The organism is Metapseudomonas cellulosilytica, from assembly GCF_049334135.1.
Classification (GTDB): domain Bacteria; phylum Pseudomonadota; class Gammaproteobacteria; order Pseudomonadales; family Pseudomonadaceae; genus Metapseudomonas.
The window spans coordinates 1-49,463 of record NZ_JBHZGN010000034.1; the positions used below are offsets into that span (position 1 = coordinate 1).

A 49,463-nucleotide genomic window follows, 5' to 3' on the forward strand; every position below is an offset into this window, starting at 1 on the left:
AAGGGCTGTTCTTCGGCGGTGCCGGCAACTTCGACGTGGGCATGGGCAACGCCCTGGACAACACCATCGCCGGTGGTGCGGGCAGTGATGCGTTGTTCGGCATGGGCGGCAATGACTTGCTGATCGGTGGCGGCGGCAACGACATCTTCGTGTTCGGTGCGGGCTTCGGTCACGACACCATCGCCGACTTCACCGTCGGCCAGGACCGGTTGAACATCGAGAACCTGGGCATCACCGCGGCCAACTTCGCGGCCAACGCGAGCATCGTCGCCGTGGCGGGCGGTACCCAGGTCAACTTCGCCGGCGCCGACAGCATCACCCTGATAGGGGTGGCCGACCCCAACAGCGTCAACCTGGGTGACTTCATCCTGGCGAGCTGAGGAGGCCCTTGCCATTGCGTTGAGTTGAAGAAGGTCCGGAAGGTGTGGGGCATTTGCCCGACACCTTCCGGTTCAGCGGAGGACGGGCAATGAGTCCCTCCGCCACGTCTGGTTGTGGGGTCCAAGACAAGTGTCTGGACGGGGATGAATGGCGAAACTTCACGCGGAGCCTGTTATGAGTTCGATGATCCGGATTGGCATCGTTGACGACCATCCGCTGTTGAGGGATGGGGTCGCGATGGCGTTGAGCAAGATTGCCGACTTCCAGGTGGTCGAGCAGGGTGAGTCGGCCGATGACGCCGTGGCAATCGCGGCGCGATTCGCGCCGAATGTGCTGTTGATGGATGTGAACATGCCTGGTAGCAGTTTTGCGGCGGCGCGGGCCATCACCGAGGCTTCACCGGCGGTGAAGATCCTGATGCTGACGGTGTCCGAGTCCGTCGAGGATGCCTATGCGGCGTTCGAGGCGGGCGCCCAGGGCTATGCATTGAAAGGCATCAGTGGGCGCGAGCTGGTCAACGCCATCAGAAACGTTGCCGAGGGTGAGTCCTTCATCACCCCCAAGCTGGCCAGCAAGCTGCTGGGCAATTTCAGGAAGCAGGCGGGTGACAAGCAACGGGTCGAACTGAGCCATCGCGAAGAACAGGTGATTCGGGAGGTGTCGAAGGGGCTGACCAATCGCGAAGTGGCCATCAAGCTCGAGCTGAGCGAGAAGACCATCAAGTACTACATGACCAATGTCATGTACAAGTTGCACGCCCGTAACCGCACGGAGGCGGTCATCGCGGCGAAGCGGCATCTGGAGCGTGAGCAGATCTCCAGCCTTTGTGGCGCGCTTGCCGGCCGGCAGACGTGAATCGGGTGACCTGGATTTGCGCGAGCCGCTCGTCCCGACCCGACTATCGGATCCCGGATTGCGCCCTGAGTATGCAGCGGGACGGAGCAGGGGGGCGTAGCAAGGCGCAAGGTGTGCCGGATCAGTGCAGTTCGGCACTTTTCGCAGGGTTATCGCTGGTCGATTGGCATCAGTTGTGCTGATGGGGGTGTTGCTGTGGCAAGGCTTCTGTCGACCGCGTGGATTGCCTGCGTTGTGCTTAATGGAATAAGTAAATATCAATTAATAATTTTTTTATCTATATAGGTTTCCGGCATGATCTTCCTGCGCTTTCGGATGCCAGGAATGCACCATGTCTCTGCTTACCCTCCCCAATGCCCGCGAACTGACCAAGTCCGTGCGGGCCACCGTGCTGGTGTTCAAGGACCCTGCGTCCCAGGAACTGCTCAACCGCATCGAGCGCCTGGCCCCCAGCGAGGCCAATGCGCTGGTCATGGGCGAGACCGGAACCGGCAAGGAACTGGTGGCCCGACATATCCACAACCTCAGCCGGCGCGCGCACGGCCCCTTCGTGGCGGTGAACTGCGGCGCCTTCGCCGAGACGCTGGTGGAGAGCGAGCTGTTCGGTCATGAGAAGGGCGCCTTCACCGGCGCCACCAGCAGCAAGGCCGGCTGGTTCGAGGCGGCCAACGGCGGCACGCTGTTCCTCGACGAGATCGGCGACCTGCCGCTGAACATGCAGGTCAAGTTGCTGCGTGTGTTGCAGGAGCGGGAAGTGGTGCGCTTGGGTTCGCGCACACCGATTCCCATCGACGTGCGCCTGGTGGCTGCGACCAACGTGAATCTGGCGGACGCCGTGATCGCCGGGCATTTCCGCGAGGACCTCTTCTATCGGCTGCACGTGGCCAACATCAATCTGCCGCCACTGCGTGACCGCAAGGGTGACATCCTGCCCCTGGCCGAGTTCTTCCTCGGTGAGCATTGCCGGCGTCTCGGCTACACCCCGGCATCCCTGAGCGCGGACGCCGAGCGCAAACTGCTGGCCCACAGCTGGCCGGGCAATATCCGCGAACTGGAGAATGCCATCCACCACGCGCTGCTGGTGTGCCGCAACCGCCAGGTCCAGCCCGGCGATCTGAATCTGGTGGAGCTGCGCCTGGTGGCAGCGCGTCAGGATCTGCCACTCCAGAGCGCACGGCCTACCGACCTGCAAACGGCTCTGCAGGCCCTGTTCGAACAGAACGGGCCGGATCTCTACGAGCGGATCGAAGAACAGGTATTCCGCAGTGCCTACCGCTTCTGCCATGGCAACCAATTGCAGACGGCTCGTCTGCTGGGTATCAGCCGTAACATCGTGCGTGCGCGCCTGGAGAAGATCGGCGAGCTGGAAGCACCCTCCCGCAGCCCGACCGTCCGGTTGGCCTGACTGCCTCGCGCCCGGCTCCCGGCCGGGCTTGCCCCTCTCCCGATGTGCTGGCACTGGCCGGTATATTCGGCAAAAGACGGTTTTTTGACTGACGAAAATCGTTGATTTTGCACGTCGCCACCCGGCTCTTCCGGGCGGTGGCAAACAGCGGATTAACGGGGGCTTCCTGCGTGGAAGGCTCTATCTCGGGCTTTTCAGCCATTGGTGATGGACCCTAAAGGGGGTGGAAGTGGCCCCGAAGTGCCCCCATTATCATCTTTGTAAGTGTTTGTTTCTTGAGAATTGTCTTAAAAATCAAATACTTATTATGACAAATAGATAAAAAATGACCGCTACGACGGGTGCTTGACAGTGTTTTGGGCCGAATCTTTAGTCAGGTCTGTAAGAAATTGTTTCGTAGTGCGGACAGCTGCATCGTGAGGGCGCTGCAGCCTTAGCCGGGAAACAAACAGAGCTAGGGAGAACGTCATGAGCACTGCTTCGCAAATCGCGTTGCCGGGGGCGATTCCGCCCATTCCACGGCATCTCGCCGAATTTCACGGTCCACCAGGCCGATGACCCCGGCGCCGGCGCCAATCCGCCGACGCTATCAGGGATAGAACCTCCTGCTGAAGAGCGTGAATCGCGCTAGCACCAGCGTCGCTTCAAGGTAGGTGTCATCTAGTCCCCCAAATCCCGAAGTCAAGTCGAAAGCGTGGAGCCCTGTCCTTGCTGCCATGGCGCACGCCCTTACGCAGTCGGAATTGAGGAATCAGCAAAAATGGCAAACTTCAACCTGTCGGACCTGGATTTCATTCTTCAGCAGATTCTCATCGCCGAAGCCCATGCGGCCGGCCAGAATCTCCGTGACCTGCTGCCCAACGTGCAGGTGCCCTGGGGACTGCGCACCATCGATGGTTCCTTCAACAACCTGGTGATCGGGCAGAGCGAATTCGGTGCGGCGGACAACATTTTCCCGCGCCTGCTCGATCCGGTGTTCCGCACGGCGGATGCCGGCACCTCCTACGCGCAGACCAGCGGCACGGTGATCGACGCCCAGCCGCGGATCATCAGCAACCTGATCGTCGACTTCACCGCCAACAACCCGGCCGCGGTGGCCGCCGCCGCGCAGACCCCGGGTTCCACTACCGTGGCGAGCCCCGGTCTCGACGGGATATTCGGTACGGGGGATGACACCACCACCTTGTTCATCCCCAACGTGGCGCCGGATGCCGGGCTGTCAGCACCGTTCAACGCCTGGATGACCTTCTTCGGGCAGTTCTTCGACCACGGCCTGGACCTGGTGACCAAGGGCGGCAACGACATCGTGTTCATTCCGCTGCAGGCGGACGACCCGCGCTTCGTGGCGGGCAGCGCGACCAATTTCATGGTGGTGACCCGCGCCACCCAGTTCGGCGGACCGGGCCTGAACCAGAACACCACCTCGCCCTTCGTCGATCAGAACCAGACCTATACGTCCCACCCCTCGCACCAGGTGTTCCTGCGCGCCTACGAAATCGGTCCGGATGGCCATCCCCATGCCACCGGCAAACTGATCGTGAACCGTGACCTGGGCGCTGATCTCCAGTTCGGTACCGGCGACGACACCGTGACAGGCGGCATGGCCACCTGGGCGGTGGTCAAGGCCCAGGCCCGCGACATCCTCGGGATCGACCTGACCGACGCCAATGTGTTCGACGTGCCGCTGCTGGCCACCGATGCCTACGGCAACTTCATCAAAGGGCCCAACGGCTTCCCGCAAGTGGTGATGAAGGGGCCCGACGGCCTCGCCGGCACCGCCGACGACTTCCTCGTGGAAGGCAACCCGGCGGCACCCATCGACCTGACCAACGCGGTTGGCACCGGGCACCAGTTCCTCATCGACATCGCCCACAGCGCCGATCCCACCGGTGGGCTGGTGGCCGATGCCGACAACGTCATCGGCGATGACGGCAATCCGGCGACCTACGACAACGAATTGCTGGATGCGCACTACATCGCCGGCGACGGCCGGGTCAACGAGAACATCGGCCTGACCACCGTGCACCATGTGTTCCACTCCGAGCACAACCGCCTGGTCGAGCTGACCAAGAGCACACTGCTGGCCAGCAACGATGTGGCCGTCATCAACCCGTGGCTGCTGGTCCCGATAGCCAGCATTCCTGCCGATCTCGGCACCCTGCAATGGAATGGCGAGCGCCTGTTCCAGGCTGCCAAGTTCGGCACCGAGATGCAGTACCAGCACCTGGTGTTCGAGGAGTTCGCCCGCACCATCCAGCCGCAGGTGGACGAGTTCCTCGCGCCCACGGGCTATGACACCACCATCGATCCGTCGATCGTCGCCGAATTCGCCCATACGGTTTATCGCTTCGGCCATTCGATGCTGCTGGAAACCGTGGATCGCTTCGATCCCGCCTTCAATCCGGTCACCGCCGACCCGCTGCACCCGACCAACGCCCAGCAGATGGGCCTGATCTCCGCCTTCCTCAACCCGCTGGCCTTCGACGCCAGCGGCACGACTCCGGAGGACGCGGCCGGCACCATCGTTCGCGGGCTGACGCGCCAGGTCGGCAACGAGATCGACGAGTTCGTGACCGAGGCCCTGCGCAACAACCTGGTGGGGCTGCCGCTTGACCTGGCGGCCATCAACATCGCCCGGGGCCGCGACGCCGGTGTACCTTCGCTGAACGCCGCGCGCCGCGAGTTCTATCGCATGACCGGCGACGAGCAACTGACCCCATACACCAGTTGGGTGGATTTCGCCGGCCATCTGAAGCACGTGGAGTCGCTGATCAACTTCATCGCGGCCTATGGCACTCATACCAGCATCACCGGCGCCACGACCCTGGCCGCCAAGCGCCTGGCTGCCATGGAACTGGTGCTGGGGACCGATCAGAACGCCGATGGCCTGGTAGCCACCGACCGCCTGGACTTCCTCAACAGCACCAATGCCTGGGCCAGCGCTGCCGATGGCGTGACCACTACCGGCCTGGATGCGGTCGATTTCTGGATCGGCGGCCTGGCTGAAGAGAAGATGCCCTTCGGCGGCATGCTGGGCTCCACCTTCAACTTCGTCTTCGAGACCCAGTTGGAGGCGCTGCAGAACGGCGACCGCTTCTACTACCTGTCGCGTACCGCGGGGATGAACTTCGGCACCGAGCTGGAGAACAACTCTTTCGCCAAGCTGGTGATGAACAACACCGACGCCGTGCATCTGGCGAACGCGATCTTCTCCACCCCGACCTGGAACCTCGAGGTCGACCCGACCAAGCAGTTCAACCAGGCGGTGATTGCCGGCCCCGATGGTCTCGTCGGTACCCCCGACGACCTGCTCGGCAACGCCGACCCAACTGGTGGCACCACGATCAGTAGCGCGACCGGCACGGTGGAGTTCATCCCGCTGGTGATCCGCGACAACCCCGATACGGCCGGCCCGGACACCAACTTCCTGCACTACACCGGTGAGGACCATGTGGTCCTCGGCGGCACCGCCGGCAACGACATCATCATCTCCGGCGACGGCGACGACACGCTGTACGGCGATGAAGGCAACGACCAACTGGAAGGCGGCTACGGCAACGACACCGTGATGGGCGGCGCCGGCGACGACATCCTCAACGATGCCGGGGGCGACAACCGCATGGAAGGTGGCGCCGGCAACGACGTCATCCATGTCGGCAACATGATGGCTGGCGGCGCCGGCAACCTGATCCTCGGCGGCGACGGCAAGGACTTCATCGTCACCATCGAAGACATGTCCACCACCTTCGGTGGCCAGGGCGACGACTTCATCTACAGCGCCAAGACCAGCCTGCCGCCTACCGGCAACGAGGGTGACGACTGGATCGAGTGGGGCACCCAGGATGGCGCGCCGGGGGACAACTTCGCCCCCCTGCTGGCCGACAACGTGGTGGGTAATGACGTCTTCATCGGCGGTGGCGGCTTCGACGAGATGATCGGCGAGGGCGGCGACGACATCTTCGTCGGCAGTGATGCCCAGGACAAGATGGACGGCATGTCCGGCTATGACTGGGTCACCTACAAGAACGACCGGATCGGTGTGACCGTCGACCTGGCCCTGGCGGCCTTCCTCGGCATTGGTGAGGTGGGCGACCACATCGCCTTCCCGGTGGCGCAATCGCCGGCTTCGATCTTCGACCGTTTCGCCGAGGTGGAAGGCCTCTCGGGTTCGGACTTCGCCGATATCCTGCGCGGCGACGACGTGGACCCGGCCACCATCGTCAACCACGGCGGTGCCACCGGCAGCGCGCTGTCCAACTTCGGCCTGATCAGCGGCCTGCGGGACTTCGTCGGCGCAGCCGTGACCCTGGGCGTCGGGCCGGATGGCATAGCCGGAACGGCGGACGACGCCATCCCGGTCTTCCTCGGCGGCAACATCATCCTCGGCGGCAGCGGCAGCGACATCATCGAAGGCCGCGGCGGCGACGACCTGATCGATGGCGACCGCTGGATCAACGTGCGCATCAGCATCCGCGACGACGCCGGCGTCGAGATCGGCACTGCCGACAGCATGATCGGCGTGATCCAGAACAAGACTGGCGCGCTGGCGGGTACCGCGGCCAACCTGACCCTGATGTCCGCCGTGCTCAGCGGCACCATCAACCCCGGCCAACTGGTGGCTGTGCGTGAGATGCTGACAGGGACCGCGGCCTTCGACACGGCCAACTACCGCGGTTCCAGCGCCGACTACGACGTCGTCGCCAATGCCGACGGTTCCTTCACCGTGACCGACAATGTGCTTGATCGTGACGGCACGGACCGGCTGACCAACATCGAGCGCCTGCAGTTCGCCGACGGGGCCATGGTCCTGGTTCCGGGGCTGAACGCCGAGCCGGTGGGCGCGCTGACCATCAGCGATACCAATGGCGGGGCGCTGGAGGTCGGCGACTTCCTCACCGTGTCGAGCGCGGGCGTGACCGATGCCGACAACCCTGGCGGCACCATCACCGACGTGAACTTCGTCTGGCAGGTCGAGCGCATAGCCGGCTCCGGTGTGTTCGAGGACATCATCGCCGCGCCGGCGGGTGACCTCGCCTTCATGAGCGCCAACGGCACGCGCTTCCGCATCACGCCGGATCTGTCCGGGCTCTCGCTGCGCGTGAAAGGCGTCTATGCCGATGCCAACGGCACCACCGAGCAGATCTTCTCGGTAGCCACCGGCCCCGTGGCGGCTTTTGTCGCACCGGCGCCGACCTTCACCCCCGATCCGGGACCGGGGGTCGCGCAAAGCGGGCCGGGCATCCAGCTGGTGCGTTCGGACCTGAACTTCATCCTCGACCAGATCCGCATCGCCGAGGCCCATGCCGCCGGTGCCGACCTGCTGTCCCTGGTGCCCAACGTGCGCGCCTCGGCCGGCCTGCGCACGGTCACCGGTGAATTCAACAACCTGCTGGAGTTCTCCGGCTTCGACCAGAGCCAGTTCGGCGCCGCCGACAACCTCTTCCCGCGGCTGCTGCCCGGGGAGTTCCGTCCCGCCGAAGGGGGGACAACCTACGACTCGGCCACCGATGTGCTCGACTCCCAGCCGCGCACCATCTCCAACCTGATCGTCGATCAGACCGCCAACAACCCGGCGGCGCTGGCGACGGCGTTCGATCCTGGCCTGGATGGTCTCCTCGGCACGGCTGACGATGTGCTGAAGGACGGTGTGCAGGTGGTCACCGGAACCCGCACCGACGGCTCGACGTTCGAGACCTTCTTCTTCGCCAACGAAAAACCGGATGCCGGCCTGTCGGCGCCGTTCAACGCCTGGATGACCTTCTTCGGGCAGTTCTTCGACCATGGCCTGGACCTGGTCACCAAGGGTGGCAGTGGCACCGTGTTCATGCCGTTGAACGCGGATGACCCGCGCTTCGTTGCCGGCAGCCCGACCAACTTCATGGTCCTGACCCGGGCTACTCAGTTCGCCGGTCCCGGGGCAGACGGCATTCTCGGCACCGCGGACGATACGCGGGAGACGCAGAACACCACCTCGCCCTTCGTCGACCAGAACCAGACCTACAGCTCGCACCCGTCGCACCAGGTGTTCCTGCGCGCCTATACGCTCAATGCCGCTGGTGATCCGGTGGCCACCGGCAAGCTGATCACCAACCGCGACCTGGGCGCCGATGGCGTGTTCGGCACCACCGACGACCGCGAGATCGGTGGCATGGCCACCTGGGCGGTGGTCAAGGCCCAGGCTCGTGACATCCTGGGGATCAACCTCACCGATGCCGATTTCGACAACGTGCCGCTGCTGGCCACCGATGCCTACGGCAACTTTGTTCGCGACCCCATCACCGGGTTCCCGCAAGTGGTGAAGGTGGGACCGGATGGACTGCCGGGCACAGCTGACGATGTGCTGGAGTCGGGTACTCCGTCGGCACCTGTGGATCTGACCGATGCCGTGCGCACCGGCCACCAGTTCCTCATCGACATCGCGCATACCGCCGTTCCGGTCGACAGCCAGACCGGCTTGGCGCTCACCCCGGATGCGGACAATGTCATTGGCGGCACACCTGCGCCCGGCACCTACGACAACGAGTTGCTGGACGCGCACTACATGGCCGGCGACGGCCGGGTCAACGAGAACATCGGCCTGACCGCGGTGCACGCGATCTTCCACTCCGAGCACAACCGCCTGGTCGAGCAGACCAAGTCCACTGTGCTGGCCAGCAATGACGTCGCGTTCCTTAACGAATGGTTGCTGACCCCGGTGGAGATCTTCCCCACAGGGGCCGCGGTCGACACTCTGCAGTGGAATGGCGAGCGGCTGTTCCAGACCGCCAAGTTCGGCACCGAGATGCAGTACCAGCACCTGGTGTTCGAGGAGTTCGCGCGGACCATCCAGCCCAACGTCGACCCGTTCTTCGCGCCGACCCAGGTCTATGACGTCAACCTCGATCCCTCGATCGTCGCCGAGTTCGCCCACACGGTTTACCGTTTCGGCCACTCGATGCTGACCGAGACGGTCGATCGCTTCGATGCCAACTTCAACGTCGTCGATGGCGATCCGCTTGCCGCGGGCAATCAGCAGATCGGCCTGATCCAGGCCTTCCTCAACCCCCTGGCCTACGAGGCCAGCGGCCTGACACCCGAAGAAGCCACCGGCGCCATCGTTCGCGGTTTGACCCGCGAGGTCGGCAACCAGATCGACGAGTTCGTCACCGAGGCGCTGCGCAACAACCTGGTGGGCCTGCCACTCGACCTGCCGGCGCTGAACATCGCCCGGGGCCGTGATGCCGGGGTTCCGTCCCTCAACCATGCCCGTGCGCAGTTCTACGAGGCTACGGGGGACAGCAACCTGAAGGCGTACACCAGCTGGGCCGATTTCGCGATGCACCTCAAGCATGCGGAGTCGCTGATCAACTTCATCGCGGCCTATGGCACCCATGCCACCATCACCGCGGCCACCACCCTGGCCGACAAGCGCGCGGCGGCAACCGCCATCGTCCTTGGCGGGGCTGGTGCGCCCGCCGACCGCGTGGCCTTCCTCAATGGTCCGGCGGCCACCACCGGCCTGGATTCGGTGGACTTCTGGATCGGCGGCCTGGCCGAGAAGGTCACGCCCTTCGGCGGCATGCTGGGTTCGACCTTCAACTTCGTGTTCGAGAACCAGTTGGAGAAACTGCAGGACGGTGACCGCTTCTACTACCTGGAGCGCACCGCCGGCATGAACTTCAATGCCGAGCTGGAAGGCAACAGCTTCGCCAAGCTGATCATGGCCAACTCCAGTGCGACCCACCTGCCGGCCATTGTGTTCAATACGCCGACCTGGACACTGGAGGTCGATCCGACCAAGCAGCACACCGGCCTGAACGATCCGGGCCCGGATCTTATCCAGGGCACCCTGGACGACGTGGTAGGACCCGACGGCATCGCCGGCAACTCCGACCCGCTGGGCGACAACCCGCTGCTGCCGCTGGTGGTGCGCGACAACCCGGCGACGGCAGGGGCTGACACCAACTACCTGCGGTACACCGGTGAAGACCACGTCGTGCTCGGTGGTTCGGCCAACGCGGACATCCTGCGCTCCGGCGATGGCGACGACACCCTCTACGGCGACGGCGGCAACGACCGGCTCGACGGTGGCTACGGCAACGACTTCATCAATGGTGGCAACGACGACGACATCATCACGGACCTGGGTGGTGACGACAACATCAAGGGTGAGAACGGCAACGACGTGATCCAGGGCGGCAATGGCGTCAACCTGATCCTCGGCGGCTTCGGCAACGACTTCATCATTACCGGCGAAGACGCCAGCGAAGCCTTCGGCGGCCAGGGCAACGACTTCATCCTGGGCTCGAAGGCCAACGAACAGGACATGGGCAACGAAGGTGACGACTGGATCGAGGCCGGTACGTCCGACGGCGCCCCCGGCGATAACTTCGATCCTGCCGGTAACGACCCGATCGCCGGCAACGACATCTACGTCGGCAGTGGCGAGAACGACAAGTTCAACGGCGAAGGTGGTGACGACATCATGGTCGGCAGCACCGGCCAGGGCGACCGCTATATAGGTAGCTCCGGCTACGACTGGGCGACCTTCAAGAACGACCGCATGGGCGTCACCATCGACATCAGCGACCGTTTCTTCGACCAGCCGGTGCAACCCGGCTCCGGGGCTTCGGTGCTGGCTCGCTTCGACTTCGTCGAAGGGCTGTCGGGTTCGGCCTTCAATGACGTCCTGAGTGGCGACGATTCCGACGCCGCCTCGCTGGCGGTGGCCGGGGCCAAGGGCAGCGTGCTGACCAACATGGGGCTGATCTCCGGCCTGCAGGCCTACCTCAACGAGGTGCTCTCGACCGCAGCGGTGCCCGCGGTGACCTTCTTCGATGGTGGCAACATCATCCTCGGCGGCAGTGGCAGCGACATCATCGAAGGTCGTGGCGGCAATGACGTGATCGACGGCGACAAGTGGCTGAACGTGCGCATCAGCGTACGCACCAACCCCCTCGACCCGACCACCGAGATCGACAGCGCCGACAGCATGACCACCCTGGTGCAATCCATGGTCTCGGGCCGCTACAACGCCGGAATGCTGGTGGCCGTCAGAGAGATCGTGCAGGGCGACGACTCCATCGACACGGCGGTGTACAGCGGCAGGATGGGCGACTATGACGTGATCATCAACGACCGTGGCACGGTCGACCAGCACGATGACATCGTCACCGTCAGGGATACCAACGGTATAGACGGCACGGACACCCTGACCGGCATCGAGCAGCTGCAGTTCGCCGACGGCAGCATGCTCCTGGTTCCGGATCGCAATGCCGCGCCGGTCGGCCTGGTGACCGTCAATGATCCCACGCCGGATGTGGGGTCGCTGATGGAGGCCTTCATCGACGGTGTCACCGACGCCGACAACCCCGGCGGCGTGACCGGCCCGGTGTCCTACTACTGGCAGGCCGAAACCGCCGCGGGCAGCGGTGTGTTCGAGGACATCACCTTCGTGGCGGCGGGCGAGGTGTCCCGCGCCACCGGCAAGACCTTCCGCCTCACCGCGGAACAACTGGGCCTGGTCCTGCGGGTCAAGGCGATCTACCGGGACGGCCACGGCGTGCTGGAAACGGTGTTCTCCGCTCCCACACTGGCAGTCGCGCCGGCGGCCAATGACCTGCCCACCGGTGCGCCGGTGATCAGCGACACTACGCCCTTCAGCGGCCAGGCGCTGCTAGCGAGTCGTGGGACCATCGCCGATGCGGATGGCCTGACCTCCGCGACCTTCAGCTTCCGCTGGCAATCGTCGAGCGATGGCGGGGCGACCTTCACCGACATCCCCGGCGCGAACTCGGTGAGTTTCACCCCGGGCGATGGGGAGGTCGGCCGGCAACTGCGGGTGGTGGCGACCTTCACCGATGATGGTGGCACTACCGAGACCGCCACTTCCGCTGCCACCGGGGTGGTGGGCGTCTCCCTCACTGGCACCGACCTTGGTGAAACCCTGGCGGGAAGCCTCGGCTCCGACCTGCTCAACGGCATGGGCGGCAGCGACCTGCTGATCGGCGGGCTTGCCGACGACACCCTCAACGGCGGTGCCGGCAACGACATCATGTTGGGCGGTGGCGGCAACGACACCATGACCGGCGGTGTCGGTGACGACATCTACGAGATCACCGAGGCCGGCGATGTGGTGGTGGAACTGCCGGGCGAAGGCCATGACACGATATCGACCTCGCTGAGCAGCTTCACCCTGGCCGACAACTTCGAGGGCCTGTTCTACGGTGGTAGCGGCAACTTCAACGGTACCGGCAACGCCGCGGACAACGTGCTGGTGGGCAACGGCGGCAACGACGTGCTGAACGGTGCCGGCGGCAACGACACCATGGCCGGCGGCGCGGGCAACGACACCTATGCCGTTGCCGAGGCGGGCGACCTGGTGATCGAGCTGCCCGGTGGTGGCGTGGACACGGTGCAGACCTCGCTGGCCAGCTACGTGCTCGGCGCCAACCTCGAGAACCTGACCTACGTCGGCACGGGCGACTTCAGCGGTATCGGCAACGCGCTGGCCAACGTGATGATTGGCGGCAGCGGCAATGACCTGCTGATCGGTGGCGGCGGCGCCGACACCATGAGCGGCGGCCTGGGCGACGATATCTACGAAGTGACCGACGCTGGGGATGGGGTGAACGAACTGGCCGGCGAGGGTCATGACACGGTGTCGACCTCGCTGAACAGCTACACCCTGGGTGCCAACCTCGAAGGGCTGTTCTTCGGCGGTAGCGGCAACTTCACCGGTATCGGCAACGAGCTCGAGAACGCCATCGTCGGCGGTGCGGGGAACGACACGCTGATCGGCAAAGGTGGGGCGGACGTGATGGCCGGCGGCCAGGGCAACGACATCTACGAAGTCACCGAGTTCGGCGACATCGTGCTCGAACTCGCTGGCGCCGGCACCGACTCGGTGTCGACCTCGCTGTCGGTGTACGAGCTGGGGGCGAACCTCGAAGGGCTGTTCTTCGGCGGTGCCGGCAACTTCGACGTGGGCATGGGCAACGCCCTGAACAACACCATCGTCGGTGGTGCGGGCCAGGATGCCCTGTTCGGCATGGGCGGCGACGACTACCTGGTCGGTGGCGGCGGTAACGATATCTTCGTGTTCGGTGCGGGCTTCGGCCACGACACCATCGCGGACTTCGATACCAACCCGGTGGGTGGAGTGGACCGGCTGAACGTCGAGAACCTGGGGATCACCGCGGCCAACTTCGCGGCCAACGTGAACATCCACGCGGTGGCGGCCGGCACGGAGATCAACATCGGCGCCGACAGCATCACCCTGGTGGGTGTGGCTGATCCCAACAGCGTGACCCTGGCGGACTTCATCCTGGCAAGCTGAGGAGGCCCTTGCCATTGCGTTGAGCTGAAAGTCCGGAAGGTGTGGGGCATTTGCCCCACACCTTCCGGTTCAGCTGTCTGGACAGGAGTAAACATCCACGTTCGTAGAACGTGGACTTGCGTTTTCCCCTATAAGGGTGCAGAGCCTACCTGCGCATCTTGGGCACAACTTCTGCACTTGCCCCACCGTAGGATGCGCCACGCGCACCGATCACGGGTTCCCCCTGCACCTCATCAGATCCTGAATTGCGCCCTGGCCCGGGTTCCGGCATGGGGTGCTGATTCAATGTTGAACGAGCCGCCCAGGGATTCGACGCGATAACGCATGCCGACAAGGCCCAGGTGAGTCCGGCCCCGGCCTGGCACGTTCGGTTTCTCGGTCGAAATACCCTCTCCGGCATCTTCCACTTGTACTTCCAGCAATCCTTCGCGGTAAGAGGCACTGAGTTTCTGGCCCTTTCCTCCGGCGTGAATATAGGCATTGCTCAGCGCTTCCTGGGCGAAGCGATAGATACAGATCTTGTGCGATACCGGCACATCTCCCGGAAGAGCATCGAGTTCCAGGTCGACTCTTGTCTCGGTCCGCTCCTCATGCCGCGCAGCAAGCAGAACCAGCGCTTCGTGCAGGGTCAGGTCGTTGACTTCCGGAAGTGCCAGGCCGAGGGAAATTTCACGTACTTCGTTCAATGCGTCCTGACCCGCGCGCCTGATCATATCGAGAACCTCCCGACTCGAACCATTATCCGAATCTTCGAGTTCCTCGAGACGAAGGAGAATAAGTGACAGCAATTGCGCCGGACCATCATGCAGGTCCGCCCCGATACGGCGCAGGGTAAGTTCGTTGATCCTGGCGTATTCACGGTTGGCTGCATCGACCTTGCGTTGAAGGGTGGCATTGTTCGAGTGCAGTCTGGCTTGCTCCTGCATCCTTGAGCGGAGTGCTGTTTCCTGCTCCTTGATTATCTTGTCTCCCCGGCGGACGATGAAGAACAGCAGGAGAAGCATGGAAAGGGTTGCCGCTCCGACAATCGTCCATACCTTGACGCGAACCTTGTTTATTTCCCGATGTAGCGCCTCGGCCGTTTCGTAGAACTCGCCAATGGCAATTATTCTTCCTGTGCCCGCTTCGCGAAGTGGCGCATATATTTCATAAAGAGGGGAACTCAGGCTTCGCTCGAAAGCATCCTCGATATTGCCGCCGGCGGCGTCATCGATTTCATCGTCCAGTGCCGTAACTGTCCTGCCGGTCAAGGCCTGCTCAAGCTCAATTGTCGGAAAGCTCCTCTGGATCAAGGACTTGTTTGTGCTGTAGATGATGGTTCCGTCCGGCAGCCAGACCTTCACCGAGATGACATGGGTGCTCAGGGAAGTTTCCGATAGAAGTTTATCGATGGCCTGGATGGTTTCGTCGGGTAGTGTTCTGGAAGTGGTCAATCCCTGGACGAAGGGTTCGAGAAAGTTCTCCATATAGCGCGCCCCGGTTTCAGCCGCGGCCTGAACCGTTGCGTCTTCGATGCTCTGGCTGACGAGATTGCCAACGAACGTCATGGTCAGGCCGAGAATGAGTGCCGCGCAGAGAATGAATTGGGTGGAGCGGCTCAAGTGGCGCAGTTTTCCCCGGTTTCCCAACGTTTCAGATAAACCCGCGCCAGACGTTTGGCCAACGTCGGATTCGACCAAGGTCGAGTCCGATTCAATGACCAAAGTCTCATCAATTGGCTGGTCTTTTGTCTCTGTACTCATTCGGAGAGCACCTCTTTACTCAATATTGAGTGTATGACCTTCGTTCATATCTGGTTTCGGGAGGCTGCGATGAATGACTTTCATGGCTTCTCGTCAAATATGAACAAGTGCAATCCTGGCGGGCAAGAAACGGAACATCCTGCTTGCAGTATGGCCGGTCATGCACTTGCAGTGCTGTCATCCAATTGTCCAGTCGCCGAGGTTGGAAATGCTCGCACACTGGGTATTCAGGCAAAGTTCCATCTGCTTGAAACCATTGTCATTGACGTTCTCCCGTACTCCCTCCAGTACAACAGTGTGCGAGCTACTTCCAAACATAAACAAACTTGCGATTCCAGTTATTTCATGAGTCGGCTGCTGGATACGTGGAATCAATCTTCCGGACCTCTTGGGCAATTCGTGGTCGGCGCCAGTTTTCTCAGGGATGAAAGGCTCGGTGCACAAGCCAGATGGGCGCAGAGCCGTATCAACATCACCAGTTAAGCATCGAGGAAACAGCAATGGCCAGTTTCATCAAGTCCGATCTCGACTTCATTCTCGAGCAAATCATCATTGCCGAGACGCACGCGTCCGGCGCGAGCCTGGTCGATCTGCTGCAGAACGTGGAAGTCCCCTTCGGCCTGCGTACCGTCTCCGGCATCTACAACAACCTTGCCAGCTCCCAGATCGGTTTCGGCTCCGCCGACACAGTCTTCCCGCGCCTGACCACGCCCGTGTTCAATACCGCGCAGGTGCGGCCGGCCGGCTTCTTCGGTCCCGCCGATCCCGGCGGCACCACGCCGACCTCCTATCTCCAGACCAGCGGGGCGGTCTTCGACGCGCAGCCGCGCATCATCAGCAACCTGATCGTCGACCAGACCCCCAACAACCCGGCGGCGGTCGCGGCCGCGGCGGCCAACCCCGATTCACAGCTCGTCACCACCCCCGGACTGGATGGCCTGTTCGGCACCGCCGACGACAAGCCGGTCTTCCAGATCCCCAACATCACTCCGGATGCGGGCCTGACCGTACCCTTCAACCAGTGGATGACCTTCTTCGGCCAGTTCTTCGACCATGGCCTGGACCTGGTCATCAAGGGCGGCAGCGGCACCGTGTTCATTCCGCTGCAACCGGACGATCCGCTGTTCGTGCCCGGCAGCTCGACCAACTTCATGGTGCTGACGCGGGCCACCAACCTGCCTGGTCCCGATGGCATCCTCGGCACCGCCGACGACATCCACGAGCAGAGCAACACCACCTCGCCCTTCGTCGACCAGAACCAGACCTACAGCTCGCACCCGTCGCACCAGGTGTTCCTGCGCGCCTATACCCTCAATGCCGCCGGCGACCCGGTGGCCACCGGCAAGCTGATCACCAACCGTGACCTTGGCGCCGACGGGCATTTCGGCACCGCCGACGATGTGGAGATCGGCGGCATGGCCACCTGGGCCGTGGTCAAGGCGCAGGCCCGCGACATCCTCGGGATCAACCTGACCGACGCCGATGTATTCGATGTGCCGCTGCTGGCCACTGACCTCTATGGCAACTTCATCAAAGGTCCGAACGGCTTCCCGCAAGTGGTGATGAAGGGCCCCGACGGCATCGCCGGCACGGCCGACGATGTGCTGGTGGAAGGCAACCCGCTGGCGCCGATCGACCTGACCAATGCCGTGCGCACCGGCCACCAGTTCCTCATCGACATCGCCCACAGCGCCGATCCCACCGGTGGGCTGGTGGCCGATGCCGACAACGTGATTGGCGACGACGGCGACCCCACGACCTTCGATAACGAGTTGCTGGATCGGCACTACATCGCCGGTGACGGCCGGGTCAACGAGAACATCGGCCTGACCACGGTGCACGCGATCTTCCACTCCGAGCACAACCGCCTGGTCGAGCAGACCAAGGCGACCGTGCTCGCTTCCGCCGACCTCGCTTTCCTGAACCAGTGGCTGATGCCTGACGCCCAGCTCACGGCACTGCCGGTGACACCGGCCGAAGTCGCGGCCTTGCAGTGGAACGGCGAGCGCCTGTTCCAGGCGGCCAAGTTCGGCACCGAGATGCAGTACCAGCACCTGGTGTTCGAGGAGTTCGCCCGCACCATCCAGCCGCAGGTGGACGTCTTCCTGGCGCCCATGGGCAACGACACCACGATCAACTCGGCGATCGTTGCCGAGTTCGCCCACACGGTGTTCCGCTTCGGCCACTCGATGCTGCTGGAGACGATCGATCGCTACGATCCGAACTTCAATGTGGTCGGTGACGGCAATCCGACTGACCCGGGCAATCAACAGACCGGCCTGATCGCGGCCTTCCTCAACCCGCTGGCCTTTGCTGACAGTGGACCCACTCCTGAAGAGGCGGCAGGCGCCATCGTCCGCGGGGTGACCCGCCAGGTCGGCAACGAGATCGACGAGTTCGTGACCGACGCGGTGCGCAACAACCTGGTCGGCCTGCCGCTCGACCTTGCGGCCCTCAACCTGACGCGGGGCCGCGACACCGGCATCCCGTCCCTGAACGCGGCGCGGCGCGAGTTCTACCACATGACCGGCGACAGCCAGCTGACCCCTTACACCAGCTGGGCTGATTTCGTGATGCACATGAAGCACCCGGAATCGCTGATCAACTTCATCGCCGCCTACGGCACCCACGACACCATCACCAGCGCTACGACCCTGGCGGACAAGCGCGCCGCCGCCGCCGCCATCGTCCTGGGTGGTGTCGGGGCGCCGGCGGATCGCCTCGACTTCCTGCAAAGCACCGGCGCCTGGGCCAGCACGGCCGGCGCGGACGGCATCCTGCACACGGCTGACGACGTCACCATCACCGGCCTGGACAACGTCGATTTCTGGATCGGTGGCCTGGCTGAAGAGAAGATGCCCTTCGGCGGCCTGCTGGGTTCCAGCTTCAACTTCGTCTTCGAGACCCAGTTGGAGAACCTGCAGAACGGCGATCGCTTCTACTACCTGGCGCGTACCGCGGGGCTCAACTTCGGCACCGAGCTGGAGAACAACTCCTTCTCCAACCTGGTGATGCTCAACAGCGACGCCACTCACCTGCCGGCCAACATCTTTCAGACACCGGCCTTGACCCTGGAAGTCGACCCGACCCTGCAGTTCAACCCGAGCGTGGTGGCCGGCCCCGACGGCATCGTCGGTACGGCCGACGATCTGCCTGCCAGTGCCGATCCCTTCGGCCCGTCGGACCACCCGATCGGCTCACCACGCGTCGATTTCATCACCCCGCTGGTGATCCGCGACAACCCCGACACCGTGGGGCCGGATACCAACTACCTGCACTACACCGGCGGCGATACGGTCGTGCTCGGCGGCACGGCGGGCAACGACATCATCATTGCCGGCGATTCGGATGACGACACCGTCTATGGCGATGCCGGCAACGACCGGCTCGATGGCGGCTACGGCAACGACAACCTGTTCGGCGGCGCCGGGGACGACATCATCACCGACATCGGCGGCGACGACACCATTCGTGGCGAGGACGGCAACGACGTCATCCAGGCCGGCAATTCGACCATCGCCGGCAATAACCTGGTGCTGGGTGGCGCCGGCAAGGACTTCATCATCACCACCGAAGACATCACGATGAGCTTCGGCGGCGCGGGTGACGATTTCATCCTCGGTGCCACGGTCAACCTCGCACCGACCGGCAACGAAGGCGATGACTGGATCGAAGGGGGGACCCAGGACGGCGCACCGGGCGACAACATGAGCCCGACCCTGACCGACGATGTTCCGGGCAACGACATCTTCGTCGGCAAGGGCGGTTTCGATGAAATGATCGGCGAGGGCGGCGACGACATTTCTGTCGGCAGCGATGCCCAGGACAAGTTCGACGGCATGTCCGGTTTCGACTGGACCACCTACAAGAACGACAAGTACGGCGTCACCGTCGACATGGTGGTGCCGTTCTTCAGTCCCTATCATCCGATGGTCAACGCGGACGACGCCATCGTGGGCGCATTCGCGCAATCGGCCGATGCCGTCTACGACCGTTTCGCGGAAGTGGAAGGGCTGTCCGGGTCGGCATTCGGCGACTTCCTGCGCGGCGATGAGCAGAACGCGGCGATCATCGCCAACATCACCGCCCGGGGCAGCATCCTCACCAACTTCGACCTCATCAGCGGGCTACGTGACCTGCTCGGCGAGGCGGCAGCCGGTCCGGACGGCATCCTGGGCACCGCAGATGACCAGTTCGGCGCGGGCAACATCATCCTGGGTGGCGATGGCAGCGACATCATCGAAGGCCGTGGCGGCAGCGACGTCATCGACGGCGACAAGTGGCTCAACGTGCGCATCAGCGTGCACCAGAACCTGGATGGCACCGGGCCTGAGATCGCCAGCTTCGACAGCATGGTGCCGCTGATCCCGCTCATGCTGAACGGCACCTTCAACCCTGGCCAACTCGTCGCGACGCGGGAGATCCTGCCGGGAGCGGGGGGCTTCGACACTGCCAACTTCCTCGGCCCGCTGGCGAACTACAGCATCGCGGTCAACGGCCTGGTGATCGACCCCACCGTGCCGCTGGATATCGGCGTCAATGACATCGTCACCGTGACCGACAATGTCGGCCAGGAAGAAACCGACCGCCTGACCCATATCGAACGGCTGCAGTTCTCCGATCAGGCCGTGGTCCTGGTGGCCGGGCAGAATGCCGAGCCGGTGGGGGCGCTGACCGTCAGCAACACCGCCCCGACCGTTGGCCAGACGTTGACCGCGTCGGCGGCGGCCATCCGTGATGGAGACAATGCAGGTGGCGTCATCCACAACTCCATCAGTTACGTGTGGCAGGTGGAAGCGGCGGCGGGCTCGGGCGTCTTCGAAGACATCATCGTCGGCCCGGGGCGCATCGGCGTCGGATTCGAGCGGGCGGATTCGCCGACCCTGGTCGTGACACCGGATCTGGCCGGCCTGGTGATTCGGGTCAAGGCGATCTATGTCGACGACCACGGCGTGGCCGAGCAGGTGTTCTCGGCACCCACCACGGCGGTTGCGGCCGGGGCTCCGGCTGCCGCGCCGGCACCGTCGCTGATCGATCCCCAGACCACGGCACCCAGTACCGGCGTGCATTACACGCAATCGGACCTCGCCTTCATCCTCGATCAGATCGTGATCGCGGAGCGCAACGCCGCGGGTGAGAACCTGCAGTCGCTGCTGCCGAACGTCCGGGTGCCTTATGGGCTGCGCACCGTAATGGGCACGGAAAACAACGTGCTCCAGTCCCAGACCGAGTTCGGCGCCGCCGATACGGTCTTCCCGCGCCTGACCACGCCGAATTTCAGAGCGGCTGACGCGGGCACCAGTTACACCCAGACCAGCGGCCTGGTGATCGATTCGCAGCCGCGCACCATCAGCAACCTGATCGTCGACCAGACCGCCAGCAACCCGGCAGCGGTCGCGGCCACCTTCGATCCTGGCCTGGACGGTATCCTCGGTACGGCTGACGACGTGTTGAAGGTCGGTGCTCAGGTGGTCACCGGAACCCGTACCGATGGCACGACGTTCCAGACCTTCTTCGATCCGAACCTGAGCCCCGATGCGGGCCTGACCGCGCCGTTCAACCAGTGGATGACCTTCTTCGGCCAGTTCTTCGACCATGGCCTGGACCTGGTGATCAAGGGGGGCAGTGGCACCGTGTTCATCCCGCTGCAGCCGGACGATCCACTGTTCGTACCGGGCAGCCCGACCAACTTCATGGTGCTGACGCGGGCGACCAATCTGCCTGGCCCGGACGGCGTGCTCGGCACGGCGGACGATATCCACGAGAACACCAACACCACCTCGCCCTTCGTCGACCAGAACCAGACCTACAGCTCCCATCCGTCGCACCAGGTGTTCCTGCGCGCCTATGTGCTCAACGCTGCGGGCGATCCGGTGGCCACCGGCAAGCTGATCACCAACCGCGACCTGGGCGCCGACGGTGTGTTCGGCACCGCGGATGACGTGGAGATCGGCGGCATGGCCACCTGGAAGGTGGTCAAGGCGCAGGCCCATGACATCCTCGGCATCAACCTGACCGATGCCGACTTCAACAATGTGCCGCTGCTGGCCACCGACGCCTACGGCAATTTCATCAAGGGCCCGAACGGTTTCCCGCAGGTGGTGATGGTGGGGCCGGATGGCATTGCCGGGACCGCTGACGACGTGCTGGTGGAAGGCAATCCGCTGGCGCCGGTCGACCTGACCAATGCCGTGCGCACCGGTCATGCCTTCCTCAACGACATCGCCCACACCGCCGTTCCGATCGATGAGCAGACCGGCGCCGCGCTGCTGCCCGATGCCGACACGGTTGCCGGCGGAACGCCTGCGCCGGGCTTCTACGACGACGAGCTGCTGGACGCGCACTACATCGCCGGTGACGGTCGGGTCAACGAGAACATCGGCCTGACCACCGTCCACTCGATCTTCCACCACGAGCACAACCGCCTGGTCGACCACACCAAGGAGGTGTTGCTGGCGACTGCGGCAAGCGGTGACCTGTCGTTCCTGAACGAGTGGCTGCTGACGCCTGTCACGACCCTTCCAGCCGATACCTCGACCCTCGACTGGAATGGCGAGCGGCTGTTCCAGGCGGCCAAGTTCGGCACCGAGATGCAGTACCAGCACCTGGTGTTCGAGGAGTTCGCGCGGACCATCCAGCCGATGGTCGATCCGTTCTTCGCGCCGACCCAGGTCTATGACGTCAACCTCGATCCGTCGATCGTCGCCGAGTTCGCGCACACGGTGTATCGCTTCGGGCACTCGATGCTGCTGGAGCAGGTCGACCGTCTGGACCCGAACTTCGCCTCGAGCGACATCGGGCTGATCCAGGCCTTCCTCAATCCGCTGGAGTTCGCCGCCAGCGGTCCCACTCCGGAAGAAGCGGCCGGTGCCATCGTGCGCGGGGTGACCCGTCAGGTGGGCAACGAGATCGATGAGTTCGTCACCGAGGCCTTGCGCAACAACCTGCTCGGACTGCCACTGGACCTGGCCTCCATCAACCTGGCGCGCGGCCGCGATACCGGCATCCCGTCGCTGAACGCTGCCCGGCGGGAGTTCTATAGCGCCACCGGCGATGCGGAGCTCAAGCCGTACTCGAGCTGGGCGGATTTCGTGCAGCACATGAAGCACCCGGAATCGCTGATCAACTTCATTGCCGCCTATGGCACGCACGACACCATCACCAGCGCCACGACCCTGGCGGACAAGCGTGCCGCGGCCGCAGCCATCGTGTTGGGTGGCGCCACGGCGCCAGCGGATCGCGTGGACTTCCTGAACAGCAGTGGGGCCTGGGTCAGCAATGCCGGCGCGGACGGCGTCCTGCACACGGCAGACGACGTCACCATCACCGGGCTGGATAGCGTCGATTTCTGGATCGGCGGGTTGGCCGAGGAGAAGATGCCTTTCGGCGGCATGCTGGGCTCGACCTTCAACTTCGTGTTCGAGAACCAGATGGAGAAACTCCAGAACGGCGACCGCTTCTACTATCTGGAGCGCACCGCCTCGATGGACTTTGGCGCGGAACTGGAGAACAACACCTTCGCCAACCTGGTCATGACCAACACCGATGCCACGCACCTTCCGGCACGGGTGTTCCTGACGCCGGCCTACATCCTCGAGGTCGACCAGGTGCACCAGTACAACCCGAGCGTGGTGGCCGGCCCCGACGGCATTGTCGGCACGGCCGACGACCTGCCCGTCACCGCCGACCCCTTCGGCCCGTCGAACCATCCGATCGGCTCGCCGCGCAGTGACTTCCTCACGCCGCTGGTGATCCGCGACAACCCGGCCACACCGGGCCCGGATACCAACTACCTGCACTACACCGGAGCCGATACGGTGGTACTCGGCGGCACGGCGGGCAACGACATCCTGATTGCCGGCGACTCGGACGACGACACGGTGTATGGCGATGGCGGCAACGACCGGATCGATGGCGGCTACGGCAACGACCAGCTGTTTGGCGGTACCGGCGACGACATCATCACCGACATCGGCGGCGACGACGTCATCCATGGCGAAGACGGCAACGACGTCATCCAGGCCGGCAATGGCCTCAACCTGATCCTCGGCCAGGCCGGCCAGGACTTCATCATCACCGGTGAGGACTCGGCCGACTCCAGCGGTGGCCTGGGCAACGACTTCATCCTCGGCAGCAAGGCGAACGAGTTTGCCAAGGGCGGGGAAGGAGACGACTGGATCCAGGGCGGTTCCGCCGATGGCGTCGCCGGCGACAACTTCGACGCGTTCGGCAACGACCCGATCAACGGCAACGACGTGTTCATGGGCGATGGCGGACCGGATAACTTCGACGGCGAAGGCGGCGATGACATCATGATCGGCAGCCCCAGCGAGGCGGACCGCTTCATCGGCTTCTCCGGCTACGACTGGGCGACCTACAAGGACGATCCGACCGGCGTGACCATCGGCCTCAACTCCAGGCTGCGCTTCTTCGATCAACCGCAGGTACCTGGCTCCAACGCGTCGATCCTGGCGCGGTTGGACCTGGTGGAAGGGCTGTCGGGATCGGCACACGGCGACTTCCTCAGCGGCGATGACTCGACCGCGGCGTTGCTCGCGGTCGCCGGCGCCAAGGGCAGCGTGCTGACCAACTTCGACCTGATCGATGGCCTGCGGGCGTTCGTCGGCGCCGCCGGTGCCGGGCCGGACGGCCTGCTGGGCACCGCGGACGATCGGTTCGATGGCGGCAACATCATCCTCGGCGGCGACGGCAGCGACATCCTCGAAGGCCGTGGCGGCGACGATCTGATCGACGGCGACAAGTGGCTCAACGTGCGTATCAGCGTGCGTCAGAACATCGATGGCACCGGGCCGGAAATCGCCAGCTTCGACAGCATGACGCCGCTGATTCCGCTGATGCTGAACGGCACCTATAACCCCGGCCAGCTGCAGATCGTCCGCGAAATCCTCACGGCGACCGCTCCCGCCTTCGACACGGCGCTGTATTCCGGCAACTTCGCCGATTACACGGTCCTCCGGAACGCCGATGGCACCGTGACGGTCACCGACACAGTGGCGGGCCGGGACGGGATCGACACCCTCAGCAACATCGAGCGGCTGCAGTTCGCCGACCAGGCGATCGTGCTCGGCGGAAGCAACTCGGCACCCGCCGGTTCGCTGCGGATCGACGATCCGACGCCAGCCGTCGGCCAGTTGCTGACGGTCTCGGCCGCCGATGTGACCGATGCCGACAACACCGCGACCGGCGGCGCCATCGTCGGGCCCATCAGTTACTTCTGGCAGTTCGAAGCGCGTCCGGGCTCGGGCGTCTTCGAAGACATCACCTTCTTCGCGGCCGGCGAGGTCGCGCGGGCGGAAGGCACGACCGCCATCGTCGGTTCGGAGCTCAGGGTGGCGCCGCCGGCGACCCTCATCGGCGCAGCGCCGGTAACCCCGGAGCTCGTCGTGGCGACCGGGCTGTCCCTGCGCGTGAGGGCGGTCTACCGGGACCAGAACGGTGTGCTGGAAGAGGTGTTCTCGGCGCCGACGGCACCGATTGCGCCGGCCGGAACCGGCACGGTCAACGTGCTGCCGGTGGGCACGGTACTGATCAGCGATACGACGCCGAATATCGGTGAACTGCTCACCGCCACCAATGCGTTCACCGACGCCAACGGGCTCGCCGGCGTAGTGTTCAACTACCAATGGCAAGCGGGGACCGGCGCGATCTTCACCGACATTGCCGGCGCGACCGCTGCAACCTTCACGCCGACCTTTGCCGAGGACGGTCAGCAACTGCGCGTGGTGGTGAGCTACACGGACAACGGCAATACGCTCGAGTCGGTCACCTCCGCGGCGACATCGGCGGCGACCAACCTGATTGTCGGCACCCCCCTGGACGATGTGCTCAGCGGTACGGCGTTCGTCGACGAGATACTCGGGCTTGCCGGTAACGACATCCTGCTGGGAGGCGGCGGGGCCGATGTCATGACCGGTAGCGTCGGCGACGACATCTACGAGGTCACCGACGCCGGCGACCAGGTGAATGAACTGGCCGGTGAAGGCCATGACACGGTGTCGACCTCCCTGGCCAGCTACACCCTGGGCGCCAATGTCGAGGGGCTGTTCTATGGCGGCAGCGGCGATTTCAGCGGAATCGGCAACGCGCTGGACAACGTGCTGGCAGGTGGCGCCGGGAACGATGTGCTGATCGGCGGCGCCGGAGCGGACGCCATGGCCGGCGGGCTGGGGGATGACATCTACGAAGTCACCGAAGCCGGAGACGAGGTGATCGAATCGGCCGGGGCCGGCCATGACACGGTGTCGACCTCGCTGGCCAGCTACATCCTCGGTGCCAATGTCGAGGGGCTGTTCTACGGCGGCAGCGGCGACTTCGCCGGATTCGGCAACAGCCTCGACAACGTCATGGTCGGTGGCGCGGGGAACGACGTGCTGATCGGCAATGGCGGGGCCGACGTGATGGCCGGCGGTCAGGGCAACGACATCTACGAGGTCACCGAGGCCGGGGATACGGTGCTGGAACTCGCCGGCGCCGGCCACGACACGATATCGACCTCCCTGGCGAACTTCATCCTGGGCGCCAACGTCGAGGGGCTGTTCTATGGCGGCATCGGCAACTTCACCGGCATCGGCAACAGCCTCGACAACGTCATCGTCGCTGGCGCGGGGAATGACGTGCTGATCGGCAATGGCGGTGCCGACACCATGGCCGGCGGGTCGGGCAACGATGTCTACGAAGTCACCGAGGCCGGGGATGCGGTGCTGGAACTCGCCGGAGCCGGCCATGACGCGGTGTCGACCTCGCTGTCGGTCTACGCGTTGGGGGCCAACGTCGAAGACCTGTTCTACGGCGGTTCCGGCAACCTCAACCTGGCCTTCGGCAACGCCCTGGACAACACCATCGTCGGCGGCGCCGGGCAGGATGGCCTTATCGGGGGCGGCGGCAACGACTTCCTGGTCGGAGGCGCCGGCAGCGATATCTTCGTCTTCGGCGCCGGCTTCGGCCACGACCTGATCGCCGACTTCGACGCCAACCCGGCGGGCGGCCAGGACCTGCTGAACATCGAGAACCTGGGGATCACCGCGGCCAACTTCGCGGCCAACGTGACCATCGCGGCGGTGGATGCCGGCACCCAGGTCACCATCGGCGCCGACAGCATCACCCTGGTGGGCGTTGCCGATGCCAGCAGCGTGACCCAGGCGGACTTCATCCTGGCGGGCTGAGGACCGTCCGGCGCACCGTGGCGCAATCTGGCGGGGTGGGGCAGGGATGCTCCACCCCGTTTTCATTTGAACGTGGGACCTGGCCAGAAGTAGTCAGGCTTTGCCGGGTACGACTCACGTCGTTTCGATGGAACGACGGAGCTGACCTGGTTCCGTGCCGCACTTCTGGTGCTGGTTTATTGGCGCGCAAGCCCGCCGGAGCGGATTTGCGCTAGCAAGAAAGATGCCTCCAATTTTCTCGAATTTGCCATTTGAGTTAACGGTTGTATTCCGCTGATAAGTGGGGACTCACGAATTTGACCGCTCTGGGACGGGCGTTTCAGCGTTGGGGAGAAGAGCGTGCCAAGACATGGTGAAAGAGTGTTACGGCATGCTGAATCCGACTTACGGTTTCTGTTTTTTTGAGTTCCCATTTGAATTCAAGCACTTGTAACATTTTTACATTTGGAAATACATGCTGACGATAAATTGACAGTATTTGGGCCCGCATCTTAAGTCAGCTTGTGCATGAACCGGGCTGTCTTCTGGCTCGCGGCAGCGTTGAGGGACGTCGCCGTGGTCGCCGGTCCAGAGTGCTAGGGAGAACGTCTTCATGAGCATTGCGTCCACTTCGCGCGGTGGCCCTGTCGGCCCATCCGGCTGTGCCTTCGCCCGGGTCCACTTCCACGGCCCGCCTTCCGCCTGAGTAACGACCACCGCCTTCCGTGCGGGGCTGAAAGGGACAAATCACGCTAGTCGGAACTGAGCGTCTACCAAGGCTTGGCGGGTTCGGCCGCGACTGCGATTTGCCCGGCTTCATCGCTTTCCTTCGAAAACGTGGAATCGCACCCGCGAGGGCGTGGTTCGGCCTGACTTATTGCTGTCGGATTGAGGAACACAACATGGCGAACTTCATCAAGTCTGACCTTGAATTCATCCTCCAACAGATCCTCATCGCTGAAGCCCATGCAAGGGGCGAGGATCTGTCGACGCTGCTGCCCAACTCGCAGGTGCCCTGGGGCCTGCGGACGCTCGATGGCTCCTTCAACCACCTGGTGTCGGGACAGACCGAGTTCGGCGCGGCGGACAATCTGTTTCCGCGCCTGCTCGATCCGTTCTTCCGCACGGCAGAGGGCGGCACTTCCTACACGCAGACCAGCGGCATCGTGACCGACTCGCAGCCGAGGATCATCAGCAACCTGATCGTCGACCAGACCCCCAACAACCCGGCGGCGGTGGATGCCAGCGGCGGCTCAACCCCCATCTTCAGCCCCGGGCTGGATGGCGTATTCGGTACCGCCGATGACAAACCGGTGTTCTTCATCCCCAACACCGCCCCGGATGTGGGCCTCTCCGCACCCTTCAACACCTGGTTCACCTTCTTTGGCCAGTTCTTCGACCATGGCCTGGACCTGGTGACCAAGGGTGGCAGCGGCACCATCTTCATTCCCTTGCAGTCGGGCGATCCGCTGTTCAATCCGAACAGCCCGCAGACCAACTTCCTGGTCCTCACCCGGGCCACCAACCAGCCGGGGCCGGATGGCCTCCTGGGTACCCCGGATGACATCCACGAGCACACCAATACCACCTCGCCCTTCGTCGACCAGAACCAGACCTACAGCTCGCACCCCTCGCACCAGGTGTTCCTGCGTGCCTACGTCGCGACCCCTGACGGCCCGATGGCGACCGGCAAGCTGATCACCAACCGCAACCTGGTGGATGGCGAGTTCGGCAACGGCAACGACCAGGACCTCGGCGGCATGGCCACCTGGGCGGTGGTCAAGGCCCAGGCCCGCGACCTGCTCGGCATCAACCTCACCGATGCCGATGTGGGCAACATCCCGCTGCTGGCCACCGATGCCTACGGCAATTTCATGAGGGGCGAAAACGGCTTCCCGCAAGTGGTGATGAACGATGGCGCCGGCGGCACCATCCTGGTGGAGGGCGACCCGACGGCCAATGGCGGCCAGGGCATCAGCCTGGCCAATGCCGTGCGCACCGGTCATGCCTTCCTCGATGACATTGCCCACAGCGCCAACCCCTTCAACAGCCAGACCGGCGCATTCCTGACGCCCGATGCCGACGGCGCGGCCGGGGTAGACGACGGCAACCCGCTGACCTACGACAACGAACTGCTGGAAGCCCACTTCATCGCCGGTGATGGACGGGTCAACGAGAACATCGGCCTGACCGCCGTGCACCACGTGTTCCACTCGGAGCACAACCGCCTGGTGGATCACACCAAGGAGGTGGTCCTGGCGTCCAACGACGTGGCCTTCCTCAACCAGTGGCTGCTGACGCCGGTGGCCGCGGTGCCGACCACCCCCGGCGCCATCGCCGCCCTGGACTGGAACGGCGAGCGGCTGTTCCAGGCCGCCAAGTTCGGCACCGAGATGCAGTACCAGCACCTGGTGTTCGAGGAGTTCGCCCGCAAGGTGCAGCCCGCGGTTGACGCATTCCTCGCGCCCAACGGTTTCGACGGCACCATCGACCCGTCGATCGTCGCCGAGTTCGCCCATACGGTGTACCGCTTCGGTCACTCGATGCTGACCGAGACCATCGACCGTCTGAACCCCGACTTCGTCAACAGCGAGATCGGCCTGATCGCGGCGTTCCTCAACCCGCTGGCGTTCGATGCCAACGGCACGCTCTCGGCCGACGCGGCGGCCGGCGCCATCGTCCGTGGCACCACCCGTCAGCAGGGCAACGAGATCGACGAGTTCGTCACCGAGGCCCTGCGCAACAACCTGCTCGGCCTGCCGATGGACCTGGCGACCATCAACATCGCCCGGGGCCGCGACGCCGGCATTCCGTCACTGAACGCCGCGCGCCGCGAGTTCTACCAGATGACCGGCGACAGCCAGCTGCGGCCCTACGCCAGTTGGGTCGACTTCATGGACCACCTCAAGCATGAGGCCTCGCTGATCAACTTCATTGCGGCCTATGGCACCCATGGGACGATCACCAGCGCCACCACAGTCGCCGCCAAGCGTGCGGCGGCCACGGCGATCGTACTCGGTGGCGTCGGTGCGCCGGAGGACCGCCTGGCCTTCCTGCAGAGCACCGGTAACTGGGCCAGTGACATCAATGGCGTGACCACCACCGGCCTCGATAATGTGGACTTCTGGATCGGTGGCCTGGCCGAACAGCAGATGCCTTTCGGTGGCCTGCTCGGCTCCACCTTCAACTTCGTCTTCGAGACCCAGTTGGAGGCGCTGCAGAACGGCGACCGCTTCTATTACCTGGGTCGCCTGGCAGGGCTGAACTTCCTTACCGAGATGGAGAACAACTCCTTCGCCAAGCTGGTGATGGAGAACACCGATGTCACCCGCCTGCCGGCGGATATCTTCTCCACCCCGGCCTTCATACTCGAGGTCGACCAGACCCAGCAGTTCAATGCCGGCGTGGTGAACAACCCTGGTGCGGATGGCATCCTCGGCGACGACCCGGCTACTCCTCTGGTGGACGAGAGCCTGGACGATATCGCGACCCCCAACGAAGACCCGCTGGGCGACAACCCGCTGCTGGCGTTGGTGATCCGCGACAACCCGGAAACCGACGGACCGGACACCAACTACCTGCGCTACACGGGTGTTGACCACGTGGTACTGGGCGGCACGGCCGGAGCTGACATCATGATCGCCAGCATCGGCGACGACACCCTCTGGGGTGACGCCGGTAATGACCGGTTGGAAGGTGGCGACGGCGTCGACAACCTGGATGGCGGCGCGGGCGACGACATCATCACCGACTGGGGCGGCGACGATAACATCAAGGGCGGCGACGGCAACGACGTCATCCACGGCGGCAATGGCCTCAACCTGATCCTCGGCGGCGCCGGCAGCGACTTCATCGTCACCGGCGAGGACATTTCGGAAACCTTCGGCGGGCCCGGCAACGACTTCATCTACGGCGCCAAGACCAACCTGCAGACCGCGGGCAACGAAGGCGACGACTGGATCGAGATCGGCACCCAGGACGGCGCCCCCGGCGACAACTTCTCGCCCTTTGCCCAGGACGAGGTGGCCGGCAATGACGTGTTCGTTGGCGGTGGCGGTTTCGACGAGGTGATAGGGGAGGGTGGCGACGACATCATGGTCGGCTCCGAGGGTTCCGACCACTTCGACGGCATGTCCGGCTTCGACTGGGCCACCTACCGGGGCGATCCGCGTGGCGTCAGCGTCGACCTGATCGTCAATGACCTGGTGGAACCGCCGGTACCGGCCTCCAATGCCGGCCTGCTGGACCGCTTCGCCGAGGTGGAGGGCCTGTCCGGCTCGGCCTTCGGCGACATCCTCAAGGGTGACAACTCCGACGCCACCACCATCCCCACCGACGGCCAACTGGGCAGCACCCTGACCAACATCGCCCTGATCAGCGGGTTGCAGGCACTGCTGGACCAAGCCTTCGGCCCGGGCCAGGTGTCCTTCAGTGCCGGCAACATCCTGCTCGGCGGCAGCGGCAGCGACATCATCGAAGGGCGCGGCGGCGATGACCTGATCGACGGCGACCGCTGGCTGAACGTGCGGGTACAGGTGACCGGCAACGCGAACGTCACCAGCGTGCTCAGCATCCAGGAACTGATCCCACGCATGATCTCGGGCGAGATCAACCCGAGCCAGCTGAGCATCGTCCGCGAGATTCTCGATGACGACGACAGCCTGGATACCGCGGTGTTCGCCGGTCCGCTCGCCAACTACACCATCAGCACCGTGGGTGGCGTCACCACGGTGACCGACAACGTCGGCACCGAGGGCACTGACACGCTGCTCAATATCGAGCGCCTGCAGTTCTCCAACCAGACCCTGGTGTTCTCCGGCGGCGCCTTCGTCCCCGCCAACCAGGCTCCGGGGCTCGACAACAGCCTGCCGGTAGGGCTGGTGAGCATACTGGATGCGAACTCCAACTCCGCTGATACCACGCCGTCGGTTGGCCAGTTGCTGAGGGCCTCCGTGGCGGGCGTTACCGATGCGGATATCGCGGGTGGCTCGCTGAACGGCCGGCCGGTGAGCTTCGTCTGGCAGGTCGAGCGAATTGCCAACTCGAACATCTTCGAGGACATCGTCACCGAGGGCGGCGACGTCCCGGCCACCGCCGGACGCGGCACCTTCCGCGTCAGCGCCGACCTGGACGGCCTGAGGATTCGCGCCAAGGCCGTCTACCAGGACGGCGACGGGGTGATGGAAACGGCCTTCTCCGCCGCCACCGCCGGAGTGGCCGGCGTGGTGGTGCCGGTGACGCCGACGGTGCCGACCGAGAGCCCGACCACGCCCATCAACGGCGGGGTGCACCTGATCCGCGGGGACCTGCAGTTCATCCTCGACCAGATCAAGATCGCCGAGCGTCATGCCGCCGGCGAGAACCTGCTGGACATCCTGCCCAACTCCCGCGGGGCCTTCGGCCTGCGCACGGTGGACGGCACCTTCAACAACCTGGTACCGGGGCAGGAGGAGTTCGGCGCGGCCGACAATCCGTTCCCGCGCTCGCTGGATCAGTTCTTCCGCGATGACCAGGATGGCGACCAGTTCGACAGCAACGGACCAGCCGATGGTGGCCTGATCACCAACACCAACTACGCCACCAGCGGCCCCGGTGCCAACGTGGTGGACGCCGATCCGCGCATCATCTCCAACCTGGTGGTGGATCAGACCATCACCAACCCGGCGGCGGTGCAGGCCTTCGTCGCTGCCGGCCTGGGTACCCTGGATGTCAACGGGGTGCTGCTCGACCTGAACGGCGTGGCGATTCCGCCGGGACAGCCGCTGTTCATCCCCAACACCGCGCCGGATGAAGGCCTGTCGGCCGGCTTCAACTCCTGGTTCACCCTGTTCGGCCAGTTCTTCGACCATGGCCTGGACCTGGTGAACAAGGGGGGCAATGGAATTGTCTTCGTGCCCCTGCAGGACGACGACCCGCTGGTGGCCGGGGCCGACCGCCAGTTCGGTACCCTCGACGACCTGCCGGTGGAGCAGCGCTTCATGCTCCTGAGCCGTGCCACCAATACCCTGGTGCAGGCAGGCGCCGACACTGTGCTGGGCACCTCGGACGACGTGCATCTGCACAACAACCAGACCACGCCCTTCGTCGACCAGAACCAGACCTATACCTCGCACCCGTCGCACCAGGTGTTCCTGCGCGAGTACGAGCTGAATGACGCCGGTGACCCGGTCGCCACCGGGCGGATGCTCGATGGTGCCACCGGTGGCCTGCCCACCTGGGCGGAGGTCAAGGCCCAGGCCCTGATGCTCGGCATCGTCCTGACCGATGCCGATGTCACCAACCTGCCGATGATCCGCACCGACGCCTATGGCAAGTTCATCCCCGGCGCCAACGGCTTTGCCCAGTTCGTCACCGCCACCGGCTTCGTCGAGGGTACGGCGGGCGGACTGGCAGTGCCGGCCAACGTGGTGCGCACCAACCATGCGTTCCTCGATGATATCGCCCACAGCGCCAACCCGCGCAGTTCGACCGGGGCTCTGTTGTCAGCCGATACGGACAATGCCGTGGGCCTGTCGAACGGCGAGGGGGTGTCGACTACTGGCTTCTATGACGATGAGCTGCTCAACGCGCACTTCATCACCGGCGACGGCCGCGGCAACGAGAACATCGGCCTGACCGCCGTGCACCATGTGTTCCACTCGGAGCACAACCGCATGGTCGATCACATCATGGATGTGGTGATGGCCAGCAACGATCCGGCCTTCATCGCCGAATGGCACCTGCCGGATGGCAGCTGGGATGGCGAGCGGCTGTTCCAGGCCGCGCGCTTCACCACCGAGATGCAGTACCAGCACCTGGTGTTCGAAGAGTTCGCCCGCAAGATACAGCCGCAGGTGGACATCTTCTTTGCGCCGACCCAGGTCTACGACACCAACATCAACCCGGCCATCGTCGCGGAGTTTGCCCACGTGGTGTACCGCTTCGGCCATTCGATGCTGACCGAGACCGTCGACCGCTTCGACCCGGCCTTCGCCAACGACAGTTCCATGGGGCTGATCAGCGCCTTCCTCAACCCGCTGGCGTTCAACCAACTGAGCAATGGCGCGGGGGGAACGGTCGCGGTCACCGCCGACGAGGCGGCGGGCGCCATTGTCCGTGGCATGACCCGGCAGACGGCCAACGAGATCGACGAGTTCGTCACCGAGGCCCTGCGCAACAACCTGCTGGGCTTGCCGCTGGACCTGCCGACCATCAACCTGACCCGTGGCCGCGACACCGGCGTGCCCTCGCTGAATGCGGCGCGCCAGGAGTTCTTCAACGCCACCGGCGACACCCAGCTCAAGCCGTACACCAGCTGGCTGGATTTCGCCACCAACCTGAAGCACCAGGAATCGGTGGTGAACTTCATCGCCGCCTACGGCACCCACACCACTGTCACCAGCGCCACCACCCTGGCCGACAAGCGCGCCGCGGCCTTCGCCCTGGTCTTCGGCGGGGACGGGGCGCCGGCCGATCGTCTGGCCTTCCTCAATGGTCCTGCCGCCACGACCGGTGTCAATGACATCGACCTGTGGATCGGTGGCCTCGCCGAGCGGCAGATGCCCTTCGGCGGCCTGCTGGGGTCGACCTTCAACTTCGTCTTCGAGACGCAGATGGAGAAACTCCAGGACGGCGACCGCTTCTATTACCTGGAGCGCACCGCCGGCCTGAACTTCCTCACCGAACTGGAGAACAACTCCTTCGCCAAGCTGGTGATGGCCAACACCGATGCGGTGCATTTGCCGGGGGATATCTTCTCCACCCCGGCCTTCACCCTCGAAGTGAACCAGGCGCTGCAGCATACCGGCCTGAATGAGGCCGGAGTGGATGGTGTCCAGGGCTCCCCCGATGATGAGGTGGGCGCCGACGGCATCGCCAACAACTCCGATCCGCTGGGTACCAACCCGCTGTTGCCGCTGGTGGAGCGCGGCCCCGGCCTGCTGCTGTATCGCGGCGCGGACCATGTGGTGCTGGGTGGCAGCGCCGGTAGCGACACCCTGGTCTCCAGCGAAGGCGACGACACCCTGCATGGTGATGGCGGCAATGACCGTCTGGAAGGCGGCGACGGCAACGACATGCTGTTCGGCGGCGACGGCGACGACATCATCACCGACCGGGGTGGCGACGATAACATCCAGGGCGGCGAGGGTAACGACGTGCTGCATGGCGGCAACGGCATCAACCTGATGATCGGTGGCTTCGGCAACGACTTCATTATCACCATCGAAGACGAGTCCGAGATCTTCGGCGGCGTCGGCAACGACTTCCTGCTGGCCGGCCGGGCGAACGAATTCACCTTCGGCAACGAAGGCGACGACTGGATCCAGCAGGGCATGGCGGACGGCGCCGCGGGCGACAACTTCGACGCCTTCGCCAGCGATCCGATCATCGGCCACGACGTCTTCTACGGTGAGTTCGGCATCATCGACCGGATGGACGGCGAAGGCGGCGACGACATCATGATGGGCAATGGCGGGGAGGGGGATCGCTTCGTCGGGATGTCGGGCTTCGATTGGGCGGTGCACCGCGACGATCCGGCCGGGGTCAACGTCGATATGCGGCTGCGCGCGTTCAATGAGGCGGTCATCGGGCCATCGGCGGCTTCGGTGCTGGCCCGCTACGTGTCCACGGAAGGCCTCTCCGGCTCCAGGCACAGCGATATGCTGCGCGGCGATGACGCCACCTCCGTGGAAATCGCCACCCACGGTGGAGCCACCGGCAGCGCGCTGACCAACTTCGACCTGATCAGCAGTCTGCGGTCGTTCGTCGGCTCCGCCGGCGCCGGCGGGGACGGCACCCTGGGCACTGCCGACGACAGTTTCGGCGCCGGCAACATCATCCTCGGCGGCAGTGGCAGCGACCTGCTCACCGGTGGTGGCGGCGACGACCTGATCGATGGCGACAAGTGGCTGAATGCCCGTATCAGCATTCGCGACAGCGCCGGAGCGGAGATCGGTACCGCCGACCACCTGACCGGGGTGATCACCAACAAGTTGGGTGCCCTGGCGGGTACCGCGGCGAACCTGACGCTGGCGCAAGCGGCGGTGTCCGGGCTGGTCAACCCGGGACAGCTGGTGATAGTCCGCGAGATCCTGGGCAGCACCGGATTCAACTACGACACCGCGGTATTCACCGGCAACTTCGACGACTACACGATCGAGATCAACAACAACAACACCACCCTGGACTTCTCGGATGACGTGATCACCGTCACCGACACCGTGGACGGCCGCGACGGTGTGGACCGCCTGACCGGAATCGAGCGAATGCAATTCGCCGACCAGGCGATCCCGCTGGTGCCCGGCGGGAACAATGGCCCGGTCGGTCTGGCGACCATCAGCGACACGACGCCCGAGTTGGGTACCCTGCTGCGCGCCTCCATCGCCGGGGTGACCGATCCCGACAACCTGGGCGCCCCCATCACCGGGGCGGTGGCCTACTACTGGCAAGTGCTTGATGGCGACGGCACCTTCGTCGACATCGAAACGCTGAATGCCGGCGGTGACAACGACGTGGTCTCCGGTCCGACCTTCCGGGTGACGCCGGACCTGGTCGGCTCCGTCCTGCGGCTGAAGGCGATCTACAAGGACCTGCGCGGCGTGCTGGAAACCGTGTTCTCGGCGCCCACTGCCGCGGTCTCGGCTACCCAGGCCAACGATGCTCCAAGCGGTACCCTGTCGATCAGCGATACCTCGCCATCCCGCGGCCAGGTGCTGACGGCGAACAACGCCATTATCGATCCGGATGGCACCGTCAACTCGACCTTCAGCTTCCGCTGGCAGTCCTCGAGCGATGGCGGGGCGACCTTCACCAACATCGCCGGCGCGACCTCGGTGAGTTTCACCCCGGGCGATGAGGAGGTAGGCCGGCAGCTGCGGGTGGTGGCGACCTTCACCGACGACGGCGGCACTACCGAGACCGTCACTTCCGCCGCCACCGGGTTGGTGGGCATGTTCGTCAACGGTACCGACGCTGATGAAACCCTGGTGGGAAGCGTCGGTTCCGACCTGCTCAACGGCAATGGCGGTAGCGACCTGCTGATTGGCGGGATGGAAGACGACACCCTCAATGGCGGTGCCGGCAACGACATCCTGCTGGGCGGTGGCGGGGTCGACACCATGACCGGTGGCCTCGGCAACGACATCTACGAGATCACCGAGGCGAGTGACGTGGTGACCGAACTGGCAGGTGAGGGCCATGACACGGTGTCGACCTCGCTGAGCAGCTTCACCCTGGCCGACAACTTCGAAGGCCTGTTCTACGGCGGCAGCGGCGACTTCAACGGTACCGGCAACGCCGCGGACAACGTGCTGGTGGGCAACGGCGGCAACGACGTGCTGAACGGTGCCGGCGGCAACGACACCATGGCCGGCGGCGCGGGCAACGACACCTATGCCGTGGCCGAGGCGGGCGACCTGGTGATCGAACTGCCCGGTGGTGGCGTGGACACGGTGCAGACCTCGCTGGCCAGCTACGTGCTCGGCGCCAACCTCGAGAACCTGACCTACGTCGGCACGGGCGACTTCAGCGGTATCGGCAACGCGCTGGCCAACGTGATGATTGGCGGCAGCGGCAATGACCTGCTGATCGGTGGCGGCGGCGCCGACACCATGAGCGGCGGCCTGGGCGACGATATCTACGAAGTGACCGACGCTGGGGATGGGGTGAACGAACTGGCCGGCGAGGGTCATGACACGGTGTCGACCTCGCTGAACAGCTACACCCTGGGTGCCAACCTCGAAGGGCTGTTCTTCGGCGGTAGCGGCAACTTCACCGGTATCGGCAACGAGCTCGAGAACGCCATCGTCGGCGGTGCGGGGAACGACACGCTGATCGGCAAAGGTGGGGCGGACGTGATGGCCGGCGGCCAGGGCAACGACATCTACGAAGTCACCGAGTTCGGCGACATCGTGCTCGAACTCGCTGGCGCCGGCACCGACTCGGTGTCGACCTCGCTGTCGGTGTACGAGCTGGGGGCGAACCTCGAAGGGCTGTTCTTCGGCGGTGCCGGCAACTTCGACCTGGGCATGGGCAACGCCCTGAACAACACCATCGTCGGTGGTGCGGGCCAGGATGCCCTGTTCGGCTTGGGTGGCAATGACTACCTGGTCGGCGGCGCCGGCAATGACATCTTCGTCTTCGGTGCAGGTTTCGGCCAGGACACCATTGCCGACTTCACCATCGGCCAGGACCGGCTGAACATCGAGAACCTGGGGATCACCGCGGCCAACTTCGTGGGCAATGTGAGCATCGCCGCCGTGGCGGCCGGCACCCAGGTCACCATCGGTGCCAACAGCATCACCCTGGTAGGCGTCGCCGATGCCAACAGCGTGACCCAGGCGGACTTCATCATGGCGAGCTGAGGACTCGCCGTCCGCAGTAACGGAAAAAGGGGTGAAGTGCCTGGCACTTCACCCCTTTCTTTTGGTTCTTCACGGATTTCCGGGGGGAGATGAAAGACACGCCGGATTGGCAATCTGGTGTGAGGGACTTAGGGTCTGGAGCCTTGTTCATTGCCGAGCGAGCTTCGGGTTACTGTTTCGCCCTCCCGGGCGACTCCCTTTTGCAGTCGCCCAAAAGGAAGCAAAACGCTTGCCCCTGCATCCGGGTCCGGCTGCGCCGGACTTCCCTCGCTCCATCATTGCTCCGGGGGCCCGGCGTGAGGGGCCATCCATGGCCCCGCACGCCTCTCGCGGCATCCATGCCGCTCGTCCCCCTGCGCAACGATTCCGCTCGGCCTCCTGACGGGGCGCAGCCGCCGCCCCACCGCTTTTGCTTGGTTTCAGGCTGGTACGGGCTTCAGGAGGGTCTTGCCGCTGCCGGCGCGAGTCACCCCTCTCCTCTTCTGGGGTGAAGAGGCACGCTTTCGGAAGCACCGCTTCCGGTGCCGATGAACGCCTGAGCGCGAAGCGATCGGGCTGGGGCGCAGGGCGGGGGCCGGGGGTGAGGGTAGCGTCCGGTCAGCACGCTAGCGTGGGCTATCACACAAGCTTGCCAATCCGGCGTGAACTGAATTCCCCGGTAATCCGTGAAGAACCTTTCTGTTTTGCTGGCCGAACCCGCCGTTGCAACGGCCGACCGGCTCTGTTCCGGGCCTTCTTCTGCAACGTGTGCCTTCTGCTGAAGTCCAGGCAAACCTGATAGTGGGCTCGCTTGCCCGGGTTAGTTCCCAAGCAAGAAAGATGCCGCTGAAATTCCCGAATTACGACTTGAATTAACGGTTGTTTTCCGCTGATAAGTGGAGTTGACGATCTCGACCGCTCTGCCTAGCGGCTTTCAGTCATGCAGAAGGAACGCCTCAGGTGCGTTGAAAGAGTGCTACAGCATGTTTAAAGCCGTCTGCGAACTGATTGTTTTCGAGTTTTTCATTGAATTCAGGTTCTTATATTGATTTTACATCTTGAAACATATTGCGACGGTTCCTTGACAGTATATGGCGCCGGAACTTTAGTCAGGGTGTGAATGAGTACGACTGATATTGGCACGCAGTACCGTTGAGGGACGTTGCCGCCGTAGCCGCTTCAACAAGCTAGGGAGAACGTCATCATGGCGATCGAATCGTCCATGCATCGGGGGGCTGAAGGCCCACCGATGTGCGCACGCATTTCGGTCCGCTTCCACGGACCGCCCACCGACAGAGCCTGACCTCCGCCAGCCATAGCGCGGCGCGTCACCCACCCGAATCGTTCCGCTGACCTCCGGGCCCTGGCGCCCAGGAGCTGCGGCTGCTTTTCCGATTCGCTCCTGCATCAGCTTCTTCGTTGCAAACGTGGAATCGCTCCCGCGTGGGCGTGATTCAGCCTGCTTTTTTGCTGCCGGTCCTGAGGGTTAGAAAATGGCCAACTTCATCAAGTCTGACCTCGAGTTCATTCTCCAGCAGATCCTCATCGCTGAAGCCAATGCGAGGGGCAAGGACCTGTCCGCCTTGTTGCCCAACAGCCAGGTGCCCTTTGGCCTGCGTACCGTGGACGGACGCTTCAACAACCTGATCCTCGACCAGTCCCTCTTCGGCGCATCGGAGCAACTCTTTCCGCTGATGCTCGAACAGTCGTTCCGCAATGAACTGGATGGTGACAGCTTCGACCTGAACGGTCCGGCCCCTGGCGGGCTGGTCACCAACACCAACTTCGCCACCACCGGGCCGGTCGCCGGCAATGTGGTCGATGCCGATCCGCGGATCATCTCCAACCTGATCGCCGACCAGACCAGCAACAACCCGTCGGCGGTCCAGGCGTTCGTCGATGCCGGACAAGGGGCCCTCGCCGATGGCACCCAGATCGATCCGGCGACAGGGTTGCCGTTCGCCATCGGCACCCTGCTGGACCTGAACAATGCACCGATTCCCGCCGGGACGCTCCTGGGAATCCCGAACACCGCTCCGGATGCAGGTCTTTCCGCACCCTTCAATACCTGGTTCACCTTCTTCGGCCAGTTCTTCGACCATGGCCTGGACCTGGTCCAGAAGGCCAACAACGGCACCGTGTTCATTCCGCTGCAGCCGGACGATCCCTTGTTCGTGCCGGGTGGTTCGAGCAACTTCATGGTCCTCACCCGGGCCGACAACATTGCGGTGGGGGCCGGCGCCGACGGCATCCTGAACACCGCCGACGACGTGCACCGGCACCTGAACACCACCACGCCCTTCGTCGACCAGAACCAGACCTATAGTTCGCACCCCTCGCACCAGGTATTCCTGCGTGCCTATGAACTGAACGCGGCCGGCCAGCCGGAGGCCACCGGCAAGCTGATCACCAACCGCAACCTGGGCGCCGATGGCGCGTTCGGCACGGCGGACGATGTGGAACTCGGCGGCATGTCCACCTGGGCAGTGGTCAAGGCCCAGGCCCGCGACCTGCTCGGTATCAACCTCACCGATGCCGACGTGGGCAGCGTCCCGCTGCTGGCCACCGACCTCTACGGCAACTTCATCAAGGGGCCGAACGGCTTCCCGCAGGTGGTGATGAGGGGGTTCGACAATGTCGCCGGCACCGCCGATGACGTCCTGGTGGAAGGCAATCCGGCGGCACCCATAAGCCTGGCCAATGCCGTGCGCACCGGTCAGGCCTTCCTCGTCGACATCGCCCACAGCGCCAATCCCTTCGACAGCCAGACCGGTGCCCCGAAGGTGGCCGATGCGGACCTGGTCGCCGGTGTCGACGATGGCATCGCGGGAACCTATGACGACGAACTGCTGGGTCAGCACTTCATGGCCGGCGACGGCCGGGTCAACGAGAACATCGGCCTGACCGCCGTGCACCACGTGTTCCACTCCGAGCACAACCGGCTGGTGGATCACACCAAGGACGTGATCCTGCAATCCCTTGACCTGGCCTTCCTCAGCGCCTGGCTGATGCCGGGCACCGCGCCAGCCACCTTCCCGGTCACGCCGGCGGAAATCGCCGCGCTGCAATGGAATGGCGAGCGGCTGTTCCAGGCCGCCAAGTTCGGCACCGAGATGCAGTACCAGCACCTGGTGTTCGAGGAGTTCGCCCGCAAGGTGCAGCCGCAGGTGGATGTCTTCCTCGCGCCGGATGGCTTCGATGCGACCATCGATCCGGCAATCGTCAACGAGTTCGCCAGCGTCGTGTTCCGCTTCGGCCACTCGATGCTGGTCGAGTCCATCGATCGCCTGGATCCTGACTTCGGCTCGAACGAGATCGGCCTGATCGGCGCCTTCCTCAACCCGCTCGCCTTCAACAATGTCGGTGGCGTGACGGTCACCGCGGAGCAGGCCGCCGGCCTCATCGTCCGCGGTGTGACCCGCCAGCAGGGCAATGAGATCGACGAGTTCGTCACCGCGGCGGTGCGCAACAACCTGCTGGGACTGCCCCTGGACCTGCCGGCCCTGAACATCAGCCGCGGCCGCGACACTGGCGTGCCGTCACTGAACGCAGCGCGTCGGGAGTTCTACCAGATGACCGGCGACAGCCAGCTGAAGCCCTACGTCAGCTGGGCCGATTTCATGGGCAACCTCAAGCATGAGGCTTCCCTGATCAACTTCATCGCGGCCTATGGTGCCCACGCGAGCATCACCGGGGCCACGACGCTGGCCGCCAAGCGCCTGGCGGCCATGGAACTGGTATTGGGCACCGATCAGAACGGTGACGGCCTGGTGGCAGCTGATCGCATGGATTTCCTGAACAGCACGGGCGCCTGGGTCAGTGGGGCGAATGGTGTTACCACCACCGGCCTGGATACCGTCGACTTCTGGATCGGCGGCCTGGCCGAGAAGCAGATGCCCTTCGGCGGGTTGCTGGGCTCAACCTTCAACTTCGTCTTCGAGACCCAGCTGGAGGCGCTGCAGAACGGTGACCGCCTCTACTACCTGTCCCGCCTCGCGGGGCTGAACTTCCTCACCGAGATGGAGAACAACTCCTTCGCCAAGCTGGTGATGCTCAATACCGATGCGCGCCACCTGCCGGCGGACATTTTCTCCACGCCAGCCTTCATCCTCGAGTCCAACCCCGTGATCCAGCACACCGGCCTCGACGAGCCCGGCGCAGACGGCCTCCAGGGAACGGTCGACGATGTCGCCGGGGCGGACGGCGTGCTGGGCAATTCTGATCCGCTGGGCGGCAGCGGCCTGATCCCGCTGGTGATCCGCGACAATCCGGCGACGCCAGCCGTTGACACCAACTTCGTGCGCTACACCGGCGTGGACCACGTGGTGCTCGGTGGCAACGAACTCGACGACACCCTGATCGCCAGCATCGGCGACGACACCCTCTGGGGCGATGCCGGCAACGACCGGTTGGAAGGCGGTGATGGCGTCGACAATATCGAAGGTGGCGACGGCAATGACATCATCACCGACTGGGGCGGCGACGACGTCCTCAAGGGTAATGCCGGCGATGACGTCATCCATGGCGGCAATGGCGAGAACCTTATCCTCGGCGGCGACGGCAGCGACTTCATCATCACCGGTGAAGATGTGTCCGAGACCTTCGGCGGACAGGGCAACGACTTCATCCTCGGTGCCCAGATGAACCTGCCGACCTTCGGCAACGAGGGTGACGACTGGATCGAGATCGGCACCTCGGACGGTGCCGCCGGCGACAACTTCGACCCGCTGGAAGCCAGCACCATCCTGGGACATGACGTCATCATCACCGGTGGCGGCTTCGACGAGGCCGACGGTGAGGGCGGCGACGACATCATGGTGATGTCCGACGGCGAGGATCACTTCAACGGCGGTGGCGGTTTTGACTGGGCCAGCTATGACAACGACCTGCTCGGCGTGTCCGCCGACCTGCTGGTCAATGACCTCATCGAGCCGCCGGTGGCACCCTCGAACCAGGGCATACTCGACCGCTTCGCCTTTACCGAAGGCCTGACCGGCTCGGCATTCGCCGACGTGCTGCGTGGCGATCACGCCGACGCGGCGGAAATCAACGTACCCGGGGCGCTGAACGGCGGCCTCAACGCCGCCGGTATCGCCCGCATCACCGGCCTGCAGGATTTCCTCAACCAGATGCTGGGTACCGCGGCGGTGCCCGTGGTGACCTCCTTCGCCACCGGCAACATCATTCTCGGTGGCGGTGGCAGCGACATCTTGGAAGGTCGTGGTGGCGATGACCTGCTCGACGGCGAACGCTTCCTCAATGTGCGCATCGCAGTGGCCGGCCACGTGCCGCAGCCGGGACAACCGGTCATCACCACCGTCGACAGCCTCACCGAGCTCATACCCTTCATGCTGTCCGGCGAAATCACCCCCAGCCAGCTCAGCATCGTCCGTGAAATCAACACGGCCGCCGTTGCCTCTTTCGACACGGCGGTGTTCTCCGACATCCTGGCCAACTACATCGTGACCACCGATGCGGCCACCGGCGTGACGACGGTCCAGCACCAGGTGCTGGACGTCGATGGCAACCTGGTGGCGGGCCCCGACGGCACCGACCGCGTGGTCAATATCGAGCGGCTGCAGTTCGCCGACCAGGCCGTGGTGCTGGTGGCCGGTCTCAACGCCGAGCCGGTTGGCCTGCTGACGATCGATGACACCACGCCGGCGGTCAACCAGGTGCTGACGGTTTCGGCGGCGGGTGTCACCGATGCCGACAATCCGGGCGGCGCGATCACCGGCCCCATCAGCTTCGTCTGGCAGGTCGAACGGATCGCCGGCACCGGCGTGTTCGAGGACCTGCGCGTCGAGGGCGCCAACAATCCGGCGACGGTCCACGGCACTACCTTCCGCGTCACGCCCGATCTCGATGGGCTGGCGCTGAGGGTCCGGGCGATCTACCAGGACGCCAACGGGACGCTGGAGAACGTGTTCTCGGCGGCGACCACGCCGGTCGCCGGCGTCATAGTCGTCGCCCCGCCAGCGCCGATTCCGGAGGAGAGCCCCACCACCAGCCCGGGTAACGGCCTGCACCTGATCCGCAGCGACCTGCAGTTCATCCTCGACCAGATCCTGATCGCGGAACAGCATGCGGCCGGTGCGGACCTGCTGTCCCTGCTGCCCAACTCGCGGGTGCCCTTCGGCCTGCGTACCGTGGACGGCTCATTGAACAACCTGGTCGTGGGACAGACCAATTTCGGTGCCGCGGACCAGGACTTCCCGCTGCTGGTGGGCCAGCAGTTCCGCAATGACCTGGACGAAGCGCCGTTCAACGGCATCACCAACACCAACTTCGCCACCACAGGACCTGTGGATGGCAATGTGGTCGACTCCGATCCGCGGATCATCTCCAACCTGATCGTCGACCAGACCATCACCAACCCGTCGGCGGTGCAGGCCTTCCTCGAAGCGGGGCTGGGTACCCGCGCCGTGGATCCGGTTACCGGTGCGCCGCTCTCCAATGCCGATGGCACGCCGATCATTCTCGACCTCAATGGCGTCGTCATCCCGCGTGGGCAGACCCTGACGATCGGCAACACCACACCTGACGAAGGCCTCTCGGCGCCGTTCAACGCCTGGTTCACCTTCTTCGGACAATTCTTCGACCACGGCCTGGACCTGGTGCAGAAGGGGGAGAACGGCACGGTCTTCGTTCCGCTGCAGCCGGATGACCCGCTGATCACCCATGGCCCGGACGGCATTGCCGGCAGCGGTGACGAGCTGACCGACCCGGCGCTGCAGTTCATGATGGTCACTCGTGCCGTCAATACCCAGGTCCTGCCTGGCGTGGACGGTATCCTGGGGACCGCCGACGACGTGCATACCCAGAACAACCAGACCACGCCGTTCGTCGACCAGAACCAGACCTACACCTCGCATCCGGCGCACCAGGTCTTCCTGCGTGCCTATGAGCTGGTTGGCGGCGTGCCGGTCGCAACCGGCCGGCTGATCACCAACAGGGATCTGGGCGCCGATGGCGTGTTCGGTACCCTTGATGATGTGGAGCTTGGCGGCATGTCCACCTGGGGCGTGGTCAAGGCCCAGGCGCGCGACCTGCTGGGTATCGAACTCAGTGACTTCGACGCCCTCAACGTGCCGCTGGTGGCGGTCGATCCGTACGGCAAGTTCATCCCCGGCGCGAACGGCTTTGCCCAGTTGGTGGTCGACCTCGGCCCTGACGGCTTGCCCAACACCGCCGACGATGTGCTGGTGGAAGGCGACCCGGCCGCACCGATCAGCCCCACCGCGGTCGGCGCCCTGCGCACCGGCCACATGTTCCTCGCCGACATCGCCCACAGCGCCAACCCCTTCAGCGCCTTCGGTGTCCCGCTGACGGCGGATGCGGACGCCGTGGCCGGCGTCGACGATGGCCTGGGCACCACCTACGACGACGAGTTGCTGGCGGAGCACTTCATGGCCGGCGACGGCCGGGTCAACGAGAACATCGCCCTGACCGCCGTGCACCACGTGTTCCACGCCGAACACAACCGCCTGGTCGTGCATATCAAGGATGTGGTCCTTGCCAGCAATGACGTCGCTTTCGTCAACCAGTGGCTGCGGACGCCGATTACGGTGCTGCCCACCACGCAAGGGGAGATCGATGCCCTGCAGTGGAATGGCGAGCGCCTGTTCCAGGCGGCGCGTTTCGGCACCGAGATGCAGTACCAGCACCTGGTATTCGAAGAGTTCGCCCGCAAGGTGCAGCCGCAGGTTGACGTGTTCCTGCAGGAAGGCCAGGGCTACGACTCGACTATCAACCCGGCGATAGTCGCCGAGTTCGCCCATGCGGTGTACCGCTTCGGCCACTCGATGCTGCTCGAGACCGTCGACCGGCTCGACCCCAACTTCGCCTCCAGCGAAATCGGCCTGGTCGAAGCCTTCCTCAACCCGCTGGCGTTCGATGCCAACGGCACCCTCACCGCTGAACAGGCCGCTGGCGCCATCGTGCGTGGCGTGACCCGGCAGCAGGGCAACGAGATCGACAACTTCGTGACCGATGCGCTGCGCAACAATCTGCTGGGCCTGCCGCTCGACCTGCCGACCGTCAACATGACCCGCGCCCGCGACACCGGTGTTCCGTCGCTGAACGCGGCACGCCGGGAGTTCTACACCGCCACGGGCGATTCCCAGCTCAAGCCCTATGCGAGCTGGGTCGACTTCGCGATGAACCTGCGGCATGAGTCGTCGATCATCAACTTCATCGCCGCCTACGGCACCCACGGGACGGTGGCCAGTGCGACGACGCTGGCCGACAAGCGCATAGCGGCCATGGAGCTGGTCTTCGGCACGGACCAGAACTTTGATGGGGTGGTGGCGGCCGACCGCCTCGAATTCCTCAACGGCCCCGCCGCAACCACCGGCGTCGACGATATCGACCTCTGGGTCGGCGGCCTGGCCGAGCGGCAGATGCCCTTCGGCGGCCTGCTGGGTTCGACCTTCAACTACGTGTTCGAGAACCAGATGGAGAAGCTGCAGAACGGCGACCGCTTCTACTACCTGGAACGCACGGCGGGGCTGAATTTCCTCACCGAATTGGAGAACAACTCCTTCGCCAAGCTGATCATGGCCAACACCAATGCCACGCACCTGCCGGGTGACGTGTTCACGACGCCGACCTTCATCCTCGAGAGCGACCCGACCAGACAGCACACCGGCCTGAACGAGGCCGGGCTGGATGGCATCCAGGGCACGGCCGACGATGTGGCAGGTCTCGATGGCCTGTTCGGCAACTCCGACCCGCAGGCTGGCAGTGCACTGCGGCAGCTGGTGATCCGCGATGACCCGATGACGCTCGCTGTGGAGACCAGCTACCTGCGCTACACCGGCGAAGACCATGTGGTCCTGGGTGGCACCGAAGGCAATGACATCCTCATCTCCGGCATCGGCGACGATACGCTGTACGGCGATGGCGGCAACGACAGGCTCGAAGGCGGCGACGGCGTGGACATGATCCTCGGTGGTGCCGGCGACGACATCATCACGGACCAGGGCGGCGACGATAACCTGCAAGGTGGCGAGGGCAACGACGTCATCCACGCCGGCAACGGCATCAACCTGATGCTCGGCGGCTTCGGCAAGGACTTCATCATCACTGGCGAGGACGAGTCGGAGAGTTTCGGCGGCCCGGGCGATGACTTCATCCTGGGCGTGCGGCCGAACGAGATGGTGTTCGGCAACGAAGGCGATGACTGGCTCGAGCACGGCATGGCCGATGGCAGTGCCGGTGAGAACTTCGACGCCCGCGGGCTGGACGCCATAGTCGGCAACGACGTCTTCATCGGTGATGACACCATCGACCGGATGGAGGGTGAGGGCGGCGACGACATCATGGTCGGCAATGGCGGCCCGACCGACCGTTACATTGGCGGCTCCGGCTACGACTGGGCGGTGTTCAAGGATGATCCGGCCGGGGTGAACGTCGATATGCGCTTCCGGGCGTTCAACGAGGCCCCGATTGGAGCTGTCTCGGCAGTGTCGGTGCTTGCTCGCTTCGAATCCGCCGAAGGCCTGTCGGGGTCGGGGTTCAGCGACATCCTGCGTGGTGATGACTCCGATGCGGCGGCCATTTCCGTCTCCGGCTTCACCGGCAGCGTATTGACCAACTTCGACCTGATCAGCAGCCTGCGGTCATTCATCGGCTCTGCCGGTGACGGCCCGGATGGTATCTCCGGCAACGCCGACGACAGGTTCGGTGCCGGCAATGTCATCCTCGGTGGCAACGGCAGTGATCTCATCGAGGGTGGCGGCGGCGATGACCTGATCGATGGCGACAAGTGGTTGAACGTGCGCATCAGCGTTCGCCAGAACCTGGATGGAACCGGGCCGGAAATCGCCAGCTTCGACAGCTTGACGGCACTCGTACCGTTCATGACGGCGGGCGTCTTCAATCCGGGGCAACTGGTGATAGCCCGGGAGATCCTGCCGGGGACGGGCGCAGGCGTCGACACGGTTGTATTTACCGGTAATGCCGCCGATTACACGGTCGACATCAACAATAACGGCACCACACTCGACTTCAGTGACGATATCGTCACTGTGACCGACTCGGAGGTCGGGCGGAATGGAGTGGACCGGCTGACCGGCATCGAGCGCCTGCAGTTCGCCGACCAGACCCTGAGCCTGGCTCCCACCAGCAATTCCGCTCCACAAGGGCAGGTGTCGGTGAACGATGCGACACCTGAGGTCGGTACCCTGATGAAGGCGTCCATCGCCGGTGTCACGGATGCGGACAATCCTGGCGGATCGATCACCGGCCAGGTGGTCTACTCCTGGCAGGTGGATAATGGCGATGGCCTGTTCCGGGACATCATCCAGATCGATGTCGCGGCTGCGGACCAGGTGGCGACTGGCGAAACGTTCAGGGTGACAGCCGATCTCGCCGGCCAGACCCTGCGGGCCAAGGCCATCTACAAGGATGCCAATGGCGTGCTGGAGACCGCGTTCTCGGCACCGACCGCGCTGGTGTCGGCCACGCCGGCCCAGGATGTGGCCACGGGCGAGCCGGCCATCAGCGACATCAGCCCGACCCAGGGCCAAGGCCTGACAGTCGGACCGGGGACCATCGATGATCCGGATGGAATCGCCACGTCGATCTTCAGCTTCCAGTGGCAGTCCTCGAACGACGGCGTCACCTTCACCGACATCGCCGGGGCGACCAGCCGTGGCTTCACCCCGACGGCAGCGCAGATCGGTCAACGGCTGCGGGTGGTGGCGAACTTCACGGACGACCTCGGCGGCCTGGAATCGCGGACCTCGGCGGCCACCGCCGTGGTGGGTGCGCTCGTCCTCGGCACCGTCGGCGACGACCTGCTCATAGGCACCATAGGCGGCGACGAGATCATCGCTGGTGACGGCAACGACATGCTGGTCGGCGGGCTGGGTGACGACACCCTGCAGGGCGAGGCCGGCGACGACGTACTGATCGGCGGGCCCGGCGCGGATGTCATGGTCGGCCTCGTCGGTAACGATACCTACGAAGTCACCGACCCTGGCGACGTGGTCGTCGAACTCCTCGGCCTCGGCCATGACACGGTCTCGACGTCGCTCAACAGCTACACCCTGAGCGCCAATGTCGAGGGCCTGTTCTTCGGCGGCAGCGGCGACTTCGTCGGCTTCGGCAACGCCCTGGACAACGTCATCGTCGGCAGCGTCGGCAACGATGTGCTGGTGGGCGGTGTCGGCGCCGACATGATGGCCGGCGGCCAGGGCAATGACGCCTATAACGTCGACAACCTCGGGGATGTGGTCAGCGAAGACGCCGGCGGCGGGGTGGACTGGCTGGTGA

At 64.3% G+C, this 49,463-nt stretch carries 9 protein-coding genes; 8 read left to right on the plus strand and 1 reads right to left on the minus strand.

Annotated elements, in window-relative coordinates:
- From ACFW0H_RS27710 to ACFW0H_RS27725, 4 genes are all read left to right on the plus strand, one after another.
- A partial coding sequence (locus tag ACFW0H_RS27710) for a M10 family metallopeptidase C-terminal domain-containing protein (protein ID WP_422917060.1) occupies positions 1-380 on the plus strand: 380 nt, incomplete at its 5' end.
- 175 nt (positions 381-555) lie between these two features.
- Positions 556-1,236, plus strand: a complete 681-nt coding sequence (locus ACFW0H_RS27715) for a response regulator (RefSeq protein WP_422917061.1) — start codon at positions 556-558, stop codon at positions 1,234-1,236.
- Positions 1,237-1,567: 331 nt separating this feature from the next.
- The gene (locus ACFW0H_RS27720; RefSeq protein WP_422917062.1) at positions 1,568-2,641 is read left to right on the plus strand and encodes a sigma-54 interaction domain-containing protein; all 1,074 of its coding nucleotides are present in this window, start codon (positions 1,568-1,570) and stop codon (positions 2,639-2,641) included.
- A gap of 760 nt (positions 2,642-3,401) precedes the next feature.
- Positions 3,402-13,958: a peroxidase family protein gene (locus tag ACFW0H_RS27725; protein ID WP_422917063.1), complete on the plus strand. Its 10,557-nt coding sequence runs from the start codon at positions 3,402-3,404 to the stop codon at positions 13,956-13,958.
- 233 nt (positions 13,959-14,191) lie between these two features.
- On the opposite strand, the gene ACFW0H_RS27730 is transcribed toward ACFW0H_RS27725, so the two are convergent.
- A complete protein-coding gene (locus ACFW0H_RS27730; protein ID WP_422917064.1) occupies positions 14,192-15,700 on the minus strand; it encodes a sensor histidine kinase in 1,509 nt (502 codons plus the stop codon).
- Between the two features lie 69 nt (positions 15,701-15,769).
- Here ACFW0H_RS27730 and ACFW0H_RS27735 point away from each other — a divergent pair, with 69 nt between their 5' ends.
- The 4 genes from ACFW0H_RS27735 to ACFW0H_RS27750 form a co-directional block, all read left to right on the plus strand.
- Positions 15,770-16,183, plus strand: coding sequence for a hypothetical protein (locus ACFW0H_RS27735; RefSeq protein WP_422917065.1), 414 nt, complete (start codon positions 15,770-15,772; stop codon positions 16,181-16,183).
- 17 nt (positions 16,184-16,200) lie between these two features.
- The gene (locus ACFW0H_RS27740; RefSeq protein WP_422917066.1) at positions 16,201-26,883 is read left to right on the plus strand and encodes a peroxidase family protein; all 10,683 of its coding nucleotides are present in this window, start codon (positions 16,201-16,203) and stop codon (positions 26,881-26,883) included.
- A gap of 881 nt (positions 26,884-27,764) precedes the next feature.
- Positions 27,765-38,204, plus strand: coding sequence for a peroxidase family protein (locus ACFW0H_RS27745; protein ID WP_422917067.1), 10,440 nt, complete (start codon positions 27,765-27,767; stop codon positions 38,202-38,204).
- Between the two features lie 1,472 nt (positions 38,205-39,676).
- Positions 39,677-49,463, plus strand: a 9,787-nt coding sequence (locus tag ACFW0H_RS27750) for a peroxidase family protein (protein WP_422917068.1), incomplete at its 3' end; no start/stop codon positions are given.

Excerpts from the sequence above, each read along its gene's own strand:
- ACFW0H_RS27740 (WP_422917066.1), top strand. The coding sequence starts at position 16,201 with ATGGCCAGTTTCATCAAGTCCGATCTCGACTTCATTCTCGAGCAAATC.
- ACFW0H_RS27725 (WP_422917063.1), top strand. The coding sequence starts at position 3,402 with ATGGCAAACTTCAACCTGTCGGACCTGGATTTCATTCTTCAGCAGATT.
- ACFW0H_RS27720 (WP_422917062.1), top strand. The coding sequence starts at position 1,568 with ATGTCTCTGCTTACCCTCCCCAATGCCCGCGAACTGACCAAGTCCGTG.
- ACFW0H_RS27735 (WP_422917065.1), top strand. The coding sequence starts at position 15,770 with ATGAATGACTTTCATGGCTTCTCGTCAAATATGAACAAGTGCAATCCT.
- ACFW0H_RS27745 (WP_422917067.1), top strand. The coding sequence starts at position 27,765 with ATGGCGAACTTCATCAAGTCTGACCTTGAATTCATCCTCCAACAGATC.
- ACFW0H_RS27715 (WP_422917061.1), top strand. The coding sequence starts at position 556 with ATGAGTTCGATGATCCGGATTGGCATCGTTGACGACCATCCGCTGTTG.
- ACFW0H_RS27730 (WP_422917064.1), bottom strand. The coding sequence starts at position 15,700 with ATGAGTACAGAGACAAAAGACCAGCCAATTGATGAGACTTTGGTCATT.